The organism is Arthrobacter sp. NPDC058130, from assembly GCF_042884475.1.
Taxonomy (GTDB): domain Bacteria; phylum Actinomycetota; class Actinomycetes; order Actinomycetales; family Micrococcaceae; genus Arthrobacter.
In genome coordinates this window covers 1-56,959 of sequence record NZ_JBHVTV010000016.1, presented here as the reverse complement: position 1 = coordinate 56,959, position 56,959 = coordinate 1, and the positions used below count along the sequence as shown (strand labels likewise).

At 64.4% G+C, this 56,959-nt stretch carries 52 protein-coding genes (1 of these 52 cut by a window edge); 26 read left to right on the top strand and 26 right to left on the bottom strand.

All coding sequences use genetic code 11. From position 1 onward, the window contains the following. From kdgD to ACFVTM_RS20725, 7 genes are all read left to right on the top strand, one after another. Window positions 1–639 carry the 3' portion of a 5-dehydro-4-deoxyglucarate dehydratase gene (kdgD, locus tag ACFVTM_RS20755; RefSeq protein ID WP_390205942.1) on the top strand. 276 nt of this gene lie to the left of the window's left edge, so the window shows 639 of its 915 coding nt (coding positions 277–915); its start codon lies off the left edge, out of view; its stop codon occupies window positions 637–639. Window positions 640–650: 11 nt separating this feature from the next. After that, a complete protein-coding gene (locus ACFVTM_RS20750) occupies window positions 651–2,282 on the top strand; it encodes an aldehyde dehydrogenase (NADP(+)) (RefSeq protein ID WP_390205941.1) in 1,632 nt (543 codons plus the stop codon). Next, window positions 2,279–3,607 (top strand): enolase C-terminal domain-like protein, encoded by a 1,329-nt coding sequence (locus tag ACFVTM_RS20745; RefSeq protein ID WP_390205940.1) that lies wholly within the window; start codon window positions 2,279–2,281, stop codon window positions 3,605–3,607. Before ACFVTM_RS20750 ends, ACFVTM_RS20745 begins: the two co-directional genes overlap by 4 nt. A 72-nt stretch (window positions 3,608–3,679) precedes the next feature. Then, window positions 3,680–4,600, top strand: a complete 921-nt coding sequence (locus tag ACFVTM_RS20740) for an AEC family transporter (protein WP_390205939.1) — start codon at window positions 3,680–3,682, stop codon at window positions 4,598–4,600. Between the two features lie 117 nt (window positions 4,601–4,717). Beyond that, window positions 4,718–5,845, top strand: a complete 1,128-nt coding sequence (locus tag ACFVTM_RS20735) for a mandelate racemase/muconate lactonizing enzyme family protein (protein ID WP_390205938.1) — start codon at window positions 4,718–4,720, stop codon at window positions 5,843–5,845. A 10-nt stretch (window positions 5,846–5,855) separates the two neighbouring features. Beyond that, window positions 5,856–6,560, top strand: coding sequence for a FadR/GntR family transcriptional regulator (locus ACFVTM_RS20730; RefSeq protein ID WP_390205936.1), 705 nt, complete (start codon window positions 5,856–5,858; stop codon window positions 6,558–6,560). Between the two features lie 174 nt (window positions 6,561–6,734). After that, a complete protein-coding gene (locus tag ACFVTM_RS20725) occupies window positions 6,735–8,084 on the top strand; it encodes an MFS transporter (protein WP_390205934.1) in 1,350 nt (449 codons plus the stop codon). A gap of 69 nt (window positions 8,085–8,153) precedes the next feature. Here the strand turns inward: ACFVTM_RS20725 and ACFVTM_RS20720 are convergent, their stop codons facing one another. Then, window positions 8,154–8,342, bottom strand: a complete 189-nt coding sequence (locus tag ACFVTM_RS20720; RefSeq protein ID WP_390205933.1) for a hypothetical protein — start codon at window positions 8,340–8,342, stop codon at window positions 8,154–8,156. 190 nt (window positions 8,343–8,532) lie between these two features. Between ACFVTM_RS20720 and ACFVTM_RS20715 the strand changes: the two genes are divergently transcribed. Then, window positions 8,533–8,955 carry a hypothetical protein gene (locus ACFVTM_RS20715; protein ID WP_390205932.1) on the top strand — a complete coding sequence of 141 codons (423 nt, stop codon included), beginning with the start codon at window positions 8,533–8,535 and terminating at the stop codon, window positions 8,953–8,955. An 81-nt stretch (window positions 8,956–9,036) separates the two neighbouring features. Here ACFVTM_RS20715 and ACFVTM_RS20710 read toward each other — a convergent pair whose 3' ends face one another. Continuing rightward, window positions 9,037–9,438, bottom strand: coding sequence for a hypothetical protein (locus tag ACFVTM_RS20710; protein ID WP_390205931.1), 402 nt, complete (start codon window positions 9,436–9,438; stop codon window positions 9,037–9,039). Between the two features lie 411 nt (window positions 9,439–9,849). Here ACFVTM_RS20710 and ACFVTM_RS20705 point away from each other — a divergent pair, with 411 nt between their 5' ends. Further along, entirely contained in the window at window positions 9,850–10,152 is a 303-nt protein-coding gene (locus ACFVTM_RS20705) for a DUF4193 domain-containing protein (RefSeq protein ID WP_390205929.1), read from the top strand. Window positions 10,153–10,292: 140 nt separating this feature from the next. Next, window positions 10,293–11,300, top strand: a complete 1,008-nt coding sequence (locus ACFVTM_RS20700; protein ID WP_390205927.1) for a DUF6454 family protein — start codon at window positions 10,293–10,295, stop codon at window positions 11,298–11,300. 45 nt (window positions 11,301–11,345) lie between these two features. Here the strand turns inward: ACFVTM_RS20700 and ACFVTM_RS20695 are convergent, their stop codons facing one another. Next, complete coding sequence (locus ACFVTM_RS20695; protein ID WP_390205926.1) at window positions 11,346–12,389, bottom strand: LacI family DNA-binding transcriptional regulator; 1,044 nt, start codon at window positions 12,387–12,389, stop codon at window positions 11,346–11,348. 184 nt (window positions 12,390–12,573) lie between these two features. Between ACFVTM_RS20695 and ACFVTM_RS20690 the strand changes: the two genes are divergently transcribed. From ACFVTM_RS20690 to ACFVTM_RS20670, 5 genes are read left to right on the top strand one after another with little or no spacing between them, the layout of a single operon-like run. Beyond that, entirely contained in the window at window positions 12,574–13,938 is a 1,365-nt protein-coding gene (locus tag ACFVTM_RS20690) for an ABC transporter substrate-binding protein (protein WP_390205924.1), read from the top strand. Window positions 13,939–13,943: 5 nt separating this feature from the next. Next, the gene (locus ACFVTM_RS20685; RefSeq protein WP_390205922.1) at window positions 13,944–14,903 is read left to right on the top strand and encodes a carbohydrate ABC transporter permease; all 960 of its coding nucleotides are present in this window, start codon (window positions 13,944–13,946) and stop codon (window positions 14,901–14,903) included. Next, on the top strand, window positions 14,900–15,856 hold the full coding sequence (locus ACFVTM_RS20680; protein ID WP_390205921.1) for a carbohydrate ABC transporter permease: 957 nt from the start codon (window positions 14,900–14,902) through the stop codon (window positions 15,854–15,856). Before ACFVTM_RS20685 ends, ACFVTM_RS20680 begins: the two co-directional genes overlap by 4 nt. 28 nt (window positions 15,857–15,884) lie before the next feature. Beyond that, entirely contained in the window at window positions 15,885–16,730 is an 846-nt protein-coding gene (locus ACFVTM_RS20675; RefSeq protein ID WP_390205920.1) for a sugar phosphate isomerase/epimerase family protein, read from the top strand. Then, the gene (locus ACFVTM_RS20670; protein WP_390205918.1) at window positions 16,727–17,926 is read left to right on the top strand and encodes a Gfo/Idh/MocA family protein; all 1,200 of its coding nucleotides are present in this window, start codon (window positions 16,727–16,729) and stop codon (window positions 17,924–17,926) included. Before ACFVTM_RS20675 ends, ACFVTM_RS20670 begins: the two co-directional genes overlap by 4 nt. A gap of 11 nt (window positions 17,927–17,937) precedes the next feature. Here ACFVTM_RS20670 and ACFVTM_RS20665 read toward each other — a convergent pair whose 3' ends face one another. The 8 genes from ACFVTM_RS20665 to ACFVTM_RS20630 form a co-directional block, all read right to left on the bottom strand. Then, the gene (locus tag ACFVTM_RS20665; protein ID WP_390205916.1) at window positions 17,938–19,014 is read right to left on the bottom strand and encodes a LacI family DNA-binding transcriptional regulator; all 1,077 of its coding nucleotides are present in this window, start codon (window positions 19,012–19,014) and stop codon (window positions 17,938–17,940) included. 38 nt (window positions 19,015–19,052) lie between these two features. Continuing rightward, the gene (locus ACFVTM_RS20660) at window positions 19,053–19,958 is read right to left on the bottom strand and encodes a carbohydrate ABC transporter permease (RefSeq protein WP_390205915.1); all 906 of its coding nucleotides are present in this window, start codon (window positions 19,956–19,958) and stop codon (window positions 19,053–19,055) included. Continuing rightward, window positions 19,955–20,836, bottom strand: coding sequence for a carbohydrate ABC transporter permease (locus tag ACFVTM_RS20655; RefSeq protein ID WP_390205914.1), 882 nt, complete (start codon window positions 20,834–20,836; stop codon window positions 19,955–19,957). The genes ACFVTM_RS20660 and ACFVTM_RS20655 overlap by 4 nt, the downstream gene beginning before the upstream one ends. 43 nt (window positions 20,837–20,879) lie before the next feature. Further along, entirely contained in the window at window positions 20,880–22,211 is a 1,332-nt protein-coding gene (locus ACFVTM_RS20650) for an ABC transporter substrate-binding protein (RefSeq protein WP_390205912.1), read from the bottom strand. Between the two features lie 123 nt (window positions 22,212–22,334). Further along, complete coding sequence (locus ACFVTM_RS20645) at window positions 22,335–23,771, bottom strand: glycoside hydrolase (protein WP_390205911.1); 1,437 nt, start codon at window positions 23,769–23,771, stop codon at window positions 22,335–22,337. Between the two features lie 109 nt (window positions 23,772–23,880). Beyond that, window positions 23,881–26,412: a glycoside hydrolase family 32 protein gene (locus tag ACFVTM_RS20640; protein WP_390205909.1), complete on the bottom strand. Its 2,532-nt coding sequence runs from the start codon at window positions 26,410–26,412 to the stop codon at window positions 23,881–23,883. A 206-nt stretch (window positions 26,413–26,618) separates the two neighbouring features. Next, on the bottom strand, window positions 26,619–28,544 hold the full coding sequence (locus ACFVTM_RS20635) for a glycoside hydrolase family 32 protein (RefSeq protein WP_390205985.1): 1,926 nt from the start codon (window positions 28,542–28,544) through the stop codon (window positions 26,619–26,621). Window positions 28,545–28,690: 146 nt separating this feature from the next. Next, window positions 28,691–30,286, bottom strand: a complete 1,596-nt coding sequence (locus ACFVTM_RS20630) for a glycoside hydrolase family 68 protein (protein ID WP_390205907.1) — start codon at window positions 30,284–30,286, stop codon at window positions 28,691–28,693. Between the two features lie 644 nt (window positions 30,287–30,930). Here ACFVTM_RS20630 and ACFVTM_RS20625 point away from each other — a divergent pair. Both ACFVTM_RS20625 and ACFVTM_RS20620 read left to right on the top strand, forming a co-directional pair. Then, window positions 30,931–33,045, top strand: coding sequence for a hypothetical protein (locus ACFVTM_RS20625; RefSeq protein ID WP_390205906.1), 2,115 nt, complete (start codon window positions 30,931–30,933; stop codon window positions 33,043–33,045). A gap of 19 nt (window positions 33,046–33,064) precedes the next feature. Then, window positions 33,065–33,589: a DUF2087 domain-containing protein gene (locus ACFVTM_RS20620; protein WP_390205904.1), complete on the top strand. Its 525-nt coding sequence runs from the start codon at window positions 33,065–33,067 to the stop codon at window positions 33,587–33,589. A 68-nt stretch (window positions 33,590–33,657) separates the two neighbouring features. Here ACFVTM_RS20620 and ACFVTM_RS20615 read toward each other — a convergent pair whose 3' ends face one another. Beyond that, a complete protein-coding gene (locus tag ACFVTM_RS20615) occupies window positions 33,658–34,029 on the bottom strand; it encodes a hypothetical protein (protein WP_390205902.1) in 372 nt (123 codons plus the stop codon). 171 nt (window positions 34,030–34,200) lie between these two features. On the opposite strand from ACFVTM_RS20615, the gene ACFVTM_RS20610 reads away from it, so the two are divergent. Next, window positions 34,201–34,752 carry a GNAT family N-acetyltransferase gene (locus tag ACFVTM_RS20610; protein WP_390205901.1) on the top strand — a complete coding sequence of 184 codons (552 nt, stop codon included), beginning with the start codon at window positions 34,201–34,203 and terminating at the stop codon, window positions 34,750–34,752. Window positions 34,753–34,824: 72 nt separating this feature from the next. Here ACFVTM_RS20610 and ACFVTM_RS20605 read toward each other — a convergent pair whose 3' ends face one another. The 6 genes from ACFVTM_RS20605 to ACFVTM_RS20580 all read right to left on the bottom strand — a co-directional run bounded on the left by ACFVTM_RS20605 (window position 34,825) and on the right by ACFVTM_RS20580 (window position 40,500). Next, window positions 34,825–35,223, bottom strand: coding sequence for a hypothetical protein (locus ACFVTM_RS20605; RefSeq protein ID WP_390205899.1), 399 nt, complete (start codon window positions 35,221–35,223; stop codon window positions 34,825–34,827). 348 nt (window positions 35,224–35,571) lie between these two features. Next, on the bottom strand, window positions 35,572–36,951 hold the full coding sequence (locus ACFVTM_RS20600; protein ID WP_390205897.1) for a glutamate decarboxylase: 1,380 nt from the start codon (window positions 36,949–36,951) through the stop codon (window positions 35,572–35,574). Window positions 36,952–36,983: 32 nt separating this feature from the next. Further along, window positions 36,984–37,685, bottom strand: a complete 702-nt coding sequence (locus ACFVTM_RS20595) for a hypothetical protein (RefSeq protein ID WP_390205895.1) — start codon at window positions 37,683–37,685, stop codon at window positions 36,984–36,986. Continuing rightward, entirely contained in the window at window positions 37,682–39,079 is a 1,398-nt protein-coding gene (locus ACFVTM_RS20590; RefSeq protein WP_390205893.1) for a chloride channel protein, read from the bottom strand. The genes ACFVTM_RS20595 and ACFVTM_RS20590 overlap by 4 nt, the downstream gene beginning before the upstream one ends. A 417-nt stretch (window positions 39,080–39,496) precedes the next feature. Further along, the gene (locus tag ACFVTM_RS20585) at window positions 39,497–39,958 is read right to left on the bottom strand and encodes a phage tail protein (RefSeq protein ID WP_390205892.1); all 462 of its coding nucleotides are present in this window, start codon (window positions 39,956–39,958) and stop codon (window positions 39,497–39,499) included. Between the two features lie 152 nt (window positions 39,959–40,110). Next, window positions 40,111–40,500 (bottom strand): hypothetical protein, encoded by a 390-nt coding sequence (locus tag ACFVTM_RS20580; protein WP_390205890.1) that lies wholly within the window; start codon window positions 40,498–40,500, stop codon window positions 40,111–40,113. A gap of 462 nt (window positions 40,501–40,962) precedes the next feature. On the opposite strand from ACFVTM_RS20580, the gene ACFVTM_RS20575 reads away from it, so the two are divergent. From ACFVTM_RS20575 to ACFVTM_RS20565, 3 genes are all read left to right on the top strand, one after another. Further along, window positions 40,963–42,090: a serine hydrolase domain-containing protein gene (locus tag ACFVTM_RS20575; RefSeq protein WP_390205888.1), complete on the top strand. Its 1,128-nt coding sequence runs from the start codon at window positions 40,963–40,965 to the stop codon at window positions 42,088–42,090. A 243-nt stretch (window positions 42,091–42,333) separates the two neighbouring features. Continuing rightward, complete coding sequence (locus ACFVTM_RS20570; protein ID WP_390205886.1) at window positions 42,334–42,822, top strand: hypothetical protein; 489 nt, start codon at window positions 42,334–42,336, stop codon at window positions 42,820–42,822. Beyond that, on the top strand, window positions 42,819–43,784 hold the full coding sequence (locus tag ACFVTM_RS20565; RefSeq protein WP_390205884.1) for a hypothetical protein: 966 nt from the start codon (window positions 42,819–42,821) through the stop codon (window positions 43,782–43,784). The genes ACFVTM_RS20570 and ACFVTM_RS20565 overlap by 4 nt, the downstream gene beginning before the upstream one ends. Before the next feature lie 33 nt (window positions 43,785–43,817). On the opposite strand, the gene ggt is transcribed toward ACFVTM_RS20565, so the two are convergent. The 3 genes from ggt to ACFVTM_RS20550 form a co-directional block, all read right to left on the bottom strand. Beyond that, complete coding sequence (gene ggt, locus ACFVTM_RS20560; RefSeq protein WP_390205984.1) at window positions 43,818–45,638, bottom strand: gamma-glutamyltransferase; 1,821 nt, start codon at window positions 45,636–45,638, stop codon at window positions 43,818–43,820. 283 nt (window positions 45,639–45,921) lie between these two features. Next, window positions 45,922–46,104, bottom strand: a complete 183-nt coding sequence (locus ACFVTM_RS20555; protein ID WP_390205883.1) for a DUF1508 domain-containing protein — start codon at window positions 46,102–46,104, stop codon at window positions 45,922–45,924. Window positions 46,105–46,207: 103 nt separating this feature from the next. Beyond that, on the bottom strand, window positions 46,208–46,792 hold the full coding sequence (locus ACFVTM_RS20550) for a hypothetical protein (RefSeq protein ID WP_390205881.1): 585 nt from the start codon (window positions 46,790–46,792) through the stop codon (window positions 46,208–46,210). Window positions 46,793–47,317: 525 nt separating this feature from the next. Between ACFVTM_RS20550 and ACFVTM_RS20545 the strand changes: the two genes are divergently transcribed. After that, window positions 47,318–47,611, top strand: coding sequence for a hypothetical protein (locus ACFVTM_RS20545; RefSeq protein ID WP_111905340.1), 294 nt, complete (start codon window positions 47,318–47,320; stop codon window positions 47,609–47,611). A gap of 92 nt (window positions 47,612–47,703) precedes the next feature. On the opposite strand, the gene ACFVTM_RS20540 is transcribed toward ACFVTM_RS20545, so the two are convergent. The 5 genes from ACFVTM_RS20540 to ACFVTM_RS20520 all read right to left on the bottom strand — a co-directional run bounded on the left by ACFVTM_RS20540 (window position 47,704) and on the right by ACFVTM_RS20520 (window position 53,483). Next, entirely contained in the window at window positions 47,704–48,750 is a 1,047-nt protein-coding gene (locus ACFVTM_RS20540; protein WP_390205880.1) for an MsnO8 family LLM class oxidoreductase, read from the bottom strand. A 600-nt stretch (window positions 48,751–49,350) separates the two neighbouring features. Further along, window positions 49,351–50,127, bottom strand: a complete 777-nt coding sequence (locus ACFVTM_RS20535; RefSeq protein WP_390205878.1) for an endonuclease/exonuclease/phosphatase family protein — start codon at window positions 50,125–50,127, stop codon at window positions 49,351–49,353. Between the two features lie 137 nt (window positions 50,128–50,264). Continuing rightward, window positions 50,265–51,485, bottom strand: coding sequence for an FAD-binding oxidoreductase (locus ACFVTM_RS20530; protein WP_390205877.1), 1,221 nt, complete (start codon window positions 51,483–51,485; stop codon window positions 50,265–50,267). 223 nt (window positions 51,486–51,708) lie between these two features. Further along, complete coding sequence (locus ACFVTM_RS20525; protein ID WP_377984901.1) at window positions 51,709–52,023, bottom strand: DUF6221 family protein; 315 nt, start codon at window positions 52,021–52,023, stop codon at window positions 51,709–51,711. A gap of 473 nt (window positions 52,024–52,496) precedes the next feature. Then, the gene (locus ACFVTM_RS20520) at window positions 52,497–53,483 is read right to left on the bottom strand and encodes a transposase family protein (RefSeq protein ID WP_390205876.1); all 987 of its coding nucleotides are present in this window, start codon (window positions 53,481–53,483) and stop codon (window positions 52,497–52,499) included. 441 nt (window positions 53,484–53,924) lie between these two features. Here ACFVTM_RS20520 and ACFVTM_RS20515 point away from each other — a divergent pair, with 441 nt between their 5' ends. From ACFVTM_RS20515 to ACFVTM_RS20500, 4 genes are all read left to right on the top strand, one after another. After that, window positions 53,925–54,335 carry a hypothetical protein gene (locus ACFVTM_RS20515; protein ID WP_377984902.1) on the top strand — a complete coding sequence of 137 codons (411 nt, stop codon included), beginning with the start codon at window positions 53,925–53,927 and terminating at the stop codon, window positions 54,333–54,335. A 331-nt stretch (window positions 54,336–54,666) separates the two neighbouring features. Beyond that, complete coding sequence (locus tag ACFVTM_RS20510) at window positions 54,667–54,999, top strand: hypothetical protein (protein ID WP_390205875.1); 333 nt, start codon at window positions 54,667–54,669, stop codon at window positions 54,997–54,999. A gap of 176 nt (window positions 55,000–55,175) precedes the next feature. Continuing rightward, window positions 55,176–55,517 carry a hypothetical protein gene (locus ACFVTM_RS20505; protein ID WP_390205874.1) on the top strand — a complete coding sequence of 114 codons (342 nt, stop codon included), beginning with the start codon at window positions 55,176–55,178 and terminating at the stop codon, window positions 55,515–55,517. A gap of 5 nt (window positions 55,518–55,522) precedes the next feature. Beyond that, the gene (locus tag ACFVTM_RS20500; protein WP_390205872.1) at window positions 55,523–56,302 is read left to right on the top strand and encodes an SDR family NAD(P)-dependent oxidoreductase; all 780 of its coding nucleotides are present in this window, start codon (window positions 55,523–55,525) and stop codon (window positions 56,300–56,302) included. Window positions 56,303–56,959 lie beyond the last annotated feature (657 nt).

Below are 56,959 nucleotides of genomic sequence, written 5' to 3'. Positions count from 1 at the left end.
ACCGCACAGGCCGTCGAGAACGCCCGGGCCGCCGAGGCCGCAGGCGCCGAGGGCATCCTGCTGCTCCCGCCCTACCTGACCGAAGCGGACCAGGGCGGCCTGATCGAACACGTCAGCGCCATCTGCCGGTCCACCCCCCTCGGCGTCATCATCTACAACCGCGCAAACGCGATCTACAAGGACACCACGGTGGCCACGCTGGCCGACCGCCACGAGAACCTGATCGGCTTCAAGGACGGCGTGGGCGACCTCGAGCACGACGCCCGCGTGTACGCCAAGCTCGGCGACCGCCTGTTCTACCTCGGCGGCCTCCCGACGGCGGAGACCTTCGCCCTGCCGCTGCTGCAGCTGGGCATGAGCACCTACTCCAGCGCCATGTACAACTTCGTGCCCCAGTTTGCCCTCGACTTCTACCAGGACGTCCGCAACCAGGACCGGGTCGCCGTCAACAAAAAGCTCAACGATTTCGTGATCCCGTACCTGGACATCCGCGACCGGGTGAAGGGTTACTCTGTCTCGATCGTCAAGGGCGGCCTCGACGCGATCGGCCGTTCCGCCGGCGGAGTCCGTCCGCCGCTGCAGAACCTTGCGCCCCAGGACCTCGCAGACCTCAAGTCCCTCATCGCCACCGTTTCCTAGGAGGACGCACCGTGACACTCACCGGACACTCGCTCATTGCCGGCCAGGCCGTCGCCGGCGACGGCAAGACGGCACACGCCTTCAATCCCGCCACCAATGAACAGCTCGAACCCGGCTACACGCTGCTCACCGAAGGACAGCTGAAAGCCGCGACTTCGGCCGCGGCAGCGGCCTACCCCTCCTTCAGCACGCTCGACCCGGAAACGCACGCCCGGTTCCTCGAGGCGATTGCCGGGAACATCGAGGCGATCGGCGAGGAACTCGTCACCCGCGCGGGTCTCGAGACCGGGCTGCCGGCCGCGAGGCTGCAGGGCGAGCGGGCGCGCACCACCGGTCAGCTCCGGCTCTTCGCCGGCGTCGTCCGCCAGGGTGATTTCCGCGGCGCCAGGATCGACCCGGCGTTGCCGGAGCGTGCTCCGCTGCCGCGCGCCGACATCCGCCAGCGGCAGATTCCCCTCGGACCTGTGGCGGTTTTCGGTGCCAGCAACTTCCCGCTGGCCTTCTCGACGGCGGGCGGGGACACCGCGTCCGCCCTCGCCGCCGGCTGCCCGGTGGTCTTCAAGGCCCACAATGCGCACCCCGGCACCGGCGAACTCGTCAGCCAGGCCATCGCCAAGGCAGTCCGCGACACCGGGCTGCACCCCGGCGCGTTCTCGCTGATCTATGGTCCGGGCAGCAGCATCGGCCAGGCCCTCGTGGCCGATCCTGCCATCAAGGCTGTCGGCTTCACCGGCTCGCAGTCCGCCGGCATCGCGCTGATGCGCACCGCGGCCGCCCGGCCCGAACCCATCCCGGTCTATGCGGAAATGTCCTCGCTCAACCCGGTGTTCGTCTTCCCCGGGGCCATCAAGGGCAGCGCCGAGGAAATTGACGCGCTCGCCCGGCAGTACGTTGCTGCCGTCACCGGCAGCTCCGGGCAGCTCTGCACCGCCCCCGGCCTGCTGTTCGCCCCGGCCGGTGCGGCCGGCGACGCATTTGCTGCCGCCGTCGGCCGGGCTGTATCCGCCTGCGCCGGGCAAACGATGCTGACCGAAGGAATCGCCGGGTCCTGGAACGCCGGCGCCGAAGCCCTGGGCTCCGCCGACAACGTTAGCGTGCTCGGGCAGGGCGCCGAGGGCCCGACGAAGAACGCCCCGGCTCCTGCCATCTTCGGAACCGGCGTCGCCGAGTTCGTGGCCAACCCGGTGCTCCACGCCGAAATCTTCGGCGCAGCCAGCCTCGTGATCCGCTACTCAACCACCGAGGAACTCATTGACGCCGCCAACCGGCTCGAGGGCCAGCTCACGGCATCCCTGCAGCTCACCGAGGCGGACTACTGCACTGCGGCACCCCTCATCCCGGCGCTGGAGCAGAAGGTCGGCCGCATCATCGTCAACGGCTGGCCCACCGGCGTCGAGGTAGGCCACGCCATGGTGCACGGCGGCCCCTTCCCCGCCACCTCAGACAACCGGACCACCTCCGTGGGTACGCTGGCGATCAACCGGTTCCTGCGGCCCGTCGCCTACCAGAACCTGCCGCAGGAACTGCTTCCGGTGCCGCTGCAGGACCCCAACCCCTGGCGCCTGAATCGCCGGATCGACGGCGTCGTTCAAGCTGCCGCAGCAGAAGAGGCAGCAACACAGAAAGCAGAGGTCAACGCGTGACCACGCAGCCCACCATTGCCCACGTTGAAGTGGTCCCGGTCGCCGGGCATGACAGCATGCTGATGAACCTCAGCGGCGCGCACGGCCCGTTCTTCACCCGCAACATCGTGATCATCACCGATTCGGACGGCCGCACCGGCCTCGGCGAAGTCCCGGGCGGGGAGAAGATCCGAACCACCGTCGAGGAGGCCGGCGTCTTCCTGGCCGGCCAGCCCGTGGCCCGCTACCGCTCCCTGCTGCGGGATGTCGCGGCGAGGTTCGCCGATCGGGACGCCGGCGGCCGCGGCCTGCAGACGTTCGACCTGCGCACCACCGTCCACGCCGTCACCGCGGTCGAATCCGCCCTCCTCGACCTGCACGGGCAGTTCCTCGGAGTTCCGGTCGCGGAATTGCTCGGCGACGGCCAGCAGCGCAGCTCCATCCCCATGCTCGGCTATCTCTTCTTCATCGGCGACCCCCGCCGCACGGATCTGCCGTACCTGGTGGAGGAGGCGCCGGCGGACCGGTGGGAAAAGCTGCGCCGGCTGGAAGCCATGACACCCGAGGCCGTGGTGGCCCTGGCCGAAGCAGCCCAGGAACGCTACGGCTTCAGCGACTTCAAGCTCAAGGGCGGCGTGCTCTCCGGCGACGCCGAAGTGGACGTTGTGACCGCCCTCGCCCGGCGTTTCCCGGAGGCGAGGATCACCCTCGATCCCAACGGCGCCTGGCTCCTGGACGAGGCCGTCCGCCTGGGCAAACGCATGCAGGGCGTCGTGGCCTACGCCGAAGACCCGTGCGGCGCGGAAGGCCGCTTCTCCGGACGCGAGGTCATGGCCGAATTCCGCCGCGCCACCGGGCTGAAGACCGCCACGAACATGATCGCCACGGACTGGCGCGAAATGTCCCACGCCATCCGCAGCAACGCCGTGGACATCCCCCTGGCGGACCCGCACTTCTGGACCATGCACGGCTCCGTCCGGGTCGCGCAGATGTGCGCCGAATTCGGCCTCACCTGGGGATCGCACTCGAACAACCACTTCGACGTTTCACTCGCCATGTTCACCCACACCGGAGCAGCCGCCCCGGGCGAGATCACGGCACTGGACACGCACTGGATCTGGCAGGACGGCCAGGGCCTCACCAAGGACCCGCTGCAGATCAGGGACGGCGCCATCGAGGTTCCGGACGCTCCCGGCCTCGGAATCGAACTGGACCGCGACGCCCTGGACAAGGCACACCAGCTCTATCTGGACCACGGCCTCGACGCCCGCGATGACAGCATCGGCATGCAGTACTACGTTGACGGCTGGTCCTTTGACCCCAAGCGGCCCTGTCTCGTTCGATGAGGATTGTTCGCTGAAGCTCTCCCGGGCCGCGACAGGAAAGTCAATGTGAAGAGCTAAGGTAAGGACCAAAACTTGGGCGGCGTTGCCACCGGAATACTGATTGTCGCCTCCGTCATCGCCGTCGGCTATCTCGCGGCCCGGTTGCGGATCCTCGGACCCGAGGTCCAGGGCGCCCTGACCAGCACCGCCTTTTACATCACCAACCCGGCGTTGCTGTTCACGGTGGTGGCCGGAAGCGATATCCGGGCCGCCCTAGGGACGGATGCCCCGCTGGCGCTGCTCTCCGCGGCGGCAGTGGGGCTGCTTTATGCCCTGCTGAGTTTCCTGTTCTTCCGCCGGCCGGTGGCGGAGACAGCCGTCGGCGCGATGGCCAGCAGCTACGCCAACGCGAACAACATCGGCATCCCGGTGTCCCTCTACGCCGTGGGAACGGCCCAGCATGTGGCGCCCGTCCTGCTGGTGCAGCTCCTCGTGCTGGCACCGTTCTATGTGACGGTGCTGGGCCTCGCGGCAGGGTCCAAGATCTCCTGGCGGAAGGTGCTGCTTCAGCCGTTGACCAATCCAATGATCATTGCCTCGGGCCTGGGCGCTGCCGTCGCGCTGACCGGCTGGACCGTCCCGGAACTAGTGCTGAAGCCGATCGACATGCTCGCCGGCGGTGCCGTCCCTATGGTGCTGCTGGCCTTCGGCCTGTCTTTGGCAGGCAAGGCCCCGCTGCAAAAGGGCGATGGGCGTATTGAATCCCTCGTCGCCACCTTCCTGAAGCTCGTCGGCATGCCCCTGATCGTGTGGGCCCTCGGCTACTTTGTTTTTGGTCTCGAGGGGCAGCATCTGCTGGCCCTCGTGATCATGGGGGCGCTCCCCACGGCCCAGAATGTCTTCCTCTTCGCCTCCCCCTACGGCCGCGGGGAGATCGTTGCACGGGACGTGATCCTGTGCACCACAGTTCTTTGCGCCGGCTCCCTGCTGGTCATCGCCTGGCTTCTGGGGTGACTGCAGCAAAAGAGGGCAGGCGGAGAAATACGGCACCAACACTTGTTATACAAGTTTGCAACTTGTAACCTAAGTTAAGCAGGGCGCAGTTGCCTCGCAGGAACTTCAGGGAGAACCATGACCAGCGTTGATCTCATCCGCCACGTAAAGCTGTCCACGGCAAGGCTTCCACTCGCCGTTCCGATCAGCGACGCGAAAGTCTTCACCGGGCGCCAGAAGCCCATGACCGAGGTCGTGTTCCTTTTCGCCGAGATCACCACCGAACAGGGCCACAGCGGAATCGGCTTCAGCTACTCCAAGCGGGCCGGCGGCCCGGCCCAGTACGCCCATGCCAAGGAAGTCGCCGAAGGCATCATCGGCGAGGACCCGAACGACATCGGCCGGCTGTACACCAAGCTTCTCTGGGCCGGGGCGTCGGTGGGCCGCTCCGGGGTGGCCACCCAGGCGCTGGCCGCCATCGACATCGCACTCTATGACCTCAAGGCCAAGCGCGCCGGCCTGCCGCTCGCCAAATTCCTGGGCTCCTACCGGGACTCAGTGCAGACCTACAACACCTCCGGCGGCTTCCTGAACGCCTCCCTCGAGGAGGTCAAGGCCCGCGCCACCGTCCTTTTGGACGAAGGCATCGGCGGGATCAAGATCAAGGTCGGCCTGCCGGACACCGCCGAGGACCTGCGCCGCGTGGCCGGCATCCGCGAGCACATCGGTTGGGACGTGCCCCTCATGGTCGACGCCAACCAGCAGTGGGACCGCGCCACCGCGCTGCGGATGGGGCGCCGGCTGGAGGAATTCAACCTCGTCTGGATCGAGGAACCGCTGGACGCCTACGACTTCGAAGGCCACGCAGACCTCGCCCGCGCCCTGGACACCCCCATCGCCACGGGCGAAATGCTGGCCTCGGTCGCGGAGCACAAGGGGCTGATCAACGCCAACGGCTGTGACATCATCCAGCCCGATGCGCCCCGGGTGGGCGGCATCACGCAGTTCCTGCGCCTTGCCGCCCTGGCCGACGAGCGCGGACTCGGTCTCGCCCCGCACTTCGCCATGGAAATCCACCTCCACCTCGCCGCCGCCTATCCGCGCGAACCGTGGGTGGAACACTTCGACTGGCTCGATCCGCTCTTCAACGAGCGCCTCGAAACCAAGAACGGCCGCATGCTGGTACCGGACCGTCCGGGGCTCGGCATCTCCCTCAGCGAGCAGGCACGCGCCTGGACGACCGATTCAGTGGAATTCGGCAAGTAACCTTGAAGCCATGAGCCGGAACCTGACCGCGGACCTCGCCAGCGACCTTCGCAGGCGCATCGTCGACGGCGACATCCAGCCGGGCGCGAAGCTGCCCAGCGAAAACACCCTGATCAGCGAATTCGGCGTCAGCCGGACCGTGGTCCGCTCGGCCCTGACCCGGTTGCAGGCCGAGGGACTGGTGGAAACCGAACGTGGGCGGGGCAGCTTCGCGCTGACCCCGCCCCCGCACGGCGATCCGCCAGTGCCCGGCGGCCGGCCGGTGTCCAGCATGGAAGACCGGCTCCACCTGCTCGAATTCCGCATGGGGGTCGAGGCTGAGGCCGCCGCCCTGGCGGCCCGCAACCGCACGGACCGCCAGCTGAAGGCCGTTCAGGATGCCCTGGCGGCGTTCACCAGCAGCAGCGACCACCCGGCGCACGCCATGAAGGCTGACTACGAATTCCACAAGGCCATCGCCGCGGCGTCGGGAAACCCCTTCTACTCGGACTGCCTGGCAGCACTGGGGCAGACCATGATCGCCATGCCCCGCACCCGGCTGATGACTGGGGACGAACACTACGCGCGGGAACACTTTGAACAAGTGGTCCACGAGCACGAATCCATCTACGCGGCCGTAGCGGAAGGCGACGAATCGTCGTCGTCGGCCGCCATGCGCAGCCACCTGGCCAACTCACGGCGCCGGCTCCGGGCCGTCGCGCCCGGCAACGGCTGAACCTGGCACCGGTCTTAGGCTGGGCCAACCAGTCCCTCAAGGTATCCAGCGATGCAAATTATGTGTTGGACGGGCATGACTGCCGCCGAATAAAGTGAAGAATCGCTGTGGCGAGGGCCACATTCAAACAGCCCGCCACCGCCGACCAGCTTCGCCAATTCAAAGGAAATCTCCATGCAGTCTGTAGACAACGCTGTCACGGACGTGGCCTTTGCCACGAAAAAGTTCTTCAAGCGGGTGCTGCCCATCATGCTCGTCATGTTGGTGTGCAACCAGCTCAACCGGTCCAACATCGGCTACGCCCAGGAGCATCTGCAGGCGGATGTCGGCATCGGCGCTGCCGCCTACGGCTTCGGGGCCGGGCTGTTCTTCGTCGCGTACGCCATCTTCGAACTGCCCAGCAACGTGATGATGGAGAAATACGGTGCCAAGGTCTGGCTCGCCCGGATCATGATCAGCTGGGGCATCGTGTCCTTTTTGATGGCGTTCGTGCAGAACGAGACCATGTTCTACGTCCTGCGGTTCCTGCTGGGCGCCGCGGAAGCCGGGTTCTTCCCCGCCGTGATCTTCTACTTTGCCCGCTGGGTACCTGCCGGCCAGCGGGGCAAAGCAACAGCCATCTTCATCGCCGGCTCCTCGATCGCCGCCGCGCTCTCCGGCCCGATCGCCGGAATGCTGCTCAGCCTGCACGACGTCCTGGGGCTCCGCGGTTGGCAGTGGCTGTTCGGCTTCGAAGGACTGCTGTCCGTGATCGTCGGCATCGCCGTGTTCTTTGTCCTTGACGCCAAGATCCAGGACGCCAAATGGCTGACGGCGGGCGAAAAGTTTGCGCTCACCGCGGCGATTGCAGCCGAGGACGCGCAGCACGCCACCGCCGCAGGCGGGAAGGTCAACCGCTGGAAAATGCTCCTGAACCCCCAGATCCTCCTCCTGTGCGGCATCTACTTCTCAGTGCAGCTCTCCATCTACGCCAACACCTTCTGGCTGCCCAGCATCGTCAAGCAGATCCCGGGGACCACGGACCTGAGCGTGGGATTCCTCTCGGCCATCCCCTGGGTCTGTGCCGTGATTGCCATGTACTTCGCCGCCAAGTGGCAGGACAAAGCCAAATCCAAGCGGCCCCTGCTCGTGGCTGCGCTCCTGGTCGCCGCCGTCGGAACCCTCGCGGCCGCCATCGCCACTCCCGTACTTGCCCTCGTTTTCCTGGCCATCGCCGCCATGGGGTTCAAGAGCGCGTCACCATTGTTCTGGACCATCCCCCAGTCAGGCCTGCACCCGATCATTCTCGCTCCGGCCATCGCCATCATCAACTCCCTTGGAAACCTGGGTGGCTTCGTGGCCCCGTTCGGATTCGGCATCATCAAGGAGCAGACCGGCAGCGTGGTACCGGGCCTCTTCGCCCTCGCCGCGGCATCAACAATTGCCGCCGCACTCGTGTACTTCCTCAAGGAACGCAAGACTGAAACCGCAGAGCCCGCAGCTTCGCATGATGTGGTGTCCCCAGTGGTCGTGACCGCCAAATAGCCACCGGACCCCCGACAGGAAAGGCAGGCACCCTGTGGGTGCCTGCCTTTCGTGTCGCCCATGCCGCTCTTAGTGTCTCTTGCGTGCGTCCTGCAGGTGCCGGTCGAGCTTCTCTTCGGCCTCGCGGCGCCGCTGGCCGATAATGCGCAGCTGCTGAGTGATCGGATTTCCGTAGCCATCTACGTCGTGGTGATGCGTGCCCTTCATGCGCTCTGGGTCGGAGGGCAAGGTCACCCGCGGTTCAGTATTTTCGCCCATATCGGGATGATCCCACAGTGCACAGCGGCTGAAAAGGACCGCTGGTCAGCCGGAAATCGGCTCCCGTCAGACACACCGCAGGGCCCGTAATTGATGGTGATGAGAGCCATTCTGTTGAGGAGCGGCGCCTCTCGCTAGACTTAAGTTGCGCCGCAGAAGACGCAGAGTCCGTCTCGGGAAAGGCACGATCATGACCGACAACAGCGACTTCGAAGACACTGCGAATGAGGCAGGTTCGGAAAAGAAGCCGGAGGAACCCGACCTGCGGGGGCGGTACGTCGAAGGCGATTTTGGCCAGGCCGGTGTGCAGCGTGGCCGCCATGCTGACGACGAGGAAGGCCAATACGTCGAAGGCGATTACGGCGTGGCAGGCAGCGAGGGCGGTCTGCCCGAACCGCTGGGAGGCAAGGCCCGGGAATCAGGGCGCTATGTGGAGGCCGACTACGGCGATGCCGGAAGGACGTCGGGACGCACTGCAGAATCCGAAATCGGCCGGTACTCAGAGGGCGACTATGGCGCGAGCGGTACTGTGGATCCCGTCCGAAAACCCGGTACTGGCACCGGGCCGGGTAAGGACACCGGCGCGAGTAAAGACACCGACAAGCAGGAATAATTCAGCACATTGCACGCCGCCGGCCGGTTGTGCACCTGGTGCACGGCTGTAGGACGAAGGCGCGGTTTCGGAATCGGTTCGCTAAATTCCGTCTTCGGCCATGCCGCCCAGCCCGCCCCGATCCGGGCGGCCATAGTGCACTCGCAGGGTGGGACGTTGATGCAGGATGGGCCGGCGGGCGCCTGAATGGAGCCCGAGGATGCCGCCACTGCCTGTCCTCGAGGGCGGTGTGGGCGTTTCCGCTCCTGCCGCCTCGCCCGGGACCAGGAACAGATGGGGTGGGCCGCGTCGGCCTGCTTCCTCCCGGAGGGCGACCAGGTGCTCCACGAGCGCAATTTCCGGTCGGTCCGGGTGGGCCTGCAGGCACTGCCACAGCTGTTCCCGGGCACTGGCCTGTCCCGGCGTGGAGTCCGACAGCACCGCGGCGATGATCTCGGCGGCCTGCAGACGTAGCCGCGCGTCGCCGTCCTCCTGATTGCTCACCGAAGGGCTTGTGGGCGGATACTCCCGTGGCGGCTCCGGACGGGACGACAATTCCATGGACATTGGCTTTTCCTTTGTTCCCGTTCCGGCTGAGCCCGGAACCGGCGATGGCACCCCACAGTCCTGCATTTTGATCTTCGAGCCAAACAGAGCCGAAGACTCTGAAGCAACCTTACATCCGGAAAGACCGGTCTGTCTCTGGCAGGAAGCGAATTCCGGCGGGGGCCGCTCCCGGAGGCGATGACCCTGTCAACGGTGCTGGACCCGAGGACTGCGATGGCCACCACCGGAACATGGCGTGTCCCGCCGCCGCAATATGGCGTTTTTTCGGCCTTATGACTGGGGAATAGCCGCGCGGTGCTGTACGTTTCACTGAGCCCAATCACCACTCGAGAAATGAGAACAACCCACGTGGCAACCGACTACGATGAAGTCCGCTCCGACGTCAAGGAATCCCAGGAGAACTCCCTGGAAGCGCTGCAGTCAGCGAATGCGCCTGATGCGCGCAGCGTTGTGCAGGAACTCGACGAGGCCGACGGCCTGGACGGCGCCGGCGTCCCGGGCGGCGAGTTCATCGCCGAAGAACTGATCGTTCAAGTCATCCCGCAGGGCGGAGACGAGTTCACCTGCTATTCGTGCTTCCTGGTCCGGCACCGCTCCCAGATCGCCCGGCAGGTTGGCGCGCACGCGTACTGCACGGAGTGCGAGGGCTGAACCAGTCCGGCAACCGGCCGCCCCCGGACGATGATCCGGCCGTGTAGCAACCTGCCGTTTACCAGCCCGCACCGGGGGTTCATGACCGGTGGCTAGTGTGGCGAGTCCTTGTTGAGATCCAACCTTGAGAGGCTCACCCAATGAGAACGACCCGCACCCGAGGCATCCTCACGGCCGCCGCAGCAATCGTCCTGGCCGCGTCCGCAATCAGCGCCACCGCGGCAGCCCAGGCGGCAGGCAACAACTCAGATTCCGGCAACGGCAGTGAAACGAATTCGGCCCTGGCCGATGCCTTCAACGGTGTTGACCGGAACACGGGCTGGCAGCAGACGTCAAAGCTGAAACTGAACTTTCCCACCTACCACACCGAGGGAATCGCCTACAGCCGGGACCACATCTTCCTCTCGGCCGTTCAGATCCTCGAGCCGACCGTGAAGTTCCCCAGACCGCAGAACGGTTTCGACCGCACCCCCGGCAAGGGCGTCGGCCACCTGTTCGTCATGGACAAGGCCGGCAACCTGCAAAGGGACATCATCCTGGGCGAGGGAGACATGTACCACCCGGGCGGCATCGACTTCGACGGCACCAATGTCTGGATCCCCGTGGCCCAGTACCGGCCGGACAGCAGCGCCATCATCTACCGCGTGGACGCGAGCTCGCTCGAGGTCCACAAGCAGTTCGAGGTGAAGGACCACTTCGGCGGCATCGTACTGGACCAGCAGACGGGCCACCTGGTCGGCAACACCTGGGGTTCGCGCCGGTTCGCTGAATGGGACCTGCAGGGCAAGCAGCTCTCGACCTGGCAGAACCCGAACTTCTTCATCGACTACCAGGATTGCCAGTACGTGCCCAACTCCAGGATGCTGTGCGCCGGAATCACCAACCTCCCGCAGACCCCGGCGGCCGGGGGCGCCGGCGTCGGCTACGAGCTCGGCGGCATGGCAATGATCGACCTCAAATCCCGCAGCGTCATCCGCGACGTCCCGTTCCAGCAATGGTCCACCGCAGGCCACGTGGCCTCGCGCAACCCGTTCAAAATGACTGCCGACGGCGGGCACCTCACCATGAGGGTGGCCCCCGATAACGGCGAGGAAGGCAACGGCACGGAAATCCTCACCTACGAAGCCACCGTGGCTCCGGCCAAGTAACACCGGCCAAGTAGCACCGGCCGGCCGCGGGAGAGCCGAACCGGGTCAGGGCTTCCCTCGGTCGGGGGCGGCTCCGGTGGAGGCGCGGATGGTCAGGTGGGTCGGAAGCTCGACCTGGGTCCGCGCTGCGGCGCTCGTCGGGCGGAGCCGGCTGAGGAGCATGTCCGTGGCGACCCGGCCGGCCTGCTCGATCGGAGCGGTCAGGGTGGTCAGCGGCGGGGAGCAGAAGTCGGCCCCGAAGATATCGTCGCAACCGATCACGCTGATCTGGCCCGGGACGTCGACTCCGCGCTCCTTGAGCCGGACCAGCATGCCTATGGCCATCAGGTCATTGAAGGCTATGCAAGCGGTGACTCCGCTGTGCAGTGCAGCGTCCGCTGCGGCGGCCCCGGACCGCTGGCTGGGATAGTAGGGGCCGAGCCTGCGGATCGAGATGCCCAGGGTCTCGGCCGATTCCTGCAGGGCCGTCCAGCGGCTGCGGTCGGACCATGACGTCGGCGGCCCCGCCATGTAGGCGATGTCGCGGTGTCCCAGGGAGACCAGGTGCTCCACGGCCTGCTGGACCCCACGCGGGGTGTCGATCAGGACCGTGGGGACGCCCGGACTGGTCCTGTTGATGGTCACGATCGGGACCGTTGCGGCGGCAACTGCGAGCTGGTCATCGTTCAGCCGGGTTGCCGCGAGGATGAACCCGTCCACCGAGGCACGCAGCTGCTGCAGGTAGTTGATCTCGAGGTCGTTGTCTTCTTCCGTGTCCACCAGCAGTTGGGTGAATCCCGACGCCCGCAGCTGGCGCTGGGTGCCGCGGATGATATCGAGGAAGAAGCCGTTGGTGATGTCCGGAACCAGCAGGGCAACGCTCCGGGTACGCCCCACGGTCATCTCGCGGGCAGCGGAGCTGGACACATAGCCCAATTCGGCCGCGGCAGCCTCTACCCGTTCCCGGGTCGCCCAGTTGACCCTGCCGGGCTGGGACAGCGCGCGGGAAACCGTCGACGTCGCCACGCCGCTCAGGGCGGCGACGTCCTTAATCGTGGGGGCGCGCCGCCACGGGGAATCGTGCGGACCGGCTGTGACGACGTCGTCCATGAAGGCTCCTAGCAACCCGTGCAGTTAGTTATGGCCTCATCATGGCACAGCAAACTTTTCATTGGCAATATTTGGCAACTCATTGCCGCTGTTGCATTTGTTGTCATAGTGTTCCAGGTGACAACCGGCCCCCGCGGCCAGATCCCTGCATTCCGGGGCGACTCAATGAGGAGCATAAGAGGAAATGAACAAAGCTAAATTGCGCTTGATCGGCATTGCCGCGTCCCTGTCTGTTGGCGCGCTGGCACTCGCCGGTTGCGGCTCCGAGAACGGCAACTCCTCGGGCAGCGGCCAGGTGGATGGTGCCGGCAAGACCCTGGATGTCCTGGTAGGGGCCAACGCACAGCACGGCGACAAGTTCACGGCCTGGCAGGCACACATCGCGGAGGCGTTCAAGAAGTCCACCGGCGCGGATCTGAAGTTCGAGACGTTCGCCTCCGCCAATGACGAACTGTCCAAGATCCAGACATCCGTGGTCGCCGGACAGGGCCCTGACGTCTACGCCGTGGGGACGACGTTCGTCCCCACGGCCTTCTCCACGGACGCCTTCGTCAAGCTCGACGCCGCGCAGTGGGACAAGGTGGGCGGCCGGGACCGTTTCGTGCCGGCGACCCTGGGCATCTCGGGCCCCGATTCCCAGAACGAAGTGGGTGTCCCCTTCCTGAGCCGGCCGTACGTGCTGGCCTACAACACCGAATTATTCAAAAAGGCCGGCCTGGACAAGCCCGCCACCACCTGGGATGGCCTGCTGGAGCAGGCGAAGAAACTCACGTCCGGCGGCACCTACGGGTTCGCGACCGGTTACGCGGACAACTACACACCCTGGAAGTTCGCCTGGGCCATGGCCAACCAGACAGGCAACCCCCTCGTGGAGGACAACAAGGCCCGCATCGAGGACCCCGCTGTCCAGAAAGCCTACGAAACCTACTTCGGCTGGCTGACCAAGGACAAGGTGGTCAACCCGGCAGCCTCCGGGTGGAACGACAGCCAGGCCGCGGCGGACTTCGCGTCCGGCAAGTCGGCCATGATGCTCATGACCACAGCAAACGCCAAGCCGACGTTCGATGCAGCACCGATCAAGGGCAAGTACGCTTTCGCCACCATGCCCACCGTGCCGCCGGGCCAGGCCGTCAGCCCCTCAGGCGGGAATCCGGTGACGTCGATCATCTCCGGCGACGACCTCGTGATCGCGAAGTACTCCGAGCAGCAGGACCTCGCCGCCGCCTACATCAAGCTGGTGACCAGCGAGGACGAACAGCTGTACTACAACCAGCAGTTCGGCGACCTGCCTGCCAACGCTGCCGCGGCCAAGAAGGTCGCTGACTCCAGCCCGATGCTGGCACCGATGATCGAATCCGCCACCAAGGCCAAGTCCACGCCGTTCACCGGCGCCTGGGGCGACATTCAGCTGGCCCTGACCAACATCGCGGTCCAGGCACGCCCGGCCCTCGCCGGCGGCGGCGTCGACGAATCGGCACTGAAGGAGGCCCTGGCCAAGGCGCAGAAGGACGCGCAGGCTTCACTGGACCGGGCGGCGGCCAACAAATGAGCCTTATGACCAAAAAAGCCGCTAACCAGAGGCGCCTGCCAGCCGCCACCCCGCCGCCCACACGACGGCGGCGCCCAGTCAGCGAGCGCAGCCGGCCGCTGTGGTTGCTGACCCCCGGCGGCCTCCTGATCGGCCTGATCATTGTGGTCCCGCTGCTGCTGGGTATCTACATCTCGATGCTTCAGCTGGACCAGTACACCATCCGCAAGTGGATCAGCGCGCCCTTCGTGGGCCTGTCCAACTTCGTGGAGGCATTTACCGGGACCGAGCTGCTGCACGCCTTCGGCAACAGCGTCGCCTTCGCCGTGATCGCAACCGTCATCACGGTGCCCATCGGGGTCTTCGCGGCCCTGGCCACCCAGAATGCGTTCCGCGGCCGGTCTCTGGTCCGTTCCGTCTTCCTCATCCCCTATGTGCTGCCATCCTTCGTCGTCGGCACCTTCTGGCGGACCATGCTCCAGCCGGACGGCATCATCAACAAGCTCCTGAACGGGGCCGGTTTGCCCTCCGGCCAGTGGCTTAGCGGTCCGGCAAGTTTCTGGGTGTTAATCCTGGTCGAAGTCTGGGCGGCCTGGCCGTTCATCTACCTCATGGCCTTGTCCGGGCTGCAGTCCGTGGATCAGGAAGTCCACGAGGCGGCCGCCGTGGACGGTGCGTTGTGGTGGACCAAGCTGCGGTACGTGATCTTCCCCTACCTGCGCGGGCCGGTCGCCCTGGCCTGCCTGATCGCCACGTTGCACCACATGAACAACTTTTCGCTCGCCTTCATTCTCTTTGGCGTCCCGGCGCCCGTGGACGTACAGGTCCTCCCCACGCTGGTCTACAGCATGAGCTTCACCAGCCTGCGGTTCGGCATGGGGGCGGCAATGGCGCTGCTGTCCCTGGTGTTCATCGCCCTTCCCCTGTACTTCTACCTGCGGGCCGTCAAGCTCGACACCGGCACGGAATCAGGAGCCAAAAAATGAGCCAGTCAAACACAGCGGTGGCAGTCGACACTCCCCCGGCCATTACTCCAGTCCGCCCGGTCGCGGACCGCAATACAAAGGCACGGGCAGGCGGACAAGCGGCCACCGTCACCCGCCTGCTGCCCAGGCCGCTCCTGGTCACGGTTATCGCCGTCATCGTCACGACCATCACGGTCCCGCTTCTCTACATCGTCTTCGCCTCGATGAACTCCGACGTCGAAGTGGCCCGGGGGGCGTTCTTCCCCACGGAATTCACGCTAGGGAACTACACGACGATCTGGAAGACCCTCCCCCTGGGCCTGGGTCTGGGCAACAGCATCGTGATCGCCGGCGCCGTGGCCGTCGTCGCCGCGCTGTTGGGCATCATCACGGCCTATGTGCTGGTGCGGTTCGAATTCCGGGGCCGGCTGGGCATTCTGCGCGGACTGATCGGACTGCAGAGCCTGCCCGGCACGCTGCTGCTCCTGCCGGTCTTTGTCGTCTTCGCCTCCGCGGGCAACTACCTTGGCGTCACGGTCATCGGCACCGGCTGGGGCCTGTTCCTGGCCTATCTGACCTTCGCGCTTCCTTTTTCAATCTGGGTCATGGTTACCTACCTGCGCGGGCTTCCGAAGGAACTCGAGGAAGCGGCCCGGATCGACGGCGCCTCCTCGGTGGGTGTCCTCTTCCGGATCATCTTCCCGCTCAGCTGGCCTGGACTCGTCGTCGCCGGTGTCTTTTCCTTCCTGCTCGGATGGAACGATGTCCTGTTCGCCTCCGTCCTGACCCGCCCGAACACCCAAACAGTGGCCGTGGTCCTGCAGATCTTCGGCGCCTCCTCCGAAGGCGGGGCCCTGCCCCTCTACGGGCAGATGATGGCCGCCTCCCTGGTCTGCGCGGCGCCTGTGGTCATCCTCTACCTCGTCTTCCAGCGCTTCCTCGTCGGCGGCCTGACCGCCGGCGGCGTCAAGTAACCACTCCCACCCCATAGGAGAAATATCCGTGAACGACACCAAGGTCACCTGGACCCTCTCCGGGTTCGGCGACGAAATCAGCCCCGACCCGGCCGTCCAGATCGCCGTCCTGCAGGCACTGGGCGCCAACCACATCGAGGTCCGCAGCGCCTGGGAAACCAACATCGTTGACCTCGGCGAGCAGGGTCTGCAGCGGCTGAAGACCATCCTGTCCGAGCACGGCATGGGCGTGTCCGCCATCGCCTCCCCGATCGGGAAAGTCGATGTCAGCGAACCCCTCGAGGCCGAGCTCACCCGGCTGCAGAGGGCAATCCACGCCGCGCAGACTCTCGGCACCGGCTACATCCGCATCTTTTCGTTCTACCGGGCGGAAGGCACCAGCGCCGAGTCGATTCGCGGGCCCGTCATGGAACGCATGCGTGCCCTGGCCGCGGCTGCCGAGGCAGCCGACGTGGTCCTGCTGCACGAGAACGAAAAGGACATCTACGGCGACACCCCCGAACGCGTCCTGGACATCATGGAGACCGTTGCTTCACCGGCCCTGCGCGTGGCGTGGGACGCGGCCAACTTCGTCCAGGTCGGGGTCAAACCGTTCACGGAGGCCTACCCGAGCCTGCGGCCCTACCTGGAATACCTCCAGGTCAAGGACGCCCAGATGGACACGCGGCTGGTCATGCCGGCCGGCGAAGGCGACGGGGAACTCCAGGAAACCATCAATGCCTTGCGCGATGACGGATTCACCGGGTTCGCCTCGCTGGAGCCGCACCTTGCCCACGCCCACCACCTCGGCGGATTCTCCGGCCCCGCCGCGTTCGGCATAGCCGGCCGCGCCTTCAACCGCGTTCTCGATGCAGCAGGAGTCGGCACCAAATGAGCAGCACACTCCCACCTGTGAACCCGGCCTCCGCGGTCTTCCCGCTCCGCACCGCCGTCGTCGGCTGCGGCGTCATCGGCCGGCAGCACGCCGAAATCATCACCGCCGACAAAGACCTTGAACTGGTTGCCGTCATCGACGCCGTCGAACCCGCCGCGCATGCTTTGGCGGACACGCTCGACGTCGGACCCGCCGGACGCCGTCCGGCCGTCCACCGCTCGCTGTCCGCGGCCCTCGGCAGCACCGATGTCGACGTCGTAGTGATCTGCACGCCCAGCGGAGTGCACTCGGACCTTGCCGTCGAGGCACTGGACGCGGGCAAGCACGTCATCATCGAAAAGCCGATCGACGTCGACCTGCCCAGCGCCCGCAGGGTGGCCTACGCCGCCGCGGAGGCCAGGACCCGCGGGCAGGTCACGTCCGTGATCAGCCAGCATCGGTTCGATCCGGCCAGCATCGCCGTCGCCTCGGCCATCGGCGCCGGCCGACTCGGCCGCATCACCTCCGCCGTCGCCTCCCTGGCGTGGTGGCGGGCCCAGGAATACTACGATTCCGGGCAGTGGCGCGGCAGTTGGGACATGGATGGCGGCGGGGCCGTGATGAACCAGGGCGTGCACACCGTTGACCTCCTGCTGTGGTTTCTGGGCCGGCCGGTGGAGGTCCACGCCCACACCGCGCTGCTGGCCCACAACAGCATCGAGGTCGAGGACACGGCCGTCGCCACGCTGCGGTTCGAATCCGGGGCCCTCGCCGTGCTGCACTGCACCACGGCGGCATACCCGGGGCTGACGGCGAGGCTTCAGGTCTTCGGCAGCCGTGGCTCATCGGTCATCGACAACGACCGCCTGCTGTATTTCCATTCTGCGGCCAACGATCCCGACGCTGCCTCCGTGCCGTCCTATGGACTGTCCGGCGGGGGCAACCAGGCCGCGGACGAAGTGGGCGAAAGCGAAGCTTCGGCCAACGTCCGCGGCGCCGATGACCTCCAGACCGCCCACCACCGGCAATACGGCAACGTCATCGAATCCATCCGCACCGGCGCGCGGCCGGCCGTCGGGGTGGAGGAGGCAACCGCGGCCCTGGCCACGGTGCGGGCGCTGTACGTCTCGGCGACGCTGGGCACGTCCGTGAATTTCGAGGACGTCCTGGCCGGCAAATACGACGACCTGCCCATGGTCACGGGCGGAAGGGACTGACGGATTGCCGGCTAGGCCGGGGCCAGTGCCTGTACCGAGGTTCGCTCCACGGTGGGGCAGTAGATTTTTGCGGCGGTTTCCGGTGCATCCTCGAGGCCCAGCAGCATCCGCACCCCGGCCGCGCCCAGCTCGTAGTGCGGGAGGGATACCGTGGAAAGCGGGGGCCGGAGGTGGGCTGCGATGACTTCCTGGTTGTCGAATCCCACCACCGCGATGTCCTCCGGAATGGACAGGCCGTGCTCGCGCAACCCGTCATAGAGTCCCATCGCCATCCGGTCGTTGTAGCAGTACACGGCCGTGACGTCCCGCTTGAGGAGTTCCTCGGTGGCCCCGTACCCGCCTTCCTGGTCTGGATATGCTTCCAGGACCAGGCTCGGATCGAAGTCGATGCCGGCCGCTTCAAGGGCTTCCCGGTAGCCCTCGAGGCGTCCGTCCTTCGCCGGGGCGGGGATGGTCGCGTTGATGAAGGCTATGCGGCGGTGACCGTGCTTGAGCAGGACCTCCGTCGCTGACCGGCCGCCCTGCACTTCATCGGGAACGACGGCCCGGGTGCCCGGTTCGGTCGAGAAGCAGTTGACCAGGACGAAGTCCGCCTCGCGGAGCGGGGCGGGTATGTCCGTGGCACGGTGGAACCACGTCGAGTAGAGGATTCCGCGCACCTTGTATTCGAGCATCATGGAGATCGCGTCAGTCTCAAGCTCGCTGTTGCCTTCGGTGTTGGCGATCAGGAGGGCGTATCCGTGTTTCCATGCCTCATCCTGGGCGCCGTGGATGATCTGGCCGGCGAAGGGCGTTGTTGCGATGGCGTCGGCGACAAGTCCGATGAACCGGGAGCTGCCGCTGACCAGGGTTTGGGCCATCGCGTTGGGCCGGTAGCCAAGGTCCCGGATCGCGTCCCGGACCCGGTTGCGGGTGGCGGCGGAGATGCGGGCGTCCTTTTTCTTGTTGACGATCAGCGAGACGGTGGCGGTGGAGACCCCGGCTGCTTCCGCCACCTGGCGCAGCGTGACGGGCTGGGCGCGCGTGGGCCGCTTCGGGGGTGCAGCCTCAACCGATGGCGTGCCCGAACTATTCTCCTGCGAAATCATTTGCCCTCCGTCAGGAGTATATCCGGCTGTTGCTGCTGTCATCCCTTCGTCGCCCCGCTTTCCAGTCCTTGGATCATCGCCTTGTTGAGCACCAGGAAGACCAGCAGCAGCGGGGTGATGGTGACGCAGACGGCGGCGAACGTGGCGGTCCAGTCGGTTTTGCCCATGGCTCCGATGTAGTTCTGCAGGCCGAGCGGGATGGTCTTGAGTTCCTCGGAGAGGACGAAGGTGTTGGCGAAGATGAAGTCGTTCCAGATGAAGATGCTGTTGACCAGGACGACGGTCACGACAGTGTTGACCGACAGGGGCAGGGTGATGAGCCCGAAGATGCGGTACGGCCCCGCACCGTCCAGGGAGGCGGCCTCGTACGTTTCCCTGGGGATGTATTCAAAGAAAGACGAGAACAGGTAGATCGACATCGGAAGGGCAAACCCGGCCAGGGGAATGATCATCGAGGGGTAGGTGTCGAGCAGGTTTATGGTCGAGTAGTCGATGAACAGCGGCACGAGGGCGATCTGCACGGGCACGATGATGCCGATCAGGAACAGGCTGCGGACGAACTTGCTGAACCGGAAGCCGAGGACCTGGAGCGCATAGGCTGCCATCATTCCCAAGAGCACGATCAGCAGGTTGGCTCCCATGGTGACGATGAAGCTGTTGAGGATGTTCAGCCCGAGGTTGCCGGTTTCGAAGGCGCGGGCGTAGTTATCCCAAGTCAGGGACTGGGGCAGCGCAAACGGATCGCCGGCGGCGAAGTCGTGCTCGGGGCGCAGGCTGGTGATGAACAGCCAGGCGAGCGGGTAGACCTGCACGATGACGATGAGGGCGATCAGCACCTTGGACAGTGTGCCGTGGAGGTTGGGCTTTCGACGCCGGCGCGGCGGCGGCGGGCTCTCCGGCAGGGTGGCAACGGGCCTGGTGATCGGGGCTGCTTGCGCGGTCATGCCTCCGCCTTTCGTTTGAGCATGAAGAGGATGAGCCCGACGGCGGCCAGGCATTCGACGACGATGAACACGGAGATGGTGCTGGCGTAACCGAAGTCGGTGCTGGTGAAGGCCGTCTTGTACATGTAGGTGGTCAGGAGTTCCGAAGACTGTCCGGGGCCGCCGTTGGTCATCAGGTAGGGGATGTCGAATCCGCGTAGCCCGTAAGTCGTGGCCATGATGGTGGTGGTGATCCAGACCGGCCGGATGTGCGGGAAACGGATCTTGGTGAACAATTGCCACCGCGAAGCGCCGTCGAGGCGGGCGGCTTCCTCCAGTTCCAGGGGAACGGAGAGCAGCGCCGCGTAGAGGATGAGCATGTACAGGCCCGTAAACCGCCATCCTTCCGGCGCCGAGACCGCGGCCAGGACGGTGTTGATGTCCGAGAGCCAGGGGCGTTCGAGGGCGCCGAGGCCCACCCACTGCAGGACCTGGTTGAGCAGGCCCACCGGGTCGATCGAGTAGATACGGACAAAGAGGAACGCGATGGCCACCGTCGAGATCACCGCCGGCAGGAGGTAGAGGGTCTTGATGAGCTCCCGGCCCCGGCGCAGCGAGGTCAGGAGGCTGGCCACCAGCAGGGCGCCGCCAAGCTGCAGCACCAGGCAGATGGCCAGGTAGCCGAGGGCATTGAAGAAGGAGCGCCAGAAGATGTCGTCTCCGGTGAACATGCGCACATAGTTTGCCAGTCCCACGAACTCCATGTCGCTGATCCCGTTCCATGAGAAGAAGCTCAGGACCAGGGACTGGAGGATGGGGAACAGCACCGCCGCGCCGTAGAGCAGCAGCGGCGGGAGCAGGAAGACCAGGACGGACAGTCGTGACCTGTTGGGAAGCATGGTGGGCCCTTTCGGGTGGGGGCCGGAGCCCCCACCGCAGCGGTTACTTGAAGAATTTCGGGGCGTTTTGCGCGACGGCGTTGTCCATGGTGCTGGTGAACTGCTCGGGCGTGATGTTGCCCTGGACGAGGAGCACGAGCTCCTGCTGCAGCCTGCCGTTGGTGGTGGGATCGAGCTGGGTGTCCCACGGCATGGCCTGCTTGTCCCCGAGGTCGTTCGCCTTCTCAAGGGCCTTCTTGTAGAGCGGTGTAGCGTTGGCCGGCAGGGTGGTTTCCACAGTGGTGGTCGGTGAGAGCGCACCGGTGGCCGCGTATTCGGCGGGGTACTTCGCCAGGGCGAACTTCAGGAAGTCGCTCACGAGCGGGTCGTACGTCTTGGCGTTGACCGCCATGCCGATGCCGGACGGGGAGACGAATTCGTTGGCCGCCGTGACGGATCCCTGGTTCGTCGGAAGGGTGAAGAAGTCGGTGTCATCGCGCACCGCCCGATTCAGCTTGTCGGTTGCCAGGCTGGGCAGTTCCCACGTGCCGATGTTATACATGGCGGCCTGGCCGGAGGTGAACTGGTTCTGGGCATCGGAGTATCCCTGGGAGGAAAAGCCGTCCTGGAAGCACTTGGCCTTGCCGAGCGCAGCCAGCCACTGAACGGTCTTCTGGCCTGCGGGGTCAGAGAACTTGGCTTCACCCTTCTTGAGCTTCTGGATGAACTCCGGGCCGGCATCCCTGAACGGCTGGTAGGCGACGTACCGTTCGAGAGGCCACTGGTCCTGGCCGTCGATGGCGATGGGGGTGATGCCGGCCTGGCGCAGGGCGGTGCACATGGCGGGGAGGTCATCGAGGGACTTCGGGACGGACACTCCGGCCTTCTGCAGCAGCGCCTTGTTGTACCAAATGAACTCCAGCTCGAACTGGAACGGAATCATGTACAGCGACCCGTCGTCGAACCGCTGGTAGTCAAGGGCGCCGGGCCGGTAGCTGTCGTAGACGTTCAAGGACTTGAGCAGCTTCTCGGCGTCGACCATTTTGCCCTGTTTCGCCAGCTGTTGGGCGAACGGAGTGGCGTCAGTGTCGAAGAGTTCGGGTAGCTTGTTCGCGGCGGCGAGGGTTTCCAGTTTCTGGATGTAGGAGGGCCTGTCGGGGGTGGTGATCAGGTTCAGCGAGAAGCCCGGGTGGTCCTTGGCGTAGTCGTCCGCGAGTTTCTTCATGATGTTGATGACGGCGCCGTCGGCTGGCCGGGACAGCAGCCACGAGATTTCCCGGGGCTTGATTTCCCCGGTGGGGCTCACGTTGGAAGGGTTGGTGGCCCCTCCGCCGCATGCTGCCAGGGCCAGGGCGGCGACGGCTGCCACGGCGGCGGTTCGGAACAGTTTTATCATTACGGCAATCTCCCTTGATCAGCTGAGGATGAGTTGGGTTGGCTGGCGGTGCGATTTAGTTGACGGTGCGATTTAGTTGACGGTGCGTTTTAGTTGACGGTGCGTTTTAGTTGACGGTGCGTTTTAGTTGTCGGTGCGCTGGCGTGTTTCAAATTCGGTGATGGTGACGGCTCCTTCTCCGGCGAAGATTCCGATCCGGCCCTCGGACCGGTCATAGATCCTGGTGCTGAGGGACACCTGCCGGTCCAGGACGGCGACACAGAGGTCTCCGTCGACGACCACTTCGAGCGTGTGCTCGCCCGGGCCCAGGTCACAGGGGCGTTCCAGTTCGATGTCGTACGGAATGTCGCCCGAGACATGCCATTGGGCTTCGCCGGTGATTTTCCGGGGCCACCGGTCAAACACCATGCGGCCCCGCTTGGGTTCCAGTCGAAGAACGTAGGACCGGTCGCCGTCGGCACTGGAACGGAGCAGCAGGCCGCACTCTGTGGTGCCGGGTGCGATCTGCAGGACTGCCTTGGCGTAGAACTGCGGCGGAAGGTCCTCTTCGGACACAACGGCTGCGAAGCCGTCCGGGACAGTGAGTGCCGCGGGAAGGTCCCGGTCCAAGGACACAGGGACCTCGTCCCAGAAGCTCTCCACGAGTTCGCCGGGGAACGAGAACGCCAGGGTGCCGTCGGGGTTCTGGCGTGCTTCCAGGACTGACATGGTGCCCGCCCACTGCCAGGCGCCGTCGTCCCGGTTGTCCTCTTTACTGGCGATCCAGCCGAAGAAGAAGCGGCGCCCGTCCCGTTCGGCTGTCTTGGAGGCATAGAAGGCGCGCCCGTCGATGCTGTCCAGGTCCGGCACGGTCCAGGGGCCGTCGGGGCTTTTGGCCATCCGGTACCGGGTGGTGAATGACTCCGAGAACTCCGAGTAGACCATGTACCACCAGTCGCCCCAGGCGAAGACGTCCGGGCATTCGTGGGTGATGTAGCGCCGGGGGTCCCAGAACGGCTGGGTGTGCTCCCAGGTCATCAGGTCCGGGGACACGCACTGGGCGATGACGCCCCGGCGGCGCTCGGGCCCCCCGGCGTGGCGGGCGGCCAGCAGCATCCGCCACTGCCCGGCCGCCTCGTCCCGGAAGACGAAGGGGTCCCGCCAGTCGCCGGGCTCATAGCCCTCCGGTGCGCCGAACGTCAGTTCCGGGTGCTTGGCCCAGGTCTTCATGCCGTCCGTGCTGGTGGCATGCATGACGAGCTGCAGCGGCGCGCCGTCGGGGCCGAGGTTCCGGGGGTTCTGGCCCGTGTAGAACAGGTGGTGGATGCCGGACTCGTCGCACACGATGCTTCCCGTGTAGGCATTGAAGTCCAGGTCATTGTCGCCGCCGTGGTGCAGCGCGACACCGTGGTCTTCGAACTGGGTGAGGTCCTTGGTGGTGACGAGGTTCCAGGAGGTCCCGGGTTTGGGGTCGGTGCGGACCTCGTGCAGGTAGAAGAGCCAGAACTCCCCGTCCTTCTCGAAGGGGATGAGGTCTCCAACCCAGCCGTCGGCCGGCTGGAAGAATACTGAGCGTTTCATCGGCGCTGATGTCCCATCTGCTTAAGCGTTTGATCACAACAAAGATAACCTGACGCTTGAGGGTGATCAAGCGTTTTAGCAAACTTCCTCCCGACACCGTGCCCGGCGCCTACCTGGCGGGTCTGTCACCGAACGAGAACTGGTCGGCGTTGATGTGGCCCCAGCCGCCGGTATTGCGGTCGACGATCTCGATGTGGCCCGTCTGGCCCTGCAGATCATCGACCAGCCAGGAGGTCCAATGGAGCCTCTCGTCGTTGCTGCCCGTCGCGGTCCGAACGACTTGTCCGTTGACCACGAGGTTGACGGCGGCTTGGTTGTCCGGTTCGCCGCCTACGGCCCCGGGCGAGTCGGCAAAGACGAGGTGATCGACCATGAGGTGGCCCCATGAGCCCGTCGCCTGGTCAACGATCTGGATTTGCGCTGATCGCCCGACCAGATCATGGACGTCCCAGGAGACTTCGCGCAGGGTCGAGCTGTCATCACCGGTCGCCGTGCGGTAGAGGACTCCGTCAAGTAACAGGTTCATGGTCGTGGCGCCGGTGCCGGTGCCGGTGCCGGTGCCGGTGCCGGTGCCGGTGCCGGAAGGATGGTCGCCCCCGCCAATACGGAAATTGATCCTGTCCCGTCTGATCGGGAAGACCGGCGAGGTGATCGTGCCGGTGGCGGCATCGCCTCCGTTGACAAACGTGTCGGTGACTTTTGTCCCGAATTGCCCAGTGAGCGAGCTGGCTGAGGGTCCCTCGCCGGAGTAACTGCCGGTTGCACTCCACCCGGGGCCCCAGTTTGTTCCTTCGAAGTCTGCAAAGACATCGGAGGGTCGCGGGTGGGCTCCCCCGCCGACGAGGAAGTTTACGAACGGTTGACCGATGGTGAAGCTGGGCGAGCTGAGAGTGCCCGTTGAGGCGTCCCCGTTGAGGTAGCTGTTGACCAGCTTGCTGCCGCGGTAGCCGGTGACGGGTTGCTGGTTCGGCAGCGTTCCGGCCGCCGGCGCCGGGCCGAAGGCGGTTCCGGTGGTGGTCCACGTGCCGTAGGACGGCGATTCAAAGTCCGCATAGGCGGCGGCCGGATCGGCCGACGTGGTGATGTCGGCAAATTCGCGGATCAAAAGATTCGAGAATGTGGCCGCCCCGCCGTCGGCGTACAGACGGATGCCGGTGTCCCCCGGGGCGAAGAAGACCTGGCTCGAGTGGACGTCCTCGCCGTCGCCGACAAATACCTCCACCGATCCCTTGTCGACGAAGACCCTCAGGTGCACCGATCTGGCGGACGGGTCGAAGGCGGATTGCGACTGCAGCCACGGCGCGAAGGCAATGTTCGGCATTTGCCCTGTCTGCTCAGACGCACCGCGGTTGAGATAGAAGGCCTGGTTGTCGTAGACGCCGAGGTCGGTATGCCGCATCCCGTCGCCTGAGACGCCCACGGAGATGCCGACGTTCTGGAGGTCAGACCAGGAGATGTCGGTTTCGAGCTCGTAGGCGGTCCCGTGGTAGTCCAGGTCCGTTGCACTGTCGGTGACGGCCGTGGCCGGCAGGGACACCTTTGTCGTCGCGATGTTGTCCAGCTCCGTGACAGGGGTGGATCTGAGCGTGTAGGTCCCGCCGGGCTTAGCCGCGAGCCGGATCTCGCGGACAATGGACATCTGGCCGCTGATGTCGTCGCTCACACTGGAGGGTATGGCCTTGTTTTCGTTGGCGTACCGCCAGTTGTTCATCCACCCGGTGGCGAAGCGCGTGTCGTCCGGGCTGTCGTGGTCCGGCCACGTGACGGCCGCGTACCAGTCCATTCCGCGGTCAAGCCACTGCGGGTCGGCTGCATCCGCGCTGAAGTCCTGCCCGTCCCAGCGTCCTGTCCAATAGGCATAGGTGTTGGGTTTGCCGCTGTAGTCTCCCTGCATGCTCGCGGCCAGGACCCAGTGCCATGTCCCGTCGTCGGCCTTGATCTGGAAAATGTCAGGGCATTCCATGCCGCCGATATTGGGGGTGGTGTAGGCGAATTCCGATTCGTAGGACCAGTTCTTCAGGTCAGGCGAGGTGAAGAACTGCATCTTCTGGGCCATGCCTATGACGGCAACCCATTCGTTGTTCCCTTGGTCCCAGACGATTTTCGGATCACGGAACCAGTCGTTGTTGCCCGGGTTGTGAATGACCGGCGCCCCGTAGGCTGTGAACGTGCTGCCGCCATCCGTCGAGTAGTAAAGGTACTGTTCCTGGTCGTAACGGTCGCCGCCCGTCGGCTGGGTGGCCAGCACGACGACGGCGCCGGCACCGAAGCCTGCGGTGTTGGCTGCGTCGACAACGCCCGAGCCGGTCCACACCGGAAAATCAGGGGCTTTGTCGAGGGCCACGCCCTCGTCCTTGAAGACGACGTTGTCGCTCGTACTGGCGTGGCGCCAGCCTCCGCCCTCACTCTCCCGGTCACCGTAAAGGTAGTAGAGGTGGTACTTGCCGTCGACCCAGATGGGACGCTGCGGATCACTGAGCCAGTCATGTGGGGCGGTCAGGTGGTACGTGGGGCGAAGCGATTCCCCCGGCGGCGCGGCGGCGAGCGCTGGCGACGCCGGCGCGATCACCCCTCCCGCGACAAGGGCAAGGACGGCAAGGCCGGACGCCCCGCGGACCAGGGTGTCGAGATGACTTTTCACGGCGAACCTTTCATACAACAGCGGATGGATTCGTTTCGCACAGCAGGAGACGTCGACGTCAGACGATCGAAGCTTCCATGAGCCAAAGCCGAGCTGAATGCCCCGGCGCCGGGAAGAGGTTCCGCGCCATATAGGAGGTCAAACGCTTTAGCAACCCGACTGTAATCAACATCACATTCTCAGGTCAAGCGTTTAAGCACCTGATTTCAGCGCGTGGTGGCTAGCCGCCTGTAGCTGAGAGACTTGAGCGTCAGAGTGCCCCCCGCCGTGGTGGCTTTGATGCTCGGCGCCCCGGCGGTGGGGAAAACGAGGGATGTCAACGTCTTTTCGCCCCCGTTGACGAACACTTCCACCGAGCAATAGTCGACGTAAATCGTTAGCTCGACTTGCCCGTCGTGTGGCTGGCTGACAGCGTGGCGCGGTGACCGGTAGTCCGGACTGAGTTCGCCCTTGCCGGTGGCGGCAGCGTCGGCGTCGCGGGAGATGAATGCCGACTCCTTCGCAAAGTCATATCCGACCGTCGCGAACGCTCCCCCGTCGCCTCCGAGCTCGATCCTCGCAACCGAACCGTCGTCGCCCGCCGACCGCTCCAGGGTCGCGTCGAGCCGGTATGCCCCGCCCTCCGGGGCCGGGAGTTGCCCTGCGCCGTCCTGGGTCATGCGGCGTTCCCCAGCCGTTGCCACCGGTCCCTCAAGGGACTTCATTGCGGTGGTGGGCTGCGACACAAGCGTCGGCTGTCCCCCGATTGATTCCAGCCTGATGTCGCGCACGATCGAGTCCGCGCCGCCGTGCCAGTCCTGGGTGGGCAGCTGCTGCGCGTACGCCCAGTTGTTCATCCACCCGATGGCGTGCCGGGAGGACATCCGCTGGCTTTCGGTGAGCCTTGGGTCATCCCAGGTCACGGCGGCGTAGAAGTCGGAGCCGGCGTCGAGCCATTGATGTTTCCCGCCGGACGCTGTGAAGCGGGTTCCGTCCCACTCGCCGGTCCAGTAGGCAACGCCGGTGGTGAATCCCTCCCCGCTCCCGTTGGCACTGGCGGCCAGGACCCAGGTCCGCTTGGCGGGATCGCCGTCGAGGTCCAGCTGGAACAGTTCGGGGCATTCGAGGGTGCCCAGGCCGGTGCGCTCGAAGCCCGAAGCGTAGCTCCAGTTCTTCAGGTCAGGCGAGGTGTACATGCCGATCTTGTCGCCTTCGGCCAGGGCCATGACCCATTGGCTGTGGGCGTCATCGCGGATGATCTTCGGGTCCCGCCAGTCCGGTTGGCCGGGGTTTTCCATGATCGGGTTCTGCGCGTACGCCGTGAAGGAGTATCCGTTGTCGGTGGAATAGAACAGGGACTGCCGCTGGATGCCGTGGTCCTGTTGGGTCATGACCGCGATCACGGCCCCCTTGCCAAAGCCGGCCGAGTTGTCTTGGTCCACTACGGCGCTTCCGGTCTCGATGTCGCCGAGCCCGTTCTTGTACTTGGCGATCGCCACCCCCTCCTCCTTCCAGTGGACCAGGTCTGGGCTTGTCAGGTGATACCACTCGGTGCCGTTCTCCTTGGGGTACCCGGCGTTGTAGAGGTAGTAGTAGTGCCACAGCCCGTCAATCAGGATCGGTCGCTGCGGATCATTCATCCAGTTCTTGCCCGGCGTGATGTGGTAACTGGGCCGGAACCCGGAGGCCCCCTCGGGACGATCGAAAGCTTCGACGGCGGGCGCCGACGTCCGCTGCGGCACGCCCAGCTCCGCGAGCATGGACTCCACCGCTTCGTGGCTCATGCAGTCCGGGCGGACGACCTCACCTGATCCTGCCCGGACCACCCGGTCCTCCCGGCTGGACAAGACCTCGACGTCGTCTCCGCTCCGGGCGGCCGCCACCCACCCGTCTCCGCATTCGATGCTGCGCAGGTCCGCCACGCCGTCGGTCCGGATCGGCTGCGTCAGCTGCTCAAGGGTGCGGTCTCCGCCACGGAGCCAATAGGAGCCGTAATGCCCGCGGGATTCCTTGGCGCCGGCCTGGGCGGCGGCGACGCCCCGGAGTGCCTGGCCCGCCGGACTCTGGGGAGCCTGACGGGACCCTGCCGACGGGATCAGCGCCACGGCGACAAGGACGGCCACGGCCGCTGCTGCCACCGCAATCCAGATCATGCGGGGGCTCAGCGCGTGTACAAGGTTTTTCACAATTCAACATTCCTGGTTCTGGTGGAGGCCATCCGGCCCCATCCATGGCCTGATGCAGGAGGAGGAAGCGCCCGGAATCCGGGCGCTTCCTCCCTGCTACTGCCCGCTTATCACTACTTGTAGTGGCCAGCCCCGCCGACGTTGACGTTGGTGGGGAGGTAGCCGAACGGGCCGAGGCCGTTCTGGCCGAAGCTGCGGTCCACCGTCGAGACGCCGTTGCGGAAGTTGATCTTCACGGTGGGCGAGAGCGAACCACCCCGGACGCCGTTGACGTTGTCGATGAAGGACTGCACCAGGCCGCCAGGCTGCACGTAGTGCGAGTAGGCCTGGAACTGGCGGCCGTTCTGGCGGGGATCCGGCCCTTCGGGCGCGTTGGCCGGCATGTTCAGGTCCGTGGGCGAGGCCAGGGCCAGGCCGCTGTTGTTCATGGGCTGGTAGTCGGAACGGACACCGTCGCCCACAAAGCCGTAGACCCCGTCAGGGCCGCGCATTCCATCCGCGTAGGTGAACTGGTGGCTGATGGTGAACAGGTAGTACTTGTTCTTGCCGTTCTCGTTCTGGATGAAGATCTGCGGACGCTCGGTCTGGTCGTTCACGCAGTTCGCGGACAGGATCGGCGGCAGGAAGTGCCACTTGGTCAGGTCCTTGTTGTCTGCGACGGCCAGGCCCACGTTGGCGGTCTGGTACCACGAGCCGGTGCTGTTGACCTGCTGAAGTGTTTCGGCGTTCGGATCCCCCGGCTGGTAGCCCAGGTCCGCATCCTTGCACTTGTACTCGCCCCGCTGGCCGCCGGTGTTGCCCTCGAAGACCATGAAGGTCTGCCCCGGGTGCGCCGGGTCTGCGAACGTGTACGGGTCACGGAACGCGAAACCAGGGTTCTGGGCCTTGTTCTGGTACATGACGCCGTCCGGCTCAAGGAGCTTGGTGTGCTGGAAGCCATCAAAGCTCACGCCGTTCTGGTCGGCGTGGATGTTGCCCAGTGCCTTGGCGATCACGGCATCCGGGGCGATTCCGCCGCCGCCGGCGTTGCGCTCGGCAACGTCGTAGAACGTGGTGGCCGTGTAGAAGACGTTGACGTGGTTCCCCTGCATGAGGCGGGTGGAACCGGACCATTCGGTGTTGCCGATCGAGGTGTTGTCCAGGAACAGGTGTCCGCCGTAGTTCCACTTGTCCTTGGCCGGGTCGGCGTTAGTTTTGCGGAAGAAGTAGCCGATCCGGGCGTTCCAGTGGCGCTGGTCGAAGCCGTAGCCGGCGTGCCGGTCAGCAACGAGCGAGAAGATGACGTCCCAGCCCTTGTAGCTGATCTGGTTGGCGTTCTCATCCGTCAGGGACCAGGTGTCCCAGACCCACACGTCGTTGTTCATGGCCGGGAAGTCCTGCGGGATCTCCGGCATGGTGACGTTCGGGCTCATGGAGTTCTGGCCCGGGGTTACGTTCTTGCTGCTTTGGGCCATGATCTGCTTGGCATCCGCACGCGTCCACTTGGAGGTGAATGCCGCGGCCGGATCGAACGGCTGCTGGGTGTGCTTCGTGGGCAGTGGGAAGCCGGGCGTCGGAGCGGGCATCTGCCCGCCGCTCGGCGGATCCGAGGGCGCGTTTGCCTGCGCCGACGGAACCGAAAGGAAGACGGAGGCCGCCACGGCCGCCGCCAGTGCCGCGGCGACAGGGCGCCACCGCAGCTTCCGGGGTGTATTGGGGTGCTCGTGCATTTTTTGCTCTTCTCGCGGAGTTGAGACCATTCGTGGAAGACGGGCGTGTGCCCTCATTCCCCGAAACTCCGACAGCCCCAATGACACCGCAGGCGTCATCGAGGACGCCATCGTGTCGAGGGGACGGGACCTGGGTAGGGCCCCGCCTGGTGGCGGCGGGAGCAAATTGCGTCCCGGCACCGGGAACCACGTTAGGCAGTCCGCGGCAGGTCGCCAAACCCTGTTTCCGAGTCGTGTGAGCAGTTCCGCGCAACTGTGTGCAAGCGCTTACATTACCGTCCACGCGCGCGTGCCACAGCACGAAGATCGAGTCAAATGTTGCGGAGAATGGCTGAAGAAAGCTGGGAATTACCCGCGCGTTTACCCGGTTTTTGCCGGGCAGTGGGTTGTTCGTTCAGCCCCGACGGCGGTGCTGCGGCGGCTTTTTGTCTTCGCCCCTGTCGGGCCGCGGGGCCTTAATGCCATACTCTGTCCCACGGTCTCCAGAGATGATCTAGAGGGTGGTCTTTATGGTTCAGCCATTGGCGCCGATTGTCCGCGGCCCTATCCTTCAAAGCAGCACACACATCCTCCTGTCAGGTGTAATGGCCGGCGCTACGGCATCGGTGCTCGCGGCCGGCGACGGCGTTGGGAAGGCAGGTGCCTTGGCCAACGGCGACCTGTGGGTCAAGCTCGACCACGCGCTCAGCCCCGGCCAGCAGGTGACCGCCATCCAGGAGGTCGGCGGCGTCTCCAGCCAACCGGGCAATAATCCTGTGGCCGTCATTCCCCTGCCCAGCCCCCTACCGACGCCCGCCTTCGCCTCACCTGTCACGAAATGCATGGACCAGGTCCTTCTGGCCGGTCTCGTGCCAGGGGCGACGGTAACGTTGAAGTTGAACAACACGGTGTTGGCCGCCAACCCGGTAGTCGGGACCAGCGCGTGGATCGCTTTCAGCCCTGCTCCCCTCGTGGTGGGCGCGCGGCTTTCGGCCGAGCAAGCGGTCGGGGGAATGTCCAGCGGCCCGTCGTTTTCGATGCCTTTGGCTCCAGTTCCTGAACAAGAGAATGTGCCCACTCCCGTCATCGCCGGTCCGCTGCATGCCTGCGACACGGCTGTGCTCGCGTCGGGCCTCATACCCGCAGGACACCTCGATCTCGAGAACGGGGCGAGTGCGCAATATTGGGTCAGCCTCGCGGAGACGATGTGGGCCAGCGGCAGCAACCCGCTCACCGAAGGCACGCTGGTCGTGCGGCAAAGCCTCCCCGGTTGCGGCGGCGTGAGTGGTCCTCTCAAAGTACCCGTCGGACCTGCGGTGGCGCCGCCGGCCCCGGTCTTGCAACCCTTCTGTCCTGATGCCAAGCGAGTCGTTGTCAGCGGGTTGAAACCCGGCGGCGCATTGACCCTGTGGAGCAGAGCGGCAAACCAGACAGCCGAGACGCCGATCGGCACAATTGGCATCGGCAGAACAACGGAAGAGGTTGATTTGCCATTGCAGATTGGCGGAAGCGGCCAGGTCATGGCGATCGTTGCCCGGCAAACCCTCTGCGGCCTGACAAGCGCGCCGGGGTCCAGCCTCGAATTCGCCCGCCCGGACTCCGGGGCCCTGCCGCCGCCCACGCCGTTGATTGTGGCGCCCCTGGTTGATTGCATGCGGGCCGTTCCCGCTGACGGTCTCTTCAACGGTGTTCTGACGCAGGTCTTCTCCGTCAGCCACGGCTTGCCACTTTCTGATCTGATGGTTATGACCAGCCCCAAGACCCGCATTCCGGTCTGGTTTCCGCTGGCGCACGGTGACAAGGTCCAGATCCGGCAGCTCGGGTGTTCTGCCCCGGCGATAACCGCCGTCGAACCCGTCCATCCGTTACCCTCACCCCTTCCGCCACCCAAGGTGGCGGGGCCGGTACGGCCCGGCGAAACGGCCGTGCGGGTCAGCGGATGCCAGCCAGGATCCCGTGTGCACCTGCTGGTGAACTGGACAGAAAGAGCCGCCTCAGATCAGACCTGGGACGGGGAAGCGGTGTTCCACCTGAATTCTGCATTGAAGGAGAACGACAAGCTCTGGGCGGTTCAGGCGATGTGCACCGTAAAGAGCACTGCCGAGGGGACGCCAACAATCGTTGCCAAAGGACATCTGGATCTGACGGTGACGCCGAACAGTGCTGTTGGCGGCAAGGCTGCCTCTTTCACAGTTGAAGCGCGCGACCACGACACCGGCGCGGCGGTGCCGGGACTGAAAGTTGCCTTTGGTGGTGCTGCTGCGGGCGTGACGGGTGCGTCCTTCGCGTGGACGATGCCGTCCAGCGGAAGTTCACTAACCGGCACCGTGCTGGGCGGCACCACCTACGTAGACGCGACATTCTCGATCGCCCTCCGACAGGCGGTTCCGCTTACCCTCAACCTGTTTCCTGGCCCTGTCGCGGTACCGAACAAGGCATGGCAAACGGATGTGGTGTGGACCGTGACACCGCGCTGGGGAGATCCTCCCGTGCAGTTGAAGGCCAATGTGGGCACGGTGATGATTCCGCCCCCGCCAGGCGCCGAGCGCCGGGTTGCCGTCTCGCTTGCGTTCAAGGCCCACCTGCAGGGCGAGATCGGCGGTATTGACTGGCCGCCTCAGGTGATCGATCTTGACGGCTACCTGGCCGATGTGGCCTTGACCGGGGCCAGTCACGCCCTCACCGCCAGATTCTGGTTCCAGACCGTGGACGTGCCGGTTCCGGACGACGGTTCGGAAACGCGGCTCGCAGCTGGGGCGCAGCTATTCAGCATCACCTAAGGCCCGGAGGAAAATCGCAGTGACCGGAGGGACCAGACTGAGCGGACCGCACTGGCGGCGGGTGGTGGCAGCCCTCGCCAACCAGGACGCCCGGACCGCCTACGCGCAAATAGTGCTCGGCGCCACGTCCACCGACGTGGTTGCTGATTTGAATGCCCAACGGCGAAACCGGGCCATCGCTACCCTCCTTGACTCTGGGCTGATCGAACGGAATGCGGCCAACGAATTAGAGGCGCCTGAGGCGATCTTCCGTGACCTTCTCACGCAGCAACCCCGGCGGCAAGCCCAGACCGGACCGGCCCGCTTCATGCGTCTGGGCAGGATCGAGCGGTATCCAGCCAACATGGCGGAACGGCGGGAGCTCCTGGCCTGGATTGTCAGCGAAGCCATCGAGCCGGGCGAACACCTGACGGAAAAGCAGGTGAACGAGCGGCTCCTTAGCTATAGCGATGATGTAGTCATGCTGCGCCGCTACCTGGTCGACTTCGGATTATTGCAACGAACGCCCTCCGGCTCCTCCTACTCCCGGCAGGAAGAACGCTGACCGGCCCCACAATGCGCGGTGAGCCGCGCCGGGTGGAACTCTGGTCAACGTTTCGCTCGAGCTACTTCTCAGGAGCAAATTTTAAGGAAGGCCGTGGCACCAGGACGTTCGTGGAAGGTCACGGTGTGGCCGCTGTCGTCATGGAAGACGGCCTGTGAGCCTGTCACGGTGATGGTGCCCGACTGATAGGGGTTGTCCCAGCCTGCAGGCGGATTTCCCTGACCGTCGTCCAGCGGCCGGTCGGCGACGAAGAAGGTGTCCTGCACCCGGGCCTCATAGATGCCACAGTGCGTGAAGAGGGCGAAGGGGACACCTGAGACGGCGGTGGTTGCCGGACTTGTCGGGGCGTCGATCGTCGGTGATGCAGGTGCTGCGCATCCACTCAGCACCCCCAGTGCGGCTGCCGCAGCAGCGATGCTTCGAACATATCGAATTGCCATGCGCCAAGCCTGTCTGACGACACATGCGCGGTCAAGAATCTGAACATCTCAATTGCCTAACCCGGCGACGCAACCAGGCGGAACTAATTGCAAACGTGCGTCCGCTCAGGATCCCCGGCCCTGCGATTGTTTGTCCGCGGTGGGCGTGTGGTCTCTGGCATAGTTGACGGCATGGACTTTCGACTTCGCACAAGAAGCGATATCCCACGATGCGTTTCGACATTGAAGCTAGTTCATTCAGCTGATCGATATCCCTACCAGTGGCCCCACGACCCCATCGCCTGGTTGAATCCCGCCGGTTCTCTCATCGCCTGGGTAGCCGAAGATAAAGGCACGGACACAATCCTCGGACATGTTTGCGTGGTTTATGGGCCCGGCAGTCAAATACTCGCCTCCGTCCCCGGTATTGGCTCCCATCAAAGGGCGAGCGTCTCACGTCTGTTTGTTTCGCCGGCGGCCCGCGGCCAGGGATTATCCCTTGGAAAGTCATTACTCCGGATCGCCCAGACCTGGGCCGAGGCCAACGATCTCACGTTGACCCTCGATGTAGTCGATGATGGTGGGCCTGCCGTGGAGCTCTACGAAAGGCTGGGGTGGAGACTACTCGACCTGGTTGAGGCTGAGTGGCGCACCCCCGAGGGCAATCATCCCAAGATCCGTGTGTACCAGGCGCCTCCCGTGCCGGCCCCGGCCGCCCCCGAAGCAACATCAACAAGCGTCTAGCCTCGATCGCCCATGGCGCGGGATGAACTTTTACATTTCCGTTGAGCTTTGTCCCCATAGTGCGTGTTCTAGTCAAGATTCGGGCCGGTGCGGATGCCTCTTGGCGGGCTGAAAGTAGTCGGTCAGGAAGCCAGCCAGGATACTGGCCAGGACCAGCACGAGCCCCGGCAGGAGCGTATACGGGCCGACGTACTCGCGGATGTCGACTCTGAAGAGGATTGCGAGGATGACCGCGAGGAGAACATAGGCGATTGATATTGCTGTTCCAATCATCGTGATGCTGGTTCCCCGCGTCCTCCTCTTCTTCTTGGGGAACTGCTTCGCATAGTCCTCCGCCGAGCCGAATTCGGCTTCGGCGGGAGGTCCTGCGGCGGCCTCATGCGCCCGCACCTCGTCGATTACTTCGGTGATTTCCGGTTCGGACAACCCGCGAAGTCTGAGGTTGAAGGTCAGGTTTCGCTCGTAGCTCATGCGTTTGCTGCGCATGCGACTCTGGCCGCCGGCCTTCCATTTTGATTCGTCGGACTTTGGTCCAAAACTTCCCCCCGTTTTTCTTGATAGCGGCCGTTGCAGCCGCTGTCACTAAACTGCCAGTGGCCGGCACAAACATAGCCATAGATTCGTCGTGCTGCGTCACAAATCGTGCCTCTTGCGATTCGCGAAAGTAGTTCAGCATCAATCCCCCAAGGTTCGGACAGGAGCCTACAGCACTGGTTTCGCCAAATAGCGCTATTGGCTGCGTGCCAGATAAGTGGGATTGAGTGTCATGCAACGTTTGTGCGGCTCTTCGTGTCCTCGTAGGGATTCCGCTGCAGTAAGTCAGTGGCCGGGTCCGGTGACGATCTTGTTTCGTTCGGATTCGTGCGCGCCGCCCTTCTTCGCCAGCGTGGAGCATGCCTCTTCGATGTCTCGGGCGAGCGTGTCGACGTGCTCGCGGCTCATCGTCTCCTTGACCAGCGCCCGCATGATCGTCACGTCCTGGGCGTTCGGCGGCAGGGTGTATGCCGGCACCATCCAGCCGCGCTCGGCCGAGAGCTGCCAGGCAATGTCGAACTCGTCGTACCCGGTGTCGGCGGCGAGCCGGAACGCGACCAGGGGAAGTTGCTCCTCGTCGCGGCCGATGATCTCGAACCGGCCCATGGCGTCCAACTTCTCGGCGAGGACGCGGGCGTTGGTCTGCATGTTCTGCATGATGTACGTGTAACCGGCGCGACCATAGCGCACGAAGTTGTAGTACTGGGCGAGAACCATCGACGAGCCGGTGGAGAAGTTCAGGGTGAAAGTCGAGTCGGTCTTGCCGAGGTAGTTCTCCTCGAAGACGAGGTCCTTGGCCAGGTCGGCCTGTTCCCGGAAGATCAGCCAGCCGATGCCGGGATAGACCAGGCCGAACTTGTGCCCGGAGACATTGATCGAGCGGACCTGCTCGAGGCGGAAGTCCCACGCGGAGTCCGGGTAGAGGAAGGGCCAGACGAACCCCCCACTGGCCCCGTCCACGTGCAACGGCACATCAAGGTCCCGCTCGCGCTTGATCCGGAGTAGCAGGTCGTTGATGCCGACGACGTCGTCCTTGTGCCCGGTGAACGTGGTACCCAGCACGGCGGCCACACCGATGGTGTTCTCATCGATATGGGCTTGCACGTCCTCCGGTCCGATCGTGTACTTCCCCGGCTGCAGGGGCACGATCCGTGGCTCGACGTCGAAGTAGCGGCAGAACTTCTCCCACACGACGTGCACGTCGCCGCCGAATACCAGGTTAGGGCTCGACGTCGATGCGCCGGCAGCCTCGCGACGCTTGCGCCAGTTCCACTTCAGGGACAATCCGCCGAGCATGATCGCCTCCGACGATCCCTGGGTTCGGGCTCCGGTCGTCTCGCCGGGCGCGTGGAAGAGGTCGGCAAGCATCCGAATGCAGCGCTGCTCGATTTCGGCCGTGCGGGGATATTCGGCGTGGTCGATGAAATTGCGGTGCAGGTTCTCTGCGATGATCTGCTGGGCCTGCGGCTCCATCCATGTCGTGACGAAGGTCGCCAGGTTCCGGGCCGGATCACCCTCCAGGGCCAGATCCTCCGACACCAGCCGCAAAGCGTCCTCAGCAGGAATTCCGGTCTCCGGGAACTCCCTGCTGGGAACCTCCTGGGTGACGAATCGGTTGCCGAACAGCGCCACGTCGGCATCCGTCGGCTGGAAATTTGCTGACATCACTTTCTCCTTCAGGGACTCTTGAACAGGGATTACGGATGCGTTCCCCGGTCCGTAGGAACCGAGGCTTCGGTGGATTCTGGACTCAGCATCAGAATCGCGCCGGTGAGGAAGCACAGGGCTCCCACGAAGGTGCCGAGGTTGGACAGTTCGGCATTCCAGACATCGCCGCTCGACGGTATGACAAAGGCCGCGACAGCCGAGATGCCGAACGCAACGGAGCCGAGCACGTTGATCACACCGATCTTCCACGTCCGAGGCTTGGGCCGGCCGGCAATGGCGCCGCGACCGGCGTCCCGCAATGCCACGCCGCTTGAAAGGAGGAACGCTATCGAACCCAGGGCGTCGGGTCGCCACACCCGCTGCTCGGCGAGCGCCGCCGTGAGATTGTCCCGCACCGCGTTTCCCGTACTCCAGTTGAACCACAGCGTGCCGGCGAGCTGAATCGCGGCAGCGAGCCAGCCGAGATTCCGCGGCGCCCATACCCAAAACGAATGGCGCCGTGTGGCACCTGCGGCCGGGAGCGCGCCAACTGCTTCGCGGTACTGCAGGAACGCCGCGCTGGTGAAGAACAGCGAACCGACGAAAAATGTGAATGCACACCAGCGCAAACCCACGGCCTCGGCGTAGGACGGCACCGCCCCCAAAGCGAACAGACTCGAGCCGATGATGAACAACCAGGCGATCCACCGCTCCCGCGTGGTCGAACGGGCCGGGCTCGGGATCCCGGTCATGGTCCGCCGCCCGAGGAAGCCCGATGTTGGACGCTGCCGGCAGCGTCAGGCGCCACGGACGCCGTCGGGCCGTGGCCAGAGTCGGTGCCCGGTCCCGGGACCGGGAGCACATTGGTGATCACGAAGGCCACCGCCACAGCCACCACCACCTGGGGTGTCACGGCCACACCGTCCACTCCCAGCAGCAGCGTGGCCAGCAGCGTCGACGTCAACGGCAGCCGCAGCATGGCTGCGCACATGGCTCCTATGCCCATGCCGATCGCTGCCGCGAGATTCATTCCGGGCAACCCACCGGCGGCAATACCGAGCGCCGCACCGATGAACATCGACGGGAACACCGGCCCACCACGAAATGCGCTCAGCGAGAGCCCGTAGGCCAAGGTCTTGCAAGCGATCAGCAGGACCAGCACAGGAAGCGAATAGCTCGCGGCGTGTTCGACCAGCTCCGGGAGTGCATCCTGCCCCGAGAACAACACCTGCGTGAAGCTTTGCCCGGAAATCAGCTGGTACGCCATCGCGGTAAGACCTACCAGCAAGCCGAGCGCGCACGTCACCAAAACCCGGTTCAGATGCACGACCGGTCGAAGCGACAGCGCCATCCAGCGGATCAACCATCCCAACAGCGCGCCGGCCGCGCCCATGATCACCGCCCAGCCCAACGTAGCCAATGTCGGCGGCTCCGCAGGCGGCACCACGGGCAGTGCCAGTGAGAAGCTGCCCAACCCGGTCCAGCCGTCCAAGCCGACAAACACCAGCGCCCCGACGCCAGACGCGAGCAGCCCGGGCAGGGCCATCAGGCTCAGGGTCATTCCCCCGATCCCGGCGGCCTCCATGATCAGGAATGCACCGAGCACGGGAGAGCCGAGCAAGGTACTGATGGCTGCGAAGCTGCCGGCCGACGCCATGATCGTCAGGGCCATCGGCGGAGCGTCCTTCTTCACCAGGTGCACCGCCAACGCCCCGAGGCCGCCACCGATTGCGATCAGCGGCGCCTCGGGTCCGAGCACCGCACCCAGGCTGAGCGTGGTCAGTGCCGCGAGAAAGATGCCCACGAGCTCCCGACCGGTGGGCGGTCCGCCGCCTGTCTTGAATCCGAAAGCAGGTGAGTGGCCCCCGGTTCCCGGCAGGTACCGGATGGTCAACGCCGTCAACAGCCCGCACAGCACCAACCACGGAACCGGCCACCACGCGGGGGCAGGGCCCCCGAGGACTTGATGCGGCAGCCCGTCGAAGATGTACCGCTGGACCACCGCGACCAGAGCGAGAAAGCCGTATGCAATGGCCGAGATGGGAACGCCCAAGACCGCTGCCAGCAGGAGCGCGGCGATGTACGGCTTGGAACGAATTACGACGGCCGGATCGAAGCTAGGCGGCGGCGCGGCAGGCTCGCTCATGGCCGGCAGCCCTGCGCGCGTGCGGCCTGGCTCAGCCATCGTCCGCCCGAAAGGGCACCCCCAGCAAGCGGAGCCGCCGAGAGGACGGGTTCGGTGCGCCCGTTGTAGCAGCTGAGCATCCCTTCTCCTTCCGCTGGCCGTCCGCTAGACGGCGGGAGCCTCTAGCGAGGACTCAGAAGCGACAGAGGCTGGTCAATCGGATGTTCTCCAAGCTAACGCGTCCGGTGGGGGCAGTCGTCACCCAATGCGGGTGAAAGAGCAAAGAGCACCGGGGTCCTTCGCGGGAGCTCAAACGGAGGGAAACCCGGGCACTGCCGAGTCGACGGCGACTGGCGGGGCCCGTCGTCGTAACTCGCGACGAACGCTACCGGGCGCCGAACGCTAGCCGGCGGCCGTCAGGTGCGGCGGAGAGCGCGGTCAGCACTCGCCCTTGATCACGAAATAGGAGCCGCGAATAACGCCCGCCAGCTTCGATTTTTGGCGGGCAAACTTGAAGCGCTGCGCCAATTCCTCCGGAATTTCCATGCCTTCGGCGAGTTTGAAGCCGACTGCTCGCTTCCCGCCGTCGATGCCGTACATGACGTTGACTGACAGCCCCGACTCGTAGAAAACATAGGCCATCCGAGTACCGTCAACCTCGAAGGCGGTCGCTTCCAGCGGTCGGGAGCCGATGACGATCTCACGCTCGTCCTGGAGTATCCGGCTCACCCGGTCGACCACCTCCGGAGCCTCGCTCGCGGGGCTCACTGTGAAGGCGTGGTCGTACTTGTTCCGGTAATAGCGGGCCTCGTTGGCGCGCAACCCGGCGAGGGCCTCGGCGAACGGCGACGATTCCAAGCCGATGGTAGAAACGTTCTTGAAGTCAACGATGTACGGCATGCAGCCTCCTAGTAGGACGTGGTGGGACCCATGCTAACGCGACGACGCGCCGTCACTGCCAAATCCCCCGGCCAGAAAACGGGCGCGGTGATGGCAGATTTTCCGCCACCCCGATCGCCGGATTCAAGTCGCCGGATCCAAAGCGAGGGCGGTCACCAGGTGCCTGAACGGTGATGGCGCCTGTTGTCATCGTGCCGGTGTCCGTTATGGTCCCAGAAACCCTCCTTGTCATGCCGGCAGCCGTCCCGGCCCGTCCACGAGCCGTTGTGGTCGTTGTCGTCACGCCAATTGCCGTGGTCGTCACGCCAGCCCCATCCGTCGGTGTTGTCATGCCACCGGCTCTCTCCGTCCCACCATCCGTGTTCGGAATCGTGCCGGTTGAAGTCACGCATCTGGTGCCTGTGCTCGAACGACGATTGGTTCCAGGAGCTGGCGGCGGTAGTGGAGATCGTAGCGGCAGCGCTGGCAGGCAGGGCGCTGGCGCCCAAGCCCAAAGTCGCCGTCACAGCAGTTGTTCCGATGATGCGAATAACCTTGTTCATGAACTTCATCCTTTGAGGACTCGTCCTCCGCACGGCTCCTGCCGGAACCGGCCGTCCCGGCGGCGACGGGCCGGGCTTCCCCGGACGCGATTCCGGGCAGCGCTTCGGGAGGTCAATGATATTCAGTGGAGTTGTTCGGCCAAGCTTGGCCGACGGACACCGGCAGGGGTCTGCAGAACCGGCGTCGCACAGGTTGGTTGCCCTGGGCACCTTTCCAGTTTACTCACTTGTCCGGTCCCCGGACAGGAATAGTAGCGGGCTTTCTCACCAACGGTGCGAGTGCTCTTTCCAATAGTCATCGGGCTGCCTGGGGAGCGAATTTACGAGCCCGGCCTATCCACTGGACACGTTTGAGCGTAAAACGATGTCATGAGAGCGTTGGCTGCTTGGTGGCGGACGCGTTTTCGCCTGTTCGGTGCGCCAGCTTTCTCCGCGGCTTTGGTTGTCACTGTGGGCGGTTGCGTGCAGGCGCCTCCCGGGCCGGGTCCGTCGAGCGTCGCCACGACCGCCTCGGCCGCCTCGGCCGCCTCGGTCCAGGCAGCGACGGATTCTCTGGAGCGCAGGATCCAGCACTTCATGGATGGCGGGTCGACGTCCTTTGTTGTGCAGCTGAGATGGCCTGGCGGCGAATGGTCCAAGGCCTACGGGGTGCGAAACCTGGTTAGCAAGGATCCGGCTCAGCCCCAGGACCGGGTATCCGTTGCCAGCATTACGAAGTCGATGGTTGCCGTCTCCGTCTTGAAACTCGTCGACCAGGGACTTATCGGGCTTGATGACCCGGTGAACGGTGTCCTGGAGAGTTTCCGGACCACGCTGCGGCCGCCCGGGCCGGTCTCCGTCCGCCAGTTGCTGAACCATACCTCCGGCATGCCCGATTACGTGGATTCCGAATACACGGCGGGACCACTGAAGCAGGTTGCGAACACACGGCTCAGCATGCAGCGAGGACTCGAACTGGCCGCCACGATCCCCTGGGAGTCCAAGAACGTGGACCGCTTTTCTTACTCGAGCTCCAATTACCTGGCCCTCGGCCAGCTGATCGAAAAGCTGCGCGGACGTCCCGTCGCCGACGTGCTCAATCAAGACATCTTCGCGCCCCTGGGACTCCGGCACACGTCGCTGGCCGAACCGGACCGCCAGGCTCCGGACACCATACACGCCTACGTCATTGATGGCGGCGAACGGGTCGATCTCACCCAGCCCGAGGCTGTTGTCGGCTCCCCCGCAGGCGGCGTCATCTCCACCACGCAGGACCTAAACACCTTCTACCGGGCACTCCTCCGCGGCCAACTCCTCTCCCCCGGCATGCTTGAGGAAATGAAGAAGAAGACCGAATTCTGGGACTACGGACTTGGTCTGGGGCGGTATCCTGACGCATGTTCCGGCGGCGTCCGCTACGGCCATCCAGGGGGCGGATTCGGCAACATCAGTATCTCCATCGCGAGCGCCGACGGCGGCAGCCAGGTCACGATGGCCATGGCAGTTCGGCCGATGCTTTGGCAGGACCCTGCAACCGCACGCCGCATCGACCTGCTCCAGACGCAGATGCAACAGGCTGCCCAGGAAACTCTGGACTACCTCTGCCAGTGAACAGAGCGGGGAGCCGGGTGGGTTTGCGCTCCCTCCGTTAGACAACAGCGGCCTGAGCATGATGCCCTCCACCAACGTGACGACCCGAAACACTCCTCAAAATCAGGGATCTGATTGATGAACAGTTCGGCGGGACACAAGTAACCAAACCCTCACCAGAAGTCGCTGAACAGGCCTGATACGCTCCTCCCATTGGGGCAGCGGGTGCTTCTCCATTAAATGGACGAACCCAAGGACTGATTGATGATGGACTACAGCGCCTCCCGGAGGCGGGCCGAGGCTGCGGAAGCAGGCCTGGAACTGACGGAGCCCGTATCTCTCGCGTCGATTCAGGCCCATCTGGAAGAGTCGAACGGGCGCGCCATCATCATCAAGCCCATTCAGGGCACTCCGACCGATAAAGTCTGCGGCTTGTGGTTTGGCCTGGACGACGTGGACCTCATCCTGCACGCCCCGGCGGCCTCCGAGGTGCACCGCCAGCAGATCGTCCTGCACGAATTCGCACACATCATCCTCCGCCACGAGCAGGAAGACCTATCCAACGACTACGCCAAAGTCTTCTTCCCGGACCTCGCCCCGGGGCGAGTCGTCTCAGCCCTGAAGCGCACCGATTTCTTCGACGAACTCGAGGTGACAGCCGAAATCCTTGCGGACCGGCTTGCATCCCGCATCCGCCGCTCCAACCCCCGCCCTGACGCGCAGCCGGGCAACTTCGGGGCGATCTTCGGATGACTCAGATGTTCATGGCCGCGGCACTGTTCCTGTTGGCCGCGGCCCGCATTCCCGCCCTGCTTCGCAACCGGACCGACCTGGTGTTCTCCTGCGCCGTGTACGGATGCATCGGCTCTTTGCTCATGTCCCCGGTTGTCTACGTCCCCGTCGACACAGCCCTGGGCGGGATGAACCTGGTCAAACTGGCCCTGAACTCCCTGATCATCATCGCTCTCTGGTATCTGCGCCTCGCTGCCTTCGCCGCCATCGCCCCGGAAGCCGGCGTTCGCCGGTCCTGGTGGACACGCACCCTGCCTCTTACACTCACGCTGACCCTGCAAACCGCGTTCTTCTTCCTCACCGGACCCACCGCCACGACCACCACCTGGGGCATGTACGAGGACCGCTTCCCGGCTCTTCTGTTCTCACTGATGCTCACCCTCTTCATCTGCTCGATGAGCGCCGAAATTGCCGTGATCTGCTTCCGCTACGTCCCTCGCATGAGCCCCTCATTCCGTATCGGCTTCTCCATGCTTGGCGCCGGCTGCATCATGGGCTTCCTGGTGATGGCCGAAATGTGCCTCTCCCTCCTGTCCCGACACCTGACGTTCCTGGCCGTACTGGCCAGGCCTGATTTCCCGTACCATGAGCTGGAACTGGCCGCGACCGTCCTGGCCGGCGCCGGGCTCACGATCCCGGCGGTAGCCGGCAGGGCTGCCCGCAGAAAACTGCACCGCTGGAACACCGAAACCCTCGCACGCGTCAAGTCCATCTGGGCCAAAGCGCTGCAGAGCACGTCTCTTGACCGGACCCTTGAGACCGAACCCCAGGCACCGGTACAGGACAGGCTGCACCGGATGATTGTCGAAATCTGGGACGCCGAACTCGCTGCCGGCACTTCGGCGACCTTCCTGACCCCGGAGGAGCGCAGCTACCTGCTCTCCGTCGAGGCAGAGCTCCATATCTCCCCTGCCCGGGCATAACCTGCGGCAGCTAAAGAAAGCCACCATCCGGCCCTACCTCGGCGATGACTTGAGTGCCATTGCGGATCCGCCGCCGCGTCGCACGGGCTCGGCGGCGGCGACCATGCCGCCGTCGGGCAGGAACTCGATGGCGGTCGCGGCGCCAATCTCCGCTGCCGAGGTGAACGCATCCCCCGACGGCGTGAACTGATGGCCAAAGGGTGCCAATTGGCTGCCGTACGCGGCGATGAACTCCGGCTCGGCCGTGACCTTGGCCGTGTTGCGTTGCGAGGCACGCGGCGCAGCGATCGCCTCGGAGATGGTCATGCCCAGGTCCACCCGGTTCAGGATCGTCTGCAGGACGGTGGTGATGATGGTCGATCCGCCGGGCGAGCCGAGAGCGAGGAACGGTTTGCCGTCCTTGAGGATGATGGTCGGCGACATGGACGAGCGCGGGCGCTTCCCCGGCTCGATCCGATTCGGGTCGGACGGGTTGTATACGGTCGTGAAATCGGTCAGCTCGTTGTTGAGCAGGAAGCCGCGGCCGGGGACCACAATGCCGGACCCGCCGGTCTGCTCGATCGTGAGCGTGTATTCGACCACGTTCCCCCACTTGTCCGCGACCGTCATGTTGGTCGTCGAGATGTTCTCCGTGTCCTTCTCGTCGGCGGACGCCACGGCGGCAGCCGGGCACGCGCCGTCGTACGAGGACACGGCCCCCGGCGCGACTGGCTTCGCCGCCGCGTGCAGCGGGTCGATCTGGCAGGCGCGCTCCTTGCCGAATATCGGGTCGGTGAGCGCTGCGGTGGGGACATCGACAAACGCGGGATCACCCACGTATTTGCCGCGGTCCGCGAAGGCAAGCGCACTCGCCTCGAGATAATGATGCAGGGCCGCCGGCGTGGACATCCCGGACAGGTTGGACGGCTCCAGGATGTTCAGCGCCTCGCCCACCGTGGTGCCGCCGCTGCTGGACGGCGCCATGCCGTAGACGTCCAGGTCGCGGTAGTCCACCTGCGTGGGCGCCTGATCCAGGGCGCGGTAGGCGGCGAGATCCGCCGCCGTCAGGTGCCCTGCAGGAACGGGCAACGTTGTGCCCGCAGTCTTGGGCGGAGCCTGCACCGTGGACGCGATCTCGGCCGCCAGCGGGCCGCCATAGAAGCTTCCCGTGCCCTTCTTGGCGAGGAGCCGGTATGTCTCGGCGAGGTCGTGGTTCTGGAAGACACTGCCGACGGCGGGGGCGTCACCGCCCCGGAGGAAGAGGTTGCTCGTTGAGGTGAAGGCCTCGAACCGGGCCTTGTTGTCGAGGGTCTGCTGGCGGAACGTCTGGTCGACCACAAAGCCTCGGGTCGCCACCTTGATGGCTGGCTTGAGGGCATCGCCAAGGCTGAGCGTGCCCCACCTTTCGAGGGCACGCTCCCAGGTGGCAGGCGTGCCCGGGACGCCAACGGAGACGCCGCTCGTGACGAGCTCTGGCGTGAAGCGGTAGGGCTGCCCGGTCGCCGGGTCGATGAACGCGTCGTGCGGCATTCCCGCCGGTGCGGTCTCCCGGCCGTCGATCGTGCCCACCTTGCCGGTCTTCGCGTCGTAGAACATGAAGTAGCCTCCGCCGCCGATCCCGGCGCTGTACGGCTCGGTGACGCCAAGGGTCGCGGCTGCGGCGACGGCTGCGTCCGCCGCGTTGCCGCCCTTGCGGAGGACCTCGATCGCCGCAGCGGATGCCTCGGGGTCCACGGTGCTCACCGCGCCGCCGTAACCCGTGGCGGTCGAGGTCTTTTCCGTCTCCCGCGGATCGGCGAACGCAGGGGCAGCCACGGCGCCGCCCGTCACGCTCAATGCCAGAGCCGCCGTGACGGCCACCAGCCCACGTGTCATATTTGCCATAATCGCTCCCGAGTCCCTGTTATGCGCATTGACAGTGGCTGTCACGCTACTACGCCGAGCTGTGACACTCAACAGTTGCCGGCGCAGAGGGCTTCGAAGTGGGTGTTGAGGACAATCACGGAGGAGGACCGCAGGACCGTCCGGGTGGCGATCATGGCATCGAGGACACGCTCAGCCCGAGGGTGAACGCCGAGCACACCGCAGCGTTCGGCAAATAGTCCCCCAACCGCCGAAAGCCCGGCCGCCCTGCATTGGGCGGCCGGGCCTTCGCATGTCACACAGCTCCGTCCTCGGTGAGGTCCACGACGTCGGACCCGGCGTTCTTCTCCACGGACTCGACCCCGTTCATCGCGCCGGTCTTCGCCTTGTACTTTCCGAGGACGCCTTCCGGTGTGCCCGCAACTGCCGTCTGGACGCGCATCGGTGGCGAGGACCTCAGCCAAGGAAGAATCCACATGGACCTGACCCAGGTCGAGCTCGCCGCCAACGACCTCGACCGGATCACTTTTCCCAAACGGCGTGGAACTCGCAGCGGTTGAAGTGCCGACTACAGTCGGCTCTCAGGTCACCCTCTCGACCTGCAGAAAGAGTTCATAGTCCGGCACCCCCGCCACTTCGAACAGGAGGTCGCCCGTGTTCCCGCCGAACAGGAACCGTTCAACGTAGGAATCCCCCGGATTTTTGAGCAGCTTTCTGAGCCTGGACTGCTGGAAAAGGAATGTCTTGGCTCCCATGACCTCGTCCTCGACGGCGCCGACGACGGCCAATCCCACGACGCTCGCGACCTGGGCGGCCCAGTCCGTTAGCTGTGGCAGGTATCCGACAGCGGACAGCTCCTGCTCGGTCGTTTTCCGGGTAGCCTCTGCATTGCCTTGATCCTCCTCCCAGAGTTGGACGCTGAGGGCAATAGGACCCGGGGCTCCGTCGATGTCCCCTTGTTTCGGCCAAACGACACTGTTTGGCGGAAAGAGCCTGGTTCCACCAGGGATCACTTCGGCGAAGACTCTCGACCGCATGGTCCTAGTCTGTTGCGCGCCGGGATCGAGAGCCGTGAAAATCCAGTACGGGGCGTCGGTCCCGCCCCAGTCGGGCCCGGTGTCGGCGCCGCAGGTGAATTTCAGGGCACGCACAACGTAGTTGCTCACTGTAGGATTCCTTCCGCCAGTAAGTTACGATCCGCCGGTGCGCCGTCGTAGTCAATACTAAAAATGTCCTACGCGACTGGACTTTTGTCACGTCCCTACACGCCACGCGTGGGACCCTGTTGCTCACAGCACTCGTAGCCGGAGTCGCCGCATTCCCTTCCACGGCCACGGAGCAGATCAGTAAACGATCGCATATTTGAACGCTTCCAGCCGGGGCGACGACCTCACGGCAGTCTTCCGCGCCGGCGGGAGAGGATCCGACGATGCCTGCCGGACGGTTTCCCTGCCGCTCTGATACCGCTTTGCCAGCCCACGGATGGACAAACCCTCAACGCGGGCGTCTCTGCGGATCCTGGCAAACAGCTCGATGGCGCCCTCATCCGGACATCCCAATGCAACACTGCCGGGCGCGCATCAGCCCTATCCCTCTCCGGCGCTCCTGAAAGTCCCCCGGTTGCGTCCGGGTCATACCTGAGCTGCCGGGCATAGGCTGAGGTGATTGGGGCTTTACGAAAGGATGAACCAATGACCGGCAGCAGCGAAGACAGCTTCAACGGCTTTATAGTTCCGAACCCGTCAAAGTTCAGCGAGGACATCCCGGGCGACATCGGCGACGAAGCGAACGAGATCCGGTTCAGCGAAGAAGAAGCCCTGATCGAGGAACAAGCCCACGGCATCTTCCCGGATACTTACAGCGTCCCGGGAATGCCCAATATGTCCGAGGCGATCGGGAACATCGACCTGCCCCCGGAGGACCTCGGCGCAACACCAGACAGCGACGCCAGCGACGACCCCCTGCACGGCGGCGCCGAGCAGTAGCTCCTCCGCCGCGGCCCATTCATAGGACCGGGCCAGGCGGGAATGGCTGCTCGCGCTGGGAGGGCGCCAGGTGGCGTCAAGCCATGTGGGCGTCACTGGGATGCCGCGAATCCACGGCGGTCGTCCATGCTGCGGCGCTCGTCTTGGGGGAAGAGTCCGGCCAGGAGCCGATCGGATTCCGCCTGTGCCGCGACGTCGAAAGCTCCGCCTGTGATCAGCAACTCGTTAGCTCCGGAGGTCGCGAGCAGGTGCTGGACTTGGGTCCGCAGCTCGGAGGGCGTGCCGTAGAGCGATGTGGACAGGCTCCTTTCGACCGCTTCCTTTTCCCGGAGAGTCAGCCCGGCCCACTCGGTCGGACCCACAGGTGCCAAGGCTGCGAATTCGCCAGTGGTCTTGGAGCGGGCCAGCGCGAGGGCTTCGGGCAGAAGCAGTTCCCTCGCCGCCTGGCGGGTGGGGGCCACTGCTACGTTGGCGGAAACCAGGATGAAGGGCCGCTCGAACCAGCGTGATGGACGGAACTGTGAGCGGTACCTGTCCAGCGCCGGGAGTGTGCCGTTCTGATCCGTCCGGAACACGGCTGGCCCGCCCAGCACCACAGCCAGGCCGGCACGGGCTGCAATATCGATTCCCGAACCGGTGGCCAGCACGAACACCGGTGTAACCGCATCGTTCCGTGGCCGGGCAGTGATGGGCCCGGCTCCGGACAGGTAAGCAAGCAGTTGGGCCAGCTGGTCTTCAAACCGCTCCGCGTCCTGTTTCCCGGCACGCAGCGCACTCCGGACTGCCGGGGTGAAACCGACAGACCGGCCAACGCCCAAGTCGATCCGCGCGGGATGCAGAGCCTCCAGCGTGGCCGCCTGTTCGGCCACCACGAGTGGTTGGTGGTTGGGAAGCATGATGCCTCCTGAACCGACCCGGATGGAGTGCGTCCGGGCGGCAACGGCGGCCATCAGCACGGCCGGAACGGAACCGGCAATGCCTGGCACCGCGTGGTGCTCTGCGACCCAGAAGCGGTGGTAACCCCATTCCTCGGCCCGCTGGGCCCGTTCCAGCACCAGGTTCAGGGCGTCCGCAGCAGGAAACCCGTCCCGGGCGTTGGCACGGTCGAGAATGGAAATCCGGGGAGGGGGAAGGGCCATACTGCTGGAACCATTCCGGGCGAGGAAGAATTCCGCTCCGGAGCGCGGGTACGGAGTCCGGGTCCGACACTGTCCAACCAAATGTGGGCGGACGGCCGAGGGCCGCTCCCCGGGGCTCAGGCGTTCTGCCAGTGGATCGATGTTGAAATTGCGGTACACACGGCCGCAGGAGGGGCAGAGCGTGTGGATGTAGTCGTCCTCTGGCCACAGCGGCGAGCACGCCGTACCGATAGTCATCTGGAAACGCGCACCAGTAGCCGTGCGGGTTCCTTCTATTTCCGCCAGTTCATTGGATCGCCAACCGTAGTGTTGGCCGAAAGAAAACGGCCCCGCACGCGTCTGGCGGGTTCTAACGGTCGTTGCAGGTTCATAAGAACTCACAGGGAACCCTGGTCGACCAGCCGAATACTTGGAAGACTTCCAATTGGACGATTATTTTCTTCCAAATCGAGACCTGTTCTTCCAACTAGGTCGACATCTCATTAGGGCGGCTGTAGATGGACAGGCTACTTGGTCCCGAGAACCGTTCCCCTGCCCATTATTTTCCCTGTGGCATTGGCCTGGTCCCGTCGCCCCACGGACAAGCAAGTTGGTCCTTTTCTACGCCGAAAGACCGGAAGGCAGTCCAAGCGGGGCTCGCGGACAGTCTCCACTTTCGTCGACGGCGCCGCGCGAACGAAGGATGCTGAGCAGGCTTCGGCGCCATAGGACCGCATGTTTCTGGACGCTGTCCAAGATCAGCGGCATATGGTCGCTATGCGCCAACCAGTCTTCGGATCCCCCTAATCGGAGATCGGCCGGGAGTCCGTCGCTCAGGAATGCGAAGTCAATGTGATGCCCGAAACGGAGGTTCCGGGTGTGAAAGTAAGTTTTCATTGGCTCAGCTGCTTGGTCGTTCACCGCGTCGCGGTGGTAGACGCTGCTGAGTCCAAGCCCAGCCAGCTTTTCGACCAGCATGCTGTGGTTCCTCCCGGGATGATGCCTGTCCAAGACCGTTTTGCTGTTGAAGTCCCCCATGAGCAGGGCGTTGCCGCCGGCAAGGAATCCAGCGTGGCGGTCGACTATCTCATGGGTCACGCGAACATACCTGAGATCGCGATTCAACTGATGCGCCCAAAGGGCAATGACGTTGAGGCCGTCGACCGAAAAGGGAAGATGCCAGGGCAAATTGGGATCCGCGTGCTCTGAAATTTTGTAGCGAACGTTGGCGAATCCAATAACTCCGAGACCTTTGTTCGGATTGCTGTCGGTCCATGCCGCGAAGGGTCGGTCAACCGCGGAAATGTCTTCTTGGCGACCTCTTGGAATATGACGACGTCGGGCTGCAGCGTCTCGATCAGGTGGCGTTTCTTGTAGTACGCCATTGAGCAGTTCCACGAGACGATTCGCACTGGGTTCCTTTGTGAACTGATTGAGGCCTCCGGGTCGGCTGCAGATGCGGCCGGCCCGGAGCTTCCCGATGACGGCGTCGGGGGATGATGGCGGCTGGACCCCCCAGGTCCCGGGCTCCTAGCCTACGGGCGGATGTTCTGATTCAGCCGGAAGACATTGTCCGGGTCCCATGCGCGCTTGAGCCCGATCAGCCGCTCGTACTTCCCCTCTCCGTAGATCGAGCGTGCGTCCCTGTGCGATTCGGCGACGTCGTTGACGTAGCGGCCCTGGGCGGCAAACCGCCCGACGTCGGCCATTCCCACCCGGGCCCACTCACGGCAGGGTCCGTCGAGCATCGGATCGTCCCAATTGATCTCGGCGCCCATCCAGTAGGCCGCCGTGCGGCCCGTGAAGGCGGTCGCGTCCTCCGGCACTTGGGCGATCGCCCGGCCTGCGGCCCAGAATCCGAACTCGCCCTCGGCTCCCTGAGGAATCCCGTGGGCGTGCCCGGCCGCCTGGTCGACTAACTCCTCGGGGAGGCTGTGGAGGAATGCGCTCTTCATGTAGAAGCGGTGGCCCCACGCCGCGGCTTCGTCGCCGAGACGCTGTGTCGCCAAATGCGGTTTCGGCTCGATCGAGCCGGCAACCGGCGGTCCGAACGCACGCAACCGTGCAAGATCCCGCTCTGCCTCGCGGGGCTGCCCACAGTGTAAGACGGAGACGGCGGCTACCGGCCGGCTCCCGATCCCGGGCGGAAAGCTCTCCACTGGGAGCGCCAGTCGGATGTAGAAGCCGAGCCACAGCTCGTCCGGACCCGTCTCGGCCATCTGAACGAATAGCTGCGCCAGCTCACCGGCTCGCTCGATCGGGTGGACGACTGTCCCGTGCGTGACGGGATGGCCGAGCGGATGGAGGGCGTACTCGAACGACACGGCGATGCCAAAGTTCGAGCCTGCTCCACGAACACCCCGGAAGAGATCGGGGTTCTCCTCCGCAGAGACGCGGACGATCCCGCCGTCGGCCGTCACGAGCTCCACCGCACGCAGGTTGTCGAGCGTTAGCCCGAATTTCCGCTGCAGGCGGCCCATACCGCCGCCGAGCGTTAGGCCGGCGACGCCGGTGTGGGAGACCACACCAACAGGGCATACGAGACCAACCGACTGTGCCGCGTCGTCCAGCTCTGACAGCAACGCGCCGCCGGCGCAAACAGCTGTCCGCCGCTCGGCATCGACCGTCGCGCCGCGCATTCGCGAGAGATCAATGACTATTCCGTCGTCACACGTAGAGAATCCTGGGATGCTGTGACCGCCGCCACGCACGGCGACCAGGAGGTGCCTCACCCTTGCGGGCGACCGCGACGACATCGCGTCAGAACTCTTCGGGAAAGGCTTTGGGCATGATGAACATCCTTCCACCCGCAAGGATCAAATCCTGACAGGCAAAGTGTCAATCAAACCTTCAGCAGTCCCCGGTGTCACGTTTGCCAATTGCCTTGCTTGTTGCTCCACTCTTAGCTTCAACGACCCAGTAGGTGTTGTTCCAGATGGAGAAGGTTATCGGGCCCCTCCCCCAGCCGCGAACCTCGGATCAGCCGCCATAGGTCGCCCACTCCTGCTGGTAGTCCGGGTGGTCGGCGTAGACCATGGCCATGACGGTTAGCAGAGATGGGCCATTGAGTGCCTCGTATTGCCCCCAGTGCTCAATGAGTGACCGCTTCACTACGCACTCAGCCAAGACGCGTTCCGGTCCTACAAGTACGGCTGGAACTGGGCTATCCGGCCAGGGCACGAGGCTTGTATCGGCCCCCTCGTTTGGCGTGGATCGGGACCGTTCCTCCATCGCTTCCCGGGCAGCTGCTTCGTCTTCGCTGATGCGTGCTTCGAGAAACTCGGTGATGTTCATGGGTCCATTCTGCGGTATGGCTTCGGAGCCGGGAGTGGCTGATGTTACGGAATCAGCCGTTTGTGGTTCCTGTTCCTCGTCTCCCGCGCCTCGGGCTCGGCCACGCGTCGGGCAGCGGCGGCCTTCGCCTGCGGGCTGTTTGCCCCGTGCCGCCAACGCCGAGAAGTGCCATCCGGCGGAGTGTTCGCGTAAGTTGCCTAGCGGAACGTGTGGCAACTGAAGGCTTCATCGGTCGCGACCGGGAGGTCATCAGGGTCCATTTCGCGTCGGCTACCGTGCCGGCAGAAGAAACAGAACAAGCCCACTTCTTGCGGGAGGCGGGCTTGTTCGTTGAGGGGACCGCTCAGCACGCGATCCGGATGTCAAAGCAGGGGAAAGCACCTCTCGGCTGCTGGGGACCGGTGTCCAGAACAAGCATCCGGGCGGTCCCCGGGGAATCATGTCAAGATGCCCGCCTGGGTTGGTTCGTGGAATCATTTGGTTTTGCCCGGATGGCGGGCTGGGGTTTGGTTGCCCTGTTTCGCGGTGGTGAGGGTCAGGAATTCGGCGCTAAGTTCCTGGATCTGACGCTGGATGGCGGCAGGATTCAGCGGCTTGTTTTCCCGCCGCAGCCGCGTCTTCACGTCCCGGGAGACCGTGCCGGTGTCGGCCAGAACGCTTTGGAACGGGGTCGCGGGCCGGTCGTATGTCTTGCTGATCTTCGCTCCGGTCCGGACCTTCGCCAATAGCTTCTGCTGCGGCCCGAAATGATTCGTCAGCAGCCGCTGGAGCGCCCAGATCCGGTTCAACAGGTCCAGCTCGGCGGCGGTGTCGTAGCGGTGGTAGCCGACGGTCTGGCGGACGATGTGCCAGTTCTTCTGTTCCACATGCGCCCCGTCGTTCTTGTTCCCGGAGCGGGACCGGGTGAGGGTCAGGTTCTCCTGTTCGCACCAGGTCAGCAGCTCCCAGTTGATGAACTCCGACCCGTTGTCAGAATCGATGCTGAGGATCGGAAACGGGAACGCGGCCCTCGCGTCTTTGATGGCGGCAAAGACCCATTTCTGGGCCTTGTTCCTGACCGACCGCGTTTCGGTCCAGCCGGTGGCGATGTCGGTGATATCCAAGGTGAAACAGAATTCGCCCCTGTTGTTTCCGCCCTCGTGGCCCACCAGATCGATCTCCACGAACCCCGGCACCGCGTCGTCCCACTGGGCCCAGGTCCGCATCGGGATGGAGTCTTTCAACAGCGACCCCGGCTTGGTGTGGGACCGGCCCCGGGGATCGAGTCTTGCGCGGTCCGCCTTGAGCCGGCGGTCAATCGTCGCCGGTGCGATGCGCAGCAACTGCGCCGCCGTGCTGTCATCGATCTGCAACTCCTTGAACCGGCGCAGGCGCGGGACCAGGTCCGGCAGGGCGGCCGCGAGCAGCCGCCCGCACGGGGTGCCCTGCACCGCCCAGCAGAACCGCAGCGCCTCGATCACCGGCTCCCATAGAGCGGAGGCCGCGGCGCCCGGGGCCGGACCTGCTTCAGTACCAGCGCCAGCCGCAACGCCTTCCGGGCATGGTCCCGGTGCCATCCCGTCGTCGCGCACAACTCGTCCAGAACCAGTTTCTTCGCCGCCCGGTCCGAGCGGGCATAGCGGGTGGCAATGCCTTGGTGACAGCCCTGCGTTCACTCATCGAAAGCTCCATGGCTCACAGTGCCGAAGCGGCGGACATCACCCCGGCGGACACGCCGCTACGCGGGCATTCTCAGATGATTCCTCGAATACCGCCACGCGGGCATCTTTGATGAGTCAACGGCGGTCTTGACGGCGCTCACCGCCCAGGTCCAGACTTGCGGCTACCCGCCATCGCATTACCTGTAAGGAATTTCAGTGTCGAGGTCGGTTCCCGGCCGGACTGCCATGATTGGAGCAGGCATGTCAGAACCTTTCGGTCCACAGGCAGGATCAGAGCTGCTGGCACAGACGGAGATGGTGTTCGAACCCAAGGATCTCGACCTCCTCAGTTTTGCGGTGAGCAGAGTCCCCGAGCTTTGCATCGGTGCATGGGCAGCCAAGCGTCGGCGAGAGCTTGGCCTGAAATACCCCTTTGAGGATCCAGACGACCTGATCAAGCTGCTAGCCGGCAAAGACTTCGTGGGCAGCGGGTACCGGATTCGCCCCAAAGATGTCACCCGCTACTTCCCGGCCGTGTTCTTTCCCGTCAGTTCCGACCGAGATCTGATCCGAAAGGTGCGGATCTCCTTGGTCCGGGCGGACTCTGAATACACATTGCTGAAGAGCCAGGAATTTGGGTCGGGCTTCATTTTGAAGGACGGCAAGCAATGAGCCGGGCGCCCACCATCTGTGTTCCCGGCGTGTTTACGCAGATATATTTCTCGCTCTCCCTGACGGGCTATTTGGTGGTCCAGATGACAGGACTGGATCAGACAGTCACCTACGACGTCTACGAGTCAGTGCCACCGTTCTACTTCCGAAACACCCTCACCTTCAGTGGCGGAAACGGAAGTGGGGGTACCACATTTCTGAAGATCGTCCCCGGAGCCCTGCAGGTGAATCTTTGGGTGATGCCCACTACTCGCTGTGGCATGCTGTGCTCCAGCCTTTAGCCCGGCGGATGCACCCCAATCCACCTAACGGAGAAAGTGTGGGACCTACGATGAGCCAGCAACAGCAAACCGGGCATCAACGCGATCTCAGCAGTCAGCTGAAAGATTTCATCGCCTCCTGGAAGCTGTCCGAATCGGACGACGTGAAGCTTGCTCCCGAGGAATTGTCTGACCTGGTGTTTTTCGTCGCGAAGCACGAGGAGCAGCAACCTCGGAGGGACCCGAACGACGAGATGTACTACTACGTCATTAGCCGGTGGTATGTCCCGGAAACGAACAGGTTGTGCGAAAACCGCAACTACCCGAACAAGGATTCCCACCGGTACTGCACTTATTCGAAGGGCAAGGGCGACAAGGACTGGGTAAGGGAGTCGTGTTACTAGCCAACCTGTAAAAGAAGTTGCCTAGCGGAACGTGTGGCAACTGAAGGCTTCCTGCCTCGCAGGAACAAAGCCCACCACTCTGGCCATGGCTGAAACGTCGGCGCAAACTGGGGCTAAAGGTTCTTGGTCTCGCCCTTTGTACCAAGCTGGTTTCCTGTCCAGAAAGGGATACTGCGATGTCCGAATCCACTACAAACCACGACCATCCAGTCGTGTTCATCCACGGCCCGTGGCCCCATTCCAGCTCGTGGGATCCCTGCAACTTGTTCAAGAGTTCACCAAACACCGTCGACACCCCTAAAGCTGAGAGGAGCCCGCTGCTCCTGACCTCCGGATCCGAAAACCACACCGCGCCGAAGGTAATCGTCGAGCAACCGGTGAACCTGTATGCAGGCGATTCCAAATCCGTCACCGAGTACCACGAGTTTGAGGGTCGGGGGCACTCCCTGACCATCGACGAGGATTGGGACGACGTCGCCAACGTCACCTTGCAGTGGCTGAGCAGCAAGGGATTCTAAACTCCATGGAACTCGGATTGCATGGCAAAGTAGCCGTCGTTACAGGCGCCAGTAAAGGAATAGGCCTGGCCATTGTGCGGGCCCTCCTGGCCGAAGGTGCCACCGTCATTGCCGGCGCAAGATCCACCTCGCCGGAGTTGGGGGACCTTTCGGGGAACGGACAGCTCAAGTTCGTCCCAGTTGACTTATCGGAGCCGAACGCCGGCCAAGCACTCGTCGATGCGGCCGGGACAAAGGTCGACATACTGGTGAACAATGTCGGCGCCGCCAAAACCCGAATTGGTGGCTTCCTGGAGATCTCCGATGATGACTGGGCCGCTTCCTTGAACCTGAACTTCCTGGCGGCCGTGCGTGTCACCAGGGCTGTCCTTCCGAAAATGCTGCAGGCGGGCGGGGGCACCATTGTCAACGTGGCTTCCGTCAATGCATTCCTGCCAGATCCTGCCGTCATGGACTACGGCGCAGCGAAAGCGGCCCTGGGGAACTTCGCCAAATCACTCTCGAAGGAATTCGGACGCCAAGGCATTCGGGTAAATTGCGTCAGCCCCGGGCCCGTCGAGACAGACTTGTGGCTCGCCACCGGCGGCGTGGCCGACACCGTGTCCCGGGCAACTGGCCGCACCCCTGCCGATGTTGCCTCCGCAGCCGTTGCCAACGCGGCGACGGGACGGTTCAGCCACCCATCCGAAATTGCCGACGTCGTGCTGTTCCTTGCCAGCAACAAGGCGGCCAATGCCACAGGGTCAAACTTCACCATCGACGGTGGCCTGATCACCACGCTGTGAAGACCTACCGTCCGCAGACTTCCACCCGAAGCCCCGGCGGCGCACCAGACGGCATATCGAATTGCTCGCCGAAACGTCTGCCACGGCCGCGCTGGTCAGAGAGCGAAGCGCTGTCAAGCAGCCGTTTCGGCGATCAGCCGAGAGTGAAGATTATGTCAACCTTTATCGATTGATATTGCACCTGGTGTATCAGGAAGTACTCCCCCGGACCAGGCTGTCGCAGGATTTCTGTGATGGAGCCGGCGGTTCGGGTGGGTCAGATGAAAGTGACGCGGCCGTCGCTGTAGTCCAGGCGGTAGTGGTTCCCGCCCAGGGGCGTGACGAAGACAATCTCGCCGGTCTTGGTGGCGTGGAGGCCCTTGCTCATGGTGTTCTCCTGTGCTGGTTTGTTGACGCTGAAATGGGTGGCTGAGCAGCGGAATTGATGCTCAGCCAGTGGGATCAGAGCCGTTGACCAGCCAGAGGCTGTGCGGTCGTGCTCTGCGAAGATGCTTCTTCACAGAGAATCTCGGGACAGCTGTGCTGTCCTGTGTGTTGAGACAAAAAAGCCCCGACCAGATGATGAACTGCTCCCCGGAAGTTGGACTGAGAAATTCAGTTCTGACTCCCGGGGAGCAGTTTTTTGCATTCACATAGTTCGTTATCCGAAGAGCAGCG

Bases quoted from the DNA above. Each gene is read 5' to 3' on its own strand.
- ACFVTM_RS20735 (WP_390205938.1), top strand. From the start codon at position 4,718: ATGACCAGCGTTGATCTCATCCGCCACGTAAAGCTGTCCACGGCAAGG.
- ACFVTM_RS20730 (WP_390205936.1), top strand. From the start codon at position 5,856: ATGAGCCGGAACCTGACCGCGGACCTCGCCAGCGACCTTCGCAGGCGC.
- ACFVTM_RS20725 (WP_390205934.1), top strand. From the start codon at position 6,735: ATGCAGTCTGTAGACAACGCTGTCACGGACGTGGCCTTTGCCACGAAA.
- ACFVTM_RS20720 (WP_390205933.1), bottom strand. From the start codon at position 8,342: ATGGGCGAAAATACTGAACCGCGGGTGACCTTGCCCTCCGACCCAGAG.
- ACFVTM_RS20715 (WP_390205932.1), top strand. From the start codon at position 8,533: ATGACCGACAACAGCGACTTCGAAGACACTGCGAATGAGGCAGGTTCG.
- ACFVTM_RS20700 (WP_390205927.1), top strand. From the start codon at position 10,293: ATGAGAACGACCCGCACCCGAGGCATCCTCACGGCCGCCGCAGCAATC.
- ACFVTM_RS20695 (WP_390205926.1), bottom strand. From the start codon at position 12,389: ATGGACGACGTCGTCACAGCCGGTCCGCACGATTCCCCGTGGCGGCGC.
- ACFVTM_RS20690 (WP_390205924.1), top strand. From the start codon at position 12,574: ATGAACAAAGCTAAATTGCGCTTGATCGGCATTGCCGCGTCCCTGTCT.
- ACFVTM_RS20685 (WP_390205922.1), top strand. From the start codon at position 13,944: ATGACCAAAAAAGCCGCTAACCAGAGGCGCCTGCCAGCCGCCACCCCG.
- ACFVTM_RS20680 (WP_390205921.1), top strand. From the start codon at position 14,900: ATGAGCCAGTCAAACACAGCGGTGGCAGTCGACACTCCCCCGGCCATT.
- ACFVTM_RS20670 (WP_390205918.1), top strand. From the start codon at position 16,727: ATGAGCAGCACACTCCCACCTGTGAACCCGGCCTCCGCGGTCTTCCCG.
- ACFVTM_RS20665 (WP_390205916.1), bottom strand. From the start codon at position 19,014: ATGATTTCGCAGGAGAATAGTTCGGGCACGCCATCGGTTGAGGCTGCA.
- ACFVTM_RS20660 (WP_390205915.1), bottom strand. From the start codon at position 19,958: ATGACCGCGCAAGCAGCCCCGATCACCAGGCCCGTTGCCACCCTGCCG.
- ACFVTM_RS20655 (WP_390205914.1), bottom strand. From the start codon at position 20,836: ATGCTTCCCAACAGGTCACGACTGTCCGTCCTGGTCTTCCTGCTCCCG.
- ACFVTM_RS20650 (WP_390205912.1), bottom strand. From the start codon at position 22,211: ATGATAAAACTGTTCCGAACCGCCGCCGTGGCAGCCGTCGCCGCCCTG.
- ACFVTM_RS20645 (WP_390205911.1), bottom strand. From the start codon at position 23,771: ATGAAACGCTCAGTATTCTTCCAGCCGGCCGACGGCTGGGTTGGAGAC.
- ACFVTM_RS20635 (WP_390205985.1), bottom strand. From the start codon at position 28,544: ATGATCTGGATTGCGGTGGCAGCAGCGGCCGTGGCCGTCCTTGTCGCC.
- ACFVTM_RS20630 (WP_390205907.1), bottom strand. From the start codon at position 30,286: ATGCACGAGCACCCCAATACACCCCGGAAGCTGCGGTGGCGCCCTGTC.
- ACFVTM_RS20615 (WP_390205902.1), bottom strand. From the start codon at position 34,029: ATGGCAATTCGATATGTTCGAAGCATCGCTGCTGCGGCAGCCGCACTG.
- ACFVTM_RS20610 (WP_390205901.1), top strand. From the start codon at position 34,201: ATGGACTTTCGACTTCGCACAAGAAGCGATATCCCACGATGCGTTTCG.
- ACFVTM_RS20605 (WP_390205899.1), bottom strand. From the start codon at position 35,223: ATGAGCTACGAGCGAAACCTGACCTTCAACCTCAGACTTCGCGGGTTG.
- ACFVTM_RS20600 (WP_390205897.1), bottom strand. From the start codon at position 36,951: ATGTCAGCAAATTTCCAGCCGACGGATGCCGACGTGGCGCTGTTCGGC.
- ACFVTM_RS20595 (WP_390205895.1), bottom strand. From the start codon at position 37,685: ATGACCGGGATCCCGAGCCCGGCCCGTTCGACCACGCGGGAGCGGTGG.
- ACFVTM_RS20590 (WP_390205893.1), bottom strand. From the start codon at position 39,079: ATGAGCGAGCCTGCCGCGCCGCCGCCTAGCTTCGATCCGGCCGTCGTA.
- ACFVTM_RS20585 (WP_390205892.1), bottom strand. From the start codon at position 39,958: ATGCCGTACATCGTTGACTTCAAGAACGTTTCTACCATCGGCTTGGAA.
- ACFVTM_RS20580 (WP_390205890.1), bottom strand. From the start codon at position 40,500: ATGAACAAGGTTATTCGCATCATCGGAACAACTGCTGTGACGGCGACT.
- ACFVTM_RS20570 (WP_390205886.1), top strand. From the start codon at position 42,334: ATGATGGACTACAGCGCCTCCCGGAGGCGGGCCGAGGCTGCGGAAGCA.
- ACFVTM_RS20565 (WP_390205884.1), top strand. From the start codon at position 42,819: ATGACTCAGATGTTCATGGCCGCGGCACTGTTCCTGTTGGCCGCGGCC.
- ggt (WP_390205984.1), bottom strand. From the start codon at position 45,638: ATGACACGTGGGCTGGTGGCCGTCACGGCGGCTCTGGCATTGAGCGTG.
- ACFVTM_RS20555 (WP_390205883.1), bottom strand. From the start codon at position 46,104: ATGTGGATTCTTCCTTGGCTGAGGTCCTCGCCACCGATGCGCGTCCAG.
- ACFVTM_RS20545 (WP_111905340.1), top strand. From the start codon at position 47,318: ATGACCGGCAGCAGCGAAGACAGCTTCAACGGCTTTATAGTTCCGAAC.
- ACFVTM_RS20540 (WP_390205880.1), bottom strand. From the start codon at position 48,750: ATGGCCCTTCCCCCTCCCCGGATTTCCATTCTCGACCGTGCCAACGCC.
- ACFVTM_RS20530 (WP_390205877.1), bottom strand. From the start codon at position 51,485: ATGTCGTCGCGGTCGCCCGCAAGGGTGAGGCACCTCCTGGTCGCCGTG.
- ACFVTM_RS20525 (WP_377984901.1), bottom strand. From the start codon at position 52,023: ATGAACATCACCGAGTTTCTCGAAGCACGCATCAGCGAAGACGAAGCA.
- ACFVTM_RS20515 (WP_377984902.1), top strand. From the start codon at position 53,925: ATGTCAGAACCTTTCGGTCCACAGGCAGGATCAGAGCTGCTGGCACAG.
- ACFVTM_RS20510 (WP_390205875.1), top strand. From the start codon at position 54,667: ATGAGCCAGCAACAGCAAACCGGGCATCAACGCGATCTCAGCAGTCAG.
- ACFVTM_RS20505 (WP_390205874.1), top strand. From the start codon at position 55,176: ATGTCCGAATCCACTACAAACCACGACCATCCAGTCGTGTTCATCCAC.
- ACFVTM_RS20500 (WP_390205872.1), top strand. From the start codon at position 55,523: ATGGAACTCGGATTGCATGGCAAAGTAGCCGTCGTTACAGGCGCCAGT.